The organism is Chitinophaga terrae (ex Kim and Jung 2007) (genome assembly GCF_900107795.1).
GTDB classification, from domain to species: domain Bacteria; phylum Bacteroidota; class Bacteroidia; order Chitinophagales; family Chitinophagaceae; genus Chitinophaga; species Chitinophaga terrae.
Genome location: NZ_FNRL01000009.1, coordinates 57672 through 115342, shown reverse-complemented (window position 1 = coordinate 115342; position 57671 = coordinate 57672). Strand labels below are relative to the sequence as shown.

The following is a 57671-nucleotide window of genomic DNA, read 5'->3' as shown; positions in this document are numbered from 1 at the left end:
CAAGCGCTGCAATCAAAATACCGTAAATTAGCCCATTGCGGCTCTTAGGTTTTTCTGGTCCGGGAGATCCCGGTGCAGGTGTGTTAAAAGTGTTCTCCGTCATAGTTGTGAGTTTTATGTTTAGTTGTTATATGGTTAAAAATCGTTATTCAAAAGTACTTATAATATTCCTATTTTATAATAGTATAAAATCGTTACTCAATCGTGCTTCCTAATATTGCGTTAGATCAATTATTGTTGCTTGACATAGAGACAACTCCGGCTGCACCAACAATAGAGCATTTATCAGAAGACATGCAGCAGCTCTGGCGTGACAAAAACGCAAAAACTGCGCCAGTTTCGGGAAGCGAAGAAATAGCGTGGTTTGACAGGGCCGGCATCTATGCGGAGTTCGGGAAAATCGTTTGTATATCAGTCGGTTTTTTCAGCATCGAAGATAACCGCTATCAACTCCGGTTAAAATCGTTCCATGGAGATGATGAAAAAGCATTGCTTGCCGACTTTTTGGATCTCATATCCAGGTTCCATAACAAGCATCCCCGTTTCCAGTTTGCCGGGCATAACATAAAAGAGTTTGATATTCCTTTTATTTGCAGGCGTTCTGTTATTCATCATTTATCTTTGCCCCAGCCACTGCAACTGCATGGCTTTAAACCCTGGGAGGTGCCTATGCTGGATACGCTGCATCTCTGGAGGTTTGGAGACAACAGGTATTATATCTCCCTGAAACTGCTGACAGCTATCATGGGCATAGCCACGCCAAAGGATGATATAGACGGCAGTATGGTAGGAAAGGTATATTGGGAAGAAAAAGACCTGCAACGCATCGTCACCTATTGTCAGAAAGATGTGATCGCAGTTGCGCAACTGCTGCTCAAATTCAAGCAGTTACCTGTTTTACAACCCGAAGATATCGTTATCGTTAAATAAGCTACATGGAGTATCAAGATATTATTAAAGACTGGAAGCAACAGAAATTCAAGTCGTTATACTGGCTGGAAGGAGAAGAGGATTTCTTCATAGACCAGGTGACCGCCTACGCGGAACACCAACTGTTGCCCGAAGCGGAAAGAGGATTTAACCTGACAGTCCTGTACGGGAAAGATACCGACTGGTCTACTGTTGTCAATGCCTGCAGGAGATATCCCATGTTTGCTGAAAGACAGGTAGTTATCCTGAAAGAAGCGCAGGCAATGAAAGACCTGCTTAAACTGGAAGCCTATATAGATAACCCCCTGTCTTCTACCATATTTGTAGTAGCCCATAAACAGGGCAAGATCGACGGGCGAAGCAAACTGGCTAAACTGATCAAAGAAAAAGGGGTACTGCTGTCTACCAAAAAACTTTACGACAACCAGTTGCCTGCCTGGGTAGAAGCCTACGTAAGCGGCCAGGGACTCGCTATTTCACAGAAAGCAGCCATCCTCCTGGTAGATCATATCGGCAACGACCTTTCCCGCATTGCCAATGAAATCGATAAGCTCCTGGTTAACCTCCCGGCCCAGAAGAAGATCGACGAAGGCGATATAGAGAAATATGTGGGTATCAGTAAAGAATACAACGTGTTCGAACTGCAAAATGCTTTAGGCCAGAAAGATACTTCCAAAGTCTATCGCATTATCGCCTACTTTGCCGCTAATCCCAAAGCAGCGCCTATCCAGATGACACTGCCTGCCCTTTATAACTTCTTCGCAAAAGTGAACCTGATCTTCAGCGTTAAAGGAAACGAAAAAGAAGTGGCCAGCACGTTGGGCGTACACCCGTTTTTTGTGAAGGATTATATGAATGCCGCCCGCCAGTACGGCCCCGAGGGTACCGAAAAAGCTGTGCTGCTCCTGCATCAATACAACCTGCGGAGTATAGGCGTAAACGATAGCGGGGTAGAAGATGGTGAGCTGCTGAAAGAACTGATGTATAAGATCATGAACTAAAACAAATATTTACCCCACCTCAAAAACTTGTCCTATGCAGTCTGCTGCCGTAAGGGTAACCTTTGCCGTTACCTGTTTTTTACTGACCGCAGTTTCATTTATTTTTTTACTGGCCAGCATCTTTGTTACCATCCAGGCTGCCTTACCTTTATTTCTTTTATCATCTTCACACCTGGTATATCAACTTATCGGCGGCCTATTTTTGCTGATCATCTTATCTGTAAGCTGCGTAGGCTTTTGTAAGATCGGGATCAGGTTGCTGCATACCAGGATCAGGAGCCTGCAGCCTCCAAATGCAAAGAACGGGTTCCTGAAATTGTTTTGTTCTATCCTGCTCGTAATAGTAGGGTTGCTATTCATCCTTATCGGTATTGGGTTGTCTTATGCAGTATGGTTGGAATTAGGCAACTCTATCGCCTCGTTTACTTTAGTAGTTCTGGCAGGGCTTTTCCTGGTGAGTGTGGGAGTAGTGATCGTCAGATGGGGGAATAATGTAAAGAAAAGCGCATTTAAGAAGGAGGAGATAGAATTATTGGGAAAGAAGATATGAATCATGTTTCGTTTTCGTGAAACGAAAAATCCCTATCCCAAAATCTCCCTCGCCTTCGCCGAATCCAGATCCATCTGCGCTACCAGCTCTTCTATCTTTTCAAACTTCCTGTTAGGCCGGATGTAGTCAACAAATGAAACGGTTACCTGCTGGTCGTAAATATCTTGGTTGAAATCGAAGATATGCACTTCAAGCCGGAGGTCTGTGCCATTAAAAGTAGGTCGGTTGCCTATGCTCATTACGGCTGGCAAAGGCGCCTGGCCATTTATGGAAGCCCGCACCGCATATATTCCTTCTGCCGGGATCAGTTTGCGGCTGTCTGCCAGTTGGAGGTTGGCAGTAGGGTAACCCAATTGCCTTCCCATTTTGTCGCCATGGCAAACAGTACCTGTCAGGAAATAGGTATACCCCAGCAGCTCATTGGCCAGTTGTACGGCTCCTTCGTTCAGGCTGTTGCGTATCTTGGTGGAGCTGACCGTCAGGTCGTGTACTACCTGTTTAGGTATTTCTATCAGCTGGAAGCCATATTGCTGCTGTTCTGCTTCCAGCAGTTCCAACCCGCCTTCCCGGTTATGGCCAAACCTGTGGTCGTAGCCAATAATGATGGTATGAGGACGGAAACGTTGGATCAGGAAGTCTTCCAGGTAGCTGATGGCCGACATTTCAGAAAATGCCTTGGTAAATGGAACTACTACCAGGTGGTCTATTCCTTCTTTCTCCAGCAAAGCTATCTTTTCGGGAAGCGTTGTCAGTAATCGCAGGGTATTGGACTGGGGTTGCAGCACCTCCCTCGGGTGAGGGTCGAAAGTGATGATCACGGTTTCCCCATGGCATTCTTTCGCCGCCTGTTGCAACTGCTCTATAATAAACCGATGGCCAGCATGTACTCCGTCGAAAGTACCAATAGTAATAATGGCATTACGAAATTCCGGTAATTGATCTAAATCCCTGTGAACCTGCATATAATTCAATAACTAACAAAAACGCCGTGCAAATCTAACCAATCTGCACGGAATCTGTTACTTTTGCAGCCTGAAGACAGAGGAATTCAGTTATTTTTTATTTACATATTTATATTTCATTCCCAGTGGATAATAATATTTACGCCAAACGCGGGGTTTCTGCAGGTAAAGAAGATGTGCATAACGCCATTAAGAACATTGATAAAGGGCTTTTCCCTAAAGCATTCTGTAAGATCGTACCGGATATTTTAGGGGGCGACGAACAATGGTGCAACATCATGCACGCCGATGGCGCCGGTACCAAGTCTTCTCTTGCCTATGTTTACTGGAAAGAAACCGGGGATCTGAGCGTTTGGAAAGGTATTGCACAGGATGCGATCATTATGAATATGGACGACCTGCTTTGTGTAGGCGCTACCGATAATATCCTGCTCTCTTCTACCATTGGCCGCAACAAGCAACTGGTGCCGGGAGAAGTAATTGCCGCCATCATCAATGGCACGGAAGAGATCCTGGCCGAACTGCGCAGCCATGGTATCAGTATTTACTCTACAGGCGGTGAAACCGCCGATGTAGGCGACCTGGTTAGGACCATCATCGTCGATTCTACCGTTACCTGCCGTATGAAAAGGGAAGACGTGATCTCCAACGACCGTATCCAGGCGGGGGATGTAGTGGTAGGATTGGCTTCCTATGGCCAGTCGACCTACGAAAATGCCTATAATGGCGGTATGGGCAGCAACGGGCTTACCAGCGCAAGGCACGATGTTTTCAGTAAATCAATTGCAGAAAAATACGCTGAAAGCTACGATCCCAACATCCCGTATGAACTGGTGTTCAGCGGCAAAAAAGCATTGACAGATAAAATAGACATTCCCGGCTTTGGCGCTGTAGATGCGGGTAAACTGGTTTTATCCCCAACCCGTACCTATGCCCCGGTGATCAAGAAGGTGTTGGAGCAATTCCGTCCGCAGATCCATGGGCTCGTGCACTGCAGCGGGGGCGCTCAAACCAAGGTATTGCACTTCATTGAGAAGCTGCACGTGATCAAAGATAACCTGTTCCCTATCCCGCCGTTGTTTGAACTGATCCAGGAACAGTCGGGCACTCCCTGGAAAGAAATGTACCAGGTATTTAACATGGGCCACAGGATGGAGATCTATGTGCCGGCAGCTATTGCGGATGATATTATCCGGATCTCCAAAAGCTTTAATATCGATGCCCAGGTCGTTGGCCGGGTAGAAGCAGCCGAAGAAAAACAGGTAACTGTAAAATCGCCGGCGGGAGTGTTTGAGTACAAATAAAAGTTACACGAGGCGTATAAAATAATAAAGGAGGGAGAACCCTCCTTTTTCTTTTCCATATTGCTTATAATTAAATTCTTTTCTGTTGTTACTCCTGGAGAGTAAAGCGGATCGGCAGGTTGAACACTACATCCACTGCCTGTTTGTTATGATACCCGGGAATCCATTTGGGCATCAGTTTTACAACCCTTATCGCTTCTTCTTCCAGGCCGTTGCCATGCGGTTTTCCAACTGTTTTTATGTCGTATACAACGCCGTCTTTTGAAACCGTAAACTGCAGGAATACGGTGCCGAAGGTGCCGGCTTCCTGCGCTGCTTTTGGATAACGGATGTTTTTATTGAGGAATACAGCCAGGCTTTCTTCGCCGCCGGGGAACTCAGGAGGCGTTTCAACAAATGTGAATATTTGGGAAGGTGCAAATATTATGGGAAGCTTCATTTTTGTGGCAACCGGCTGGCCTTTCAGCTTAGCGGGGGTCCAGGACGGCATGGCCCCAACGGCCCGTAATGCTTCCTGGCCCATACCATAACCGGGATCATTTCCTACGATTCTGGGGTTGCTGATCTTCCCGTCTTTTTCCACCACAAATTCGATGTTCACAACGCCTTTCATGTCTTTGTCTTTAGCCGCCTGGGGATAATTGATCTCTTTTTTCAGGTAATCGGCCAGGGCAGACTGGCCTCCTTTAAAGACAGGCAGTTCATCTACCTGTTCCTGGACGCTGGCAGGACTAATGGCATCGCGGGTCTTGTCTTTCGACTCGCATGCCAAGATGAAAAAGATAGTAGCGGTCAGCGGTAACACCAGTACCCTGCGCAGATAACTGAAACGGGAATGTTGCAATTTAGTGAGCATAAGAAGTCTGCGTTTAATTGGAGAATGAAAAAAACTGTTCACAATGTTGAATTGCTTCGAGTTAAAAGTCATCTGCAATATGGTTTGTGCGTAGCTGGCGACCTCTTTACCGGCAGCTTTTTTATCGGCCAGGAACTCATGTACCAGGGCCAGTTCTCTTTTGATGAGGTGGAAGAAGGGATTGAACCAAAGGAGGGAGGTGATAAATTCCATGAAAAGCTTATCTGTACTGTGCTTTTCTTCTATATGTACCAGTTCATGACGCAGGATCTGTTGTCCTTCCTGGCTTTCGGGCGAAGTTTGCTGATCCCAGAAGATATATTTAAAGAAGGAGAAAGGGGTATTGATCTGCTGGTTTTTTACCAGGTGATAAGGGGGGATATCTATAACAGTACTGCGTTTGATCAGTTGTTTCAATTGCAGTACGGTAAGCAGCAACCTGGCGATCAGCGCCAGGGATACGCCTATGCCCAGCAACATGAATATCTCAGGATACCCGGCGCCCGTGGCGGAAGGAGCGGGATTGGTGCTGGATACGCTGAAAGCGGCATTGGCGTTATAGGAAAAGAGCGCTGTGCTTTCACTCTCGTAAAAAGGTATTTTGATAAATGGAATGATCAGTGAAAAAAGCGTGATAAGCACCAGGTAATACCTGTTCCATTGGTGGAATTTATTATTTCTGAGCGCCAGGTGGTAGTAGCCGTAGAGCACTGCAGAACAGGCTATCATTTTTACGAGGTAAAGTGAAAGCGTATTCATAAACTACTTTTTTTCGTTGTCCTTGATTTTTTTGATCAGTTCTTCCAGTTCGGAGATGCTGACTTCCTTTTCTTTGACGAAAAAAGATACGAGGTTGCTGAAAGAGCCGTGGAAATACCCGTTTACAAGGGTGTTCACTGTTTTCCGGCTGTAATCGTCCTTCGAGATAAGGGGGAAGTACTGATGCGATTTGCCGTAGGCTTTGAAATCGACAAACCCTTTTTCAACAAGTATCTTTATAAGCGTAGATACGGTATTGTAATGAGGTTTGGGTTCGGGCAGCACTTCTATCAGGTCTTTAACAAAAGCCGGCCCTGTTTCCCAGAGGGCTTGCATGATCTGTTCTTCTGCTTTTGTAAGTTGTTTCATAAAATTATCGGTTGCTGAAATAAAAGTATAACTAAATTATTAGTTTAACAACTATTTTTTTAGTTGATTAAAAATCAGGGCCAGATGAGATTATCGCAATGAGTTATATCTTAAATAGTTATTTTTGTTCGCAACAGATTGTAAAAAAGAAAGGAAATGACGCCTGAACAACCTATTATCCAATTAACTAACGCCAGTATATACCAGGGGCATAGCCTGATCTTATCGGATGTGAATATCACGGTGAACAAGGGAGAGTTTGTGTACCTGATAGGCAAGACTGGTACGGGTAAATCCAGTTTGTTAAAGACTTTATATGGAGATTTGCCTTTAACGGAAGGTACAGGCCAGGTAGTGGGATTTGATCTGAAGAAGATGGATTGGAAGAAAGTGCCTTATTTACGCCGGAATTTAGGCGTGGTGTTCCAGGATTTCCAGTTGCTGACCGACCGTAATGTACATGATAACTTAAAGTTTGCTTTACGTGCTACAGGCTGGCAGGATCAGAAAGAGATAGAGAACAAGATAGCGGATGTGCTGGAGAAGGTAGGGTTGGGTACCAAAGGTTTCAAGATGCCTTATGAATTATCGGGAGGGGAGCAGCAGCGTGTGGATATTGCGCGGGCTATGTTGAATTCTCCGCGCCTGATCCTGGCTGATGAACCTACGGGAAATTTAGATCCTGAGACTTCTGACGGTATTATGCAGTTGTTGTTCAGGATATGCAGAGAGGGCACAGCCATTGTGATGGCAACTCACGATTATATAGTATTGCAAAAATTCCCTTCCAGGGTGCTGCGTACGGAAAACGGGCATGTTACGGATAATGCGGCGTTAAACTTCTCTTCGTAAGATTTGCCAAAATAGGAGTTTATGTATAAAAATTAATAGCTATCTATTATTCTTAGCTGTTAATTGGTAATTCCTGTTTTTTAAATTACCTTTGCACCTGGAAAAATAGCGACAAAAAAACATTATTATTACTTATTATTATTAAAGATGTCTTACTTAACTGTTGAAAAGAAAGCCAATATTTTTAAGGAATTTGGTGGAAGCGAAAAAAATACCGGCTCTGTAGAAGCACAAATCGCGCTGCTGACTGAGCGTATCAACAGCATTTCCGATCACCTGAAATCAAACAAAAAAGATTTTTCTACCCACCGTGGTCTAATGAAAATGGTTGGTCAGAGAAAGCGCTTGCTTGCTTACTTATCTAGAACTAACCTCACAGGCTATCGTGCTCTTATTGAGAAGTTAGGTATCAGGAAATAACCACGACTTAATTATAGCGCTATTCCCAACTTATATGGTTGGGAATAGTTTTTTTGTATGTATACCTTTTATTTATTCTTCTCCGTCTTAGAAGGATGTTATTTTTAATCCTCACTTTATTATGAATCTGACACCTATTTCAGTGAAATTCGATATAGGAGACGGTCGTATGGTGACTATCGAAACCGGAAAGTTAGCCCGCCAGGCTGACGGTGCGGTTACGGTACGTTTAGGGAATGCTGTTTTGTTAGCTACCGTTGTAGCCGCAAAGGAACCCAAACCCGGCCAGTCTTTCTTCCCTCTCACCGTAGATTATCAAGAAAAATTTGCTGCTGCCGGCCGTATCCCAGGTTCTTTCTTCAAACGCGAAGGCAGGTTATCCGATTACGAGGTACTGATTTCACGATTGATCGACCGCGCGTTACGCCCCCTGTTCCCCGATAATTATTTATGCGAAGTACAGGTACTGGTTACCCTCATTTCTTCCGACGCGGAAGTAATGCCGGATGCCCTGGCCTGCCTGGCTGCCTCTGCAGCCCTGGCCGTTTCTGACGTGCCTATCCAGGAGATCATCTCAGAAGTACGTGTTGCCCGCATCGGCGGTAAATATGTAATCAATCCTAACCGTTCCGACCTGGCAAATGCAGATATGGACTTCATCGTTGGTGCTACTGAAAAGAACATCATGATGGTGGAAGGTGAAAGTAAAGAATGCCAGGAAGAAGACCTGATCACCGCTATCGAAACAGCTCACGCTGCGATCCGCGTTCAGGTGAAAGCACAGGAAGAACTTCGCGCACTGAAAGGCGTAACAGGAAAACGCGATTATGCGCTTCCTTATCAAAACGAAGAACTGAAAGCTAAAGTAATAGCTTTCGCTAAAGATAAAATCTACCAGGTAGCAAAATCTGCTTTATCCAAACACGACAGAAGCGACGCTTTCGCTAAAATCGGTGAAGAGCTGAAAGAATCACTCGGTGAATTACCGGAAGAAGATCAGCCGCTGTTAAAGGAATACCTGCACGATCTTGAAAAAGAAGTGATCCGTAACATGATCCTCGACGAATCTGTCCGCCTGGATGGAAGAGACCTGGTAACTGTTCGTCCTTTAGCCATGGAAACAGACATTTTACCATCTCCGCATGGTTCTGCCCTGTTCACCCGTGGCGAAACCCAGTCTTTAACCACCGTTACACTGGGTACGCCCGAAGATGAACTGCTGATAGAAAGCGCTGCTACATCTAACTACAGCAAATTCATCCTCCACTACAATTTCCCTCCGTTCTCAACAGGTGAAGTGAAAATGATGAGAGGCCCCGGCCGTCGTGAAGTTGGTCACGGTAACCTCGCTATGCGCTCCCTCAAACAAATGATGCCTGGTTCAGATTATCCATACACCGTAAGGGTTGTATCCGATATCCTGGAATCTAACGGTTCTTCTTCCATGGCTACTGTTTGCGCCGGTTCACTGGCATTGATGGACGCAGGCGTACCTATTCCAAAACACGTTTCCGGTGTGGCTATGGGTCTGATCTCCCGCGCTTCTGATGGCAAATGGGCTGTATTGACCGATATCCTGGGCGATGAAGATCACCTCGGCGACATGGACTTTAAAGTAACCGGAACCCGCGACGGCGTTTGCGGTATCCAGATGGATATTAAGGTTGATGGCTTGAGCATGGATGTAATGCGCGCCGCTTTAGCACAAGCTAAAGAAGGTCGTTTACATATCATCAACGCCATGTACGAAGCAGTTCCTGCTGCCCGCCCTGAACCTAAACCACATGCTCCTCGCATGGAGAAACTGATCATCGACCGCGAATTCATCGGTGCAGTGATCGGACCTGGTGGTAAGATCATCCAGGAAATTCAACGCGAAACCGGTACAACCATCAACATCGAAGAAGTTGGTGAAACCGGTGAAGTAAGCATCTTCTCTGCTCAGAAAGAAGGCCTCGAAAAAGCCCTGGCCTGGGTAAAAGGCATCATTGCCGTACCTGAAGTAGGTGAAGTATATGAATCTGTTGTAAAATCAATTATGCCATACGGCGCCTTCGTAGAGTTCATGCCTGGTAAACAAGGCTTGCTCCATATCTCCGAAGTTTCCTGGAAACGCCTGGAAACAATGGAAGGAGTGCTTTCTGAAGGTGAAAAAGTGAAAGTAAAACTCACAGGCACTGATCCTAAAACCGGCAAGTTCAAACTCAGCCGCAAAGTATTAATGCCTAAACCGGATGGATACGTTGAAAGAGAAGACAGAGGAGAAAGACCTGACCGTGGCGATCGCGGAGACCGTGGACCAAGAGACGACAGACGCGGACCAAGAGATGACCGTCGTGGTGATCGTGGCCCGAGAGACGACCGTCGTAACGACCGCGGACCAAGAGAAGACAGGGGCGAAAGGAACGACAGAGGTGACAGAGGTGAAAGAAGGGATTTCAACAAGAATAACGACGACGATAAACCCATGGAACCCACTTTCGACGAATAGCGGATAACTGGAATTAAAATAAACTAGGGTTGGCCAATTCTTTGGTCAGCCCTTTTTGTTTCACGCAAAGACGCTGAGTTTTTTGAAGGGGCGTAAGGTTTTTTTAAGAGAAATAAGATAAAAAAGAGAAATAAGTTTTTTAAGGAGAGTGTAAGAAAATTAAGATAGAGAGAAGATGTTATACTGATATAATGTCTTCTTAAAACCTTACATTTTCTTCTTAATCTTAAAAACCTTATTTCTCTTTTTTATCTTATTTCTCTTAAAAAAACCTTATGCCCCTTCAAAAAACTTAGCGGCTTTGCGTGAACCCCGTCAACTGCTCGGCCCGAAAAGTGCTTTCCCGGAATACTTCTTTGCCGTTGTTAAGCCGGTAGGTCCGGTAGTTGACACCGTTTACAGGTTCGGCGATCATCCGGTAGGAGAGTTGCAGACCCTTGCTGCTCCGTTCTATGATCCTGGCCATACCTGCTGCCAGGAGATCCGGTATTAACAGTTCTACATAGGGTAACATGATCCCTCCGTCTTCTGCCCATAGCATATTCATTTTGCTGGTGCTATAGCTGAAATCCTTGTTCGCCGTATCTTCCAGGTAGCAGTAAGCCTTCAGGAAATGATTGGCCATATCAATTTTATTGAACCGCGATAATTGGACGCTGTTAAATACCTTGTTGTCATACCTGCTGTTGCGTAGCACCGTATCCATCCCGGTCATATAGGTAGCAAGTTCCTGCCTGTCGAAAATGATAATTACATTATCTGTCTGGTAAATGATAGAATCAGTGATCGGTTCCAGCGGTTGTTTTAATTTAATCACCTGTGCCGAAGCCACCAGGGAAGTTACTGCGATGGTTAAGGTTATAAGCAGTGTTTTCATAGGTCTTGTGTATTAATTATAATTCAAATATAATATTTTCATATTAATACATTTTTGTAAATCATTTTGCTGCCTCCTATCCAATTATATATATTTGCCACTTATGTCACACATTGCCATCACATTGGAGGTGAATGAGGAGCAGAAAGACCTCCTGATCGCCCAGTTATCGGAGATTGCTTTTGAAGGGTTTGAAGAACAGGAGAATAAGCTGATTGCCTATATACCTGCCCAGGACCTGGACGAAGCAGCGCTTGAGACAATCCTGCAGCCATACGGTATCGGTTATACGAAAGAAGTTATTTTACCAACTAACTGGAACGAGGTATGGGAGAGTAATTTCCAGCCGGTGCAGGTAGATGATTTCTGTGGTATCAGGGCTGCATTTCACCCGCCTTTTGATCCGAAACCTGCCTATGAAATTATCATCACGCCAAAAATGGCTTTCGGTACCGGGCATCACGCCACTACTTTTTCGATGATCCGCCTGATGAAAGACCTGCCCATAAATGGCAAACGGGTATTCGATTTCGGTACCGGTACGGGTATACTGGCCATCCTCGCAGAAATGATGGGGGCGACCGCAATCGACGCTATTGATTATGATGAATGGGCAGTGAATAACACCGTGGAGAACATCCAGGCCAACGGGATGCAGAAAACCAAAGTCTGGCAGGCAGATACCCTGGAAGGGATTCAGTCGACCTACAACATCATTTTAGCAAACATCAACTGCAATATCTTATTACAGTTTATGGGTGAAATGAGAAGGATTTTGGCAGATGACGGACAATTACTGTTAAGTGGTATTTTGACCACCGACGAGGAAAAGATCACGGAAGCCGCTAATGCAGTAGGCCTGGTTTTAACCCGTAAACAGGAGAAAGACAATTGGTTAGCATTGCAATTCGGGCTCAACAAATCGTAATACGGTTTAATTAAATATGAAAGGGGTTGATAATCCAACTTTTGTGTTACGATTATTTCTAATATTCTATATATTTTAACATAGAATTTGTTATCTTAGCGTTCTAACTTGTAGTATGATTGAAGTTTTATTGCTTATCGGTGCCTATTTAATAGGTTCAGTACCTACAGCTGTTTGGGTGAGTAAGGGAGTTTTCGGGTTGGATATCCGGGAATATGGCAGCGGCAATGCCGGCGCCACCAATACCTTCCGTGTACTTGGTCCTAAAGCCGGAACATTTGTAATGGCGGTTGACATGCTGAAAGGCGTGTTAGCTGTAAGATTGTCGTATTTATTACCTTATTATACAGATCCGGAACATCTTACTCAGTTAGTTAATTTGCAGATCGGCCTGGGCCTCGTGGCTGTAGTAGGTCATATTTTTCCTATCTGGGCTAACTTCAGGGGAGGTAAGGGAATTGCCACTTTATTCGGGCTGGTATTGGCTATTCAGCCTTTGGTAGCCTTGTGCTGCGTAGGCGTATTCCTGATGATCCTGTTCCTGACAAGGTATGTGTCTCTCAGTTCCATCATCGCCAGTATTGCATTCCCGGTGTTGATCCTGTTTATTTTCAATGAGCCTGAAACATTCTACCGCATTTTTGCGATCGCAGTAGCATTGATGGTGGTATTAACCCACCAGAAAAATATCACCCGTCTTTTAAAGGGTGTCGAGAGCAAAGTTCCCCTGTTCAAGAACAAAAAGGACAAAAATTAAGTTATAGCAATAAAGAAGCACGGAGCAGAAAGCCGGGGACACGAAAATGTGCACGCTTTTTGCTTCGTGCTTTTTTGCGTCGTCACGCTTTAAAAATTGATTTTCCCATGAAAAAGTATTTATTATTCTTCGCTGCAGGTATTGGCTTGGTAGCTGCGTGTTCCCGTGTTCCAATTACCGGCCGCAGTCAACTCAACCTTGTACCTGAAAGTACAATGCAGTCAATGGCTTTGCAGCAATACCAGAGTTTTCTTTCTGAGAACAAGGTGATCAGCCAGTCTACCAGTAAAGACGCTGAAATGGTAAAAAGAGTTGGCCAACGTATAGCTGCTGCCGTTACCAGGTATATGAATGATAATGGAATGGGAAGCGAAATAGCAAGCTACAAATGGGAGTTTAACCTGGTTGATAGTAAAGAAGTGAATGCCTGGTGTATGCCCGGCGGTAAAGTGGTAGTTTACACCGGTATCCTGCCGGTTACAAAGAACGAAACTGCTTTGGCGGTAGTAATGGGTCACGAAATCGCCCACGCTATAGCCAGGCATGGTAACGAACGTATGAGCCAGGGATTGGTTGCCCAGGGTATCCAGGTAGCCGGTGCAGTAGCCCTGAATAAGAACCCTACTGCAGTTAATATCTTTAACCAGGCATTTGGCGTTGGCAGCAACGTAGCATTACTGGCTTACTCCCGTAAAGATGAACTGGAAGCCGATCACCTGGGCGTTATTTTCATGGCAATGGCCGGCTATAACCCACAGGAAGCTATTCCGTTCTGGCAACGTATGGCCAGCATGAGCTCCGGCCAGAAACCGCCTGAATTCCTGAGCACTCACCCAAGCGACGCTACCCGCGTAGCCCAGCTGCAGAAACTGATGCCAGAAGCAATGAAATACTACAAACCCGCTTAGTTTCACGCAGAGGAGTTTCGCGCAAAGAAGCAAAGGAGCAAAGAAGCAAAGAATTTTTGATCGAAGCGAATTTTAAAAGGTAAAGGAGCGAAATTATGTTATGTGTTATTATAACATAATTTCGCTCCTTTACTTTCTTATTTCTCTTAAAACAAGTCCTTTGCTTCTTTGCTCCTTTGCTTCTTTGCGCGAAACTCCTCTGCGTGAAACCTACTGCTCTGTGAGGATTTCAACTACTTTCTTGTTTTTCTGGGCTTTCATTTTTTCAGGGACATGCTGTAGGATTTCTTTGCTGAATGCCTCTATCAGCGCCTGTTTGATGAAGTGGCGATGCGTAACGATGCTGATCTCCCGTACCGGTTCCGGTGTTTTGAAATAGCGTACCATATTCAGTTGCTTGGAGTTCAGATCCTGCAGCGATAATTCAGGCAGTACGGTATATCCTTCGTTCAGGTCTACCATTCTTTTCAGTGTTTCCACGCTGCCGGTATTGTATTCCAGGTTGCGGTTATCGCCCATGGTGAATTTATCTTTACAGATATTCAATACCTGGTTGCGCATACAATGTCCTTCATTCAATAACCAGACATCTTTAATATCCAGGTCTTCTGCTTTAACTATCTTTTTATCGTAAAGCGGGTTGCTTTTAGAAGTATATACCACGAACGATTCGTAGAACAGCGGATGCTCTTCCAGATGCGGATTATGAAGAGGAGTGGCCAGCAGGCCGCAATCAAGCAGTTCCTGTTTCAGTTGCTGCATGATCTGCTCTGTCGGGTATTCCCAAACTTCCAGCTTTACTTTCGGGTATTTTTTCATGAATCCGGTCAGTATCCTTGGCAGCAGGTAAGGCGCCAAAGTAGGGATGATGCCCACTTTCAGGTTTCCCTGCACTTCTTTTTTCTGATCGGCTATAATTTCCCTGATACGGGCGTTTTCTTTCAGAATGATACGGGCCTGCGCTACCACAGCTACGCCAATTTCTGTAGGAACAACAGGCAATTTACTACGGTCAAACAGTTTTATGCCTAATTCGTCTTCCAGTTTCTGTATCTGCATGCTAAGCGTAGGTTGGGTTACAAAGCATTTTTCTGCCGCTACTACGAAACTCCGGTAGGTGTCTACTGCCACTATATACTCTAATTGAACGGTTGTCATCTTCCTCTGAATTGATGGGCAAATGTATCAATAAAATCTATTGAAAAGCTACCGCCAATAAAAAAGTGATGGAATTAGGACTTTTATAACATCCTGATTCCATCACTTGTATAAATGATGAATGATATTAGAAGATACGGTAACGATACTTGATCTTTTCCGTATTGTTATAGAGTTCTTTGATGTTGATGGAAGCCTGGATCTCAGCCACTGCTTCTGTTTTCAGGTTACGGAATTCAGCCTGTTTCGCATCAATGATGCTTTTGTCAGCCAACCCGTTATCCTGTGCTATTTTCAGCGAATTATTCACCTTGGTATAGTAAGAGTCGAGCAAGGTGAAATACTCGTTGTAAAGGTTCTCAAAACGCTTGGTTTGCAGCACCAGGTCCTCTAACTGGTTATTCACTTCTTTCAGTGAAGAGTTTTCGCGTAATAAGGATTCATAATCTATCCTTTTACCGCCTTTCGAATATTTCGCTTCCAGCTGGTTGAAGTAGTCGACCACTTTCTCCTTGGTGAAGTTGAAAAAATAATCGTTCATCGTCTGGCTCAGTGTCTGGTTACCTCTCTGTGGAGTAGGGAACTTCAGGGCAGTGGCGGTGAACGATAAATGGTCAAACAGATTGTCTTGCAGGAGGCTTAACTGGTCTTTGTTGAAGTTCAGTCCATACTCGAATTTCTGGTTAGCATCGTTCAGGGCTGTGTAATACACTACGTATTTATTCAACTCTTTCTCAAATTCCTGTAAAGACTTCTGGTTGATCTGTTTATTGTTCACACTCACGCTATGCAGGAAGTTCATCACCGAGTTGGCGATGGCCAGCGGGGGAGTAAGTGAAGTAAAGCTCTGGAAGATAGGGCTGTTGATGATCGATTTGGTAGATTCAACGATCTTGCTGTTCTTCTCGCCTTTTTCACCTTTATTCTTCAAAATGATCTTTTCTACCAGTTCCACAATGCGGTCGCTTAGTGAAAACCCCAGCGCTTTACTCTCGGGGTTGTTCAACGAAGTGATGAACACATCGAGGTTATTGGTAGTGGTACGCGATTTCAGGTCGATGATCTTTTTGTTTAACAGGTAATAAGTTTCACTGGCGTTGATGATATTGTTCTTGATCAGTTCGTACTTAGTGATGTTATCGATCTCCTTGCCTTGCAGCAGGGCCTGTATCGCGTTCGAATTTTGTTTATCGTTATCAGTGATGCGCTGTACTTCTTCTATCAATCTTTTGATCGTAGTATCCTGTGTTTTGATAACAGGAGCGGTAGTGTTTTTCAATTCAGGATCTTGTGCTCTTGCGGCAAGGATAGTCAATAAAAGAGCAAATGAGGTAGATACAACTTTTTTCATCCAACTAGCTGACAACATTTTTTTGGCGATGTTTACTAACGGCAATGGCTGATTGGGCTTTGTAACTAAGCGATCCTCATGCTTCATCTCCGTTGGTAGGTTTTTAAACATGTCGTTTTTGTGTTTTGTTAACAAAATATTAAGAAAATATGATGCCAAAAACATCCTGAGGCAAAGATAAATAATTAATAACAGTTATAACTAAATCATGATAAGTGGTATCGAAAGCAAGCCCAGTGGAGATATTTTGAAATTTAAACTGGAAGCCTACCTTTGCTGCCAAATTAATCCACTTTCAATGCTTAATAATAAAAAGATTGTGGTTGTATTACCGGCCTACAACGCAGCGCTTACGCTGGAAAGAACATTCCGAGAAATCCCTTTCGACATTGTCGACGATGTCGTACTTGTTGATGACGCCAGCAAGGATGATACCCTGGCTGTAGGAAAACAACTGGGGATCAAACACCTCATCAGGCACGACAAGAACAAAGGTTACGGCGGTAACCAGAAGTCCTGTTATAACAAGGCTTTGGAGCTGGGAGCTGATATTGTTGTGATGTTACATCCTGATTATCAATACACTCCCAAGCTGATCACAGCTATGTGCAGCATCATCGCAAACGACGTATATCCGGTCGTGTTCGGATCCAGGATTCTCGGAAAAGGTGCACTGAAAGGCGGTATGCCGCTCTACAAGTACTTTTTTAACCGTTTCCTTACCTTTACCCAGAATGTACTGATCGGGCAAAAACTAAGCGAGTATCATACAGGCTATCGTTGTTTTTCTGCTGAAGTGCTCAGGAACATCAACTACATGGCAGATAATGATGATTTTGTATTTGATAATGAGATGGTTAGCCAGATTTTCATGAAAGGGTACGATATTGCAGAAGTAACCTGCCCTACCAAATACTTCGATGAAGCATCCAGCATCAACTTCAAAAGAAGCGCGATCTATGGATTGGGAGTATTAAGGGTATCTTTGCAACATCGCCTCCATATGTGGGGAATTGTAAAAAATAAGATCTATCAAAATTAATTATAGCCCGTGGGTTTATCACAACAGTATCAATTAGCTGGCAAATATCTGAAATACTATTTCACAGCAGGCAACAGGCACGATGTACACTCGCCTTTCGTTTTTTCCCTGATTGAAAATGTACTGCGCGACAGGAAAAAGCATCCTGCTTTTAAAGAGATAGAAGAGCTGCGCCGGCAATTGCTGAAAAGTGAGGAAACGCTGCGGGTAACCGACCTGGGAGCCGGGTCGCTGATCTCAACCGGTAACGAGCGTAAAGTGAAAGACATTACCCGGTTTGCCGCAAAACAGCCAAAATTCGGACAGCTTTTTTACCGGTTGATACAATACCTCCAACCAAAACGGATCCTGGAATTAGGCACTTCTATGGGCCTTTCTACCGCCTATATGGCTAAAGCCGCTCCCAACACCAATGTGATCACCATCGAAGGCTGCCCTAATATCGCCGCCAAAGCCGCACAGAACTTCCAGTCGCTGAACCTCCACAACATCAGGCAGGTAACAGGCAATTTTGATACGGTGCTGCCGGAGGTACTGAAAGAAATACAGCTGGCCGACTGGGTGTATATAGACGGCAATCACCGTAAAGATCCGACCATCGCTTACTTCAACGAATGCCTGAAATACACGGACGAATATTCCGTGCTGATCTTCGACGATATTCACTGGACACCCGATATGGAAGCCGCCTGGCATACCATACAAGACCATCCTAAAGTGACCTGTACCATTGATCTCTTCTTCATTGGCCTGGTATTTTTCAGGAAAGATTTTAAGGTTAAACAGCATTTTACATTGAAATACTAACATCCAGTTAGTATATTTAGTGAAAATGCCCCGTTATGAATTATCTTAAATCATTACTGTTAGCCTGTCTTTTATTGTCAGGTACTTTTGTTATGGGTCAGGATTTGTCGCAATATCAGTACAAAACGTTTATTCGTGAGGGTGATACCCTTCGCTACCGGTTACTGTTGCCCGCTAACTACAACCCACGTAAATCCTATCCGCTCATTGTATTTTTACATGGCGCCGGAGAAAGAGGATATGATAACAACGCACAGTTGCTGCATGGCGGTGAAATGTTCCTGCGGGATAGTATCCGTAAAAAATACCCGGCCATCGTCGTATTCCCTCAATGCCCTCCTGACCAGACCTGGGCGCCTATGAAAGTAGAGCGCGACAGCTCTGGTAAAGTGAAATTCGACATCAGCGCCGACCTGCCGCCTACCAAGCCAATGACATTGCTGTTTGGCCTGGTCGATAGCCTCTCGCATAGCAAGAATGTCAATACCCGGAAAATATATGTCGGAGGACTTTCTCTCGGCGGTATGGGTACGTTTTATATGATCACCCGGCAACCAAATATTTTCGCCGCCGCTTTCCCGATCTGCGGAGCAGGCAACGCCAAAGAAGCCGATCGCTTTGCGAAAACGGTGCCTGTATGGATCTTCCACGGAGGCGACGACAAAATAGTACCTGTCGAAGCTTCCAGGGCCTATGACAGAGAACTCAGGGCCTTAGGCGCTAAAGTGAAATACACCGAATACCCAGGCGTAGGCCACAACAGCTGGGACAACGTATTCGTAGAACCCGGTTTGATGTCCTGGCTCTTCAGCCAAACTAAAATCGATCCTAAAAAATAGTGGGGGGCACGCAAAGGCGCAAAGGAGGCAAAAGAGCGCAAAGGATTTTTTTAAGATATGTTAAGAAGCAAAGGGAGAGAAGATTGTGTTATATAACATAATCTTCTCTCCCTTTGCTTCTTAACAAAACTTCCTATTCTCTTTGCTTCCTTATTTATCTTAAAAAAATCCTTTGCGCTCTTTTGCCTCCTTTGCGCCTTTGCGTGAAACTTTAACTGCCGCCCAGCGCACGATACAACGAAACGAGGGCCTGGTAGGTACCGCGGCGGGTAGTGACCAGCGCCAGTTCGGCTTCCAATGCACTTTTCTGCGCCGTGATAATTTCCAGGTAGTTCGCGTAGCCGGTTGTATACAGGATGTCTGCCGTTGAAATAGCATCTCTCAGGATCTGTACTTCTTCCGACTTCAGCAAATATGTCTGCTGCTGGTTATCCAGCTTGTTGATAGCTGTTGCTACTTCTGCATATCCCTGGATGATCGACTGCTGGTAATTGTAAAATGCAGTATATGCGTTGGCGTTACTGATGTTGTACTGCGCTTTCAATTGCTTCTTGTTAAATACCGGCGCTACCAGGTTGCCGGCTACGCCCCAGGCGATAGAGGCCGGCGATTGGAACAACAGTCCTGCTTTAAAGGCATTGAAACCTGCGTATGGCGTGATAGCTACTGTTGGTAAAAAGGACGCTCTTGCAGCTTTTACATCTGCCTTGGCAGCGGCCAGTTCCAGCTCGGCCTGGTGAATATCCGGGCGGTTAAGCAGCAGCCGGGCAGGAATACCTTTGCTGGTCAGTGCAGGCAATACGTTGATATCCTTGTAGGAGCTTCTTTCAATAGGCTGTGGAAATCTTCCCAGGATGGTGTTCAGCTGGTTTTCCAGCAACGCTATTTCCTGCTTTACCGTATAAGCCAAAGCCCTGGTGCTCAGCAACTGTGCTTTGAACTGCTGTACAGCCAGTTCTGTAGCCTTGCCGGCTTGCTTCTGGATGTTCACTGTAGCCAATGCAGCTTCCTGTAATTCAATGTTCCGGTTAATGATCTCCGCTTCATTATCCAGCGCTACCAGTTCGTAGTACAAACCGGCAACTCCCGCAACTATTTGTGTGGTAAGCAACCTGCGGCCTTCCATGCTCGCCATGAACCTGGCGTATGCGGCCTGCCGCTGTCCTTTTAATTTACCCCAGAGATCCACTTCCCAGCTGCTTCTCAATCCTGCGAAGTATTCAGGGGTCGGATCCGGGATCTTCTGGTCTTTATTGATATTCGGAGATAGATTGGTATCGAAATTACCTACGCCGTTGAGCGTGTAGTCGGCATATTTATCTACGCCGGCAGATAAGGCAACGTTTAATGAAGGCAGCCAGGCGTTCTTTGCCTGCATCAGGTTGGCCTGCGCTGCGCTTACTCTTTGCGCCGCCGCCTGCAGGTCGTAATTATTCTTTAACGCCGTATCTATCAGCTGCTTTAAATGTATATCATGAAAGATGGCAGCAAAATGATCCAGCGAAAGCGTATCGGTACTCACGGGAACGTCTGCACGTTCGGGTAACGACAGCTGCTTTGGAACGCTGCATCCCCCTATCACAAGGGAGATACAGCCTATGATGAAATATTTATTCATTTGTGTAACTTTTGAGGGTGACAGGCTTTTTACGGATCATGCTCGCAAAGAGCACATACAGGCCGGGGATTACCAGTACGCCGAACAGCGTACCGATCAGCATGCCGCCTGCTGCGGCGGTACCGATAGAACGGTTACCCATCGCACCTGCACCCGATGCAATACATAAAGGAATAAGACCCGCGATGAACGCGAACGATGTCATGAGGATCGGGCGAAGCCTTGATACCGCCCCTTCTATGGCGGCTTCCAGCACGCTGGCGCCATGTTTGTTCCTGAGGATGGCGAATTCCACGATCAGGATGGCATTCTTACCCAATAACCCGATCAGCATCACCAGCGCTACCTGCGCATAGATATTGTTTTCCAGTCCTACCAGTTTCAATGAAAGGAAAGCGCCGAAAATACCTGCAGGCAATGAAAGCAATACAGGTAACGGCAACAGGAAGCTTTCATATTGCGCTGCCAGCAACAGGTATACGAATACCAATACGATGAGGAAGATATAAACAGCCTGGTTACCCGAAAGGATCTGCTCCCGCGTCATTCCGCTCCATTCATAACTGTATCCTCTTGGCAATTGTTTTTCCGCTACTTCCTGTACTGCCTGGATGGCCTGGCTGCTGCTGTACCCCGGGGCTGCATCGCCATTGATCATGGCGGCGGTATACATATTATAACGGGTGAGCTGTTCGGGGCCGTAAACCCTTTCCAGTTTCACAAAATCTGCATACGATACCATTTCATTCCTGTCGTTCTTTACATGCAAACGAAGCAGGTCTTCCGGTTTAGCCCTGTAATGCGGGTCTGCCTGTACCATCACCTTATACATTTGCCCGAACCGGATAAAGTTGGAGGCATAGAAGCTACCCATCAATGTTTGCAGGTTGCTCATCGCATTTTCTATACTAACCCCTTTCTTTGCCGCCATGGCCTGGTCTACGTGGATCAGGTACTGGGGGAAAGACGCGTCGAAGCTGGTGAAGGCAGAACCGATTTCCGGTCTTTTCTTTAACGCTTCTATGAACTGGTTGGTCACCTCCGCAGTTTGAGTAAGTTCGCCGCTTCCGCTTCTGTCTAACAACCTGAGCTCGAAACCGCTGGAGTTACCGAAACCTGGTACAGTTGGCGGAGGGAAGAATTCTATACTGGCATCCGCTATTTCGGCTGTCTGCTTTTGCAGGCGGCTGATCATCTCGGACACGGAAGCCTTGCGTTCGTCCCATGGTTTAAGGTTGATCATACCCATACCATAAGAGGCGCCGGCCACCTCGTTCACAAGGCTGTATCCTGCCAGGGTTGAAACGGATTCCACTTCTGAAAATTCGGAAGCGATCCTTTCCACTTCATCCAGTATGGCCTCTGTACGTTCAACGGTAGCGCCGGGAGGCGTAGTAACGTTCACATAGATCATTCCCTGGTCTTCTGTTGGAATGAAGCCCGATGGAAGGATGGAATTTACCCCCCATGTCGCTACGAAGAAGAAGACGAGGCTGGCCAGCGTAATAACGCGGCGGCCTGCGATAGCCCGGATGAAACGGGCGTATTTATTTTCAGTGGCATTGTATCCTTTGTTGAACCCGTTGAAGAAGCGCTGCATCAGGCCTTTTTTCTTGGCGCCATGCGTGTTCTTCAACATGATGGCGCAGAGTGCAGGCGTTAACGTTACCGCGTTGATACCCGAGATCACGATAGAGATGGCAAGGGTGAGGGAGAATTGCCTGTAGAATACCCCCACAGGGCCTGAGAGGAACGCAACCGGGATGAACACGGCCGACATTACCAGGGTAATGGCTACCAGCGCCCCGCTGATCTCTTTCATGGCCGCCAGCGTGGCATCCATAGGAGAGAGGTGTTCCTCGCTCATCTTTACGTGCACTGCTTCCACTACCACAATGGCATTATCCACTACGATACCGATAGCCAGTACCAGTGCGAATAACGTCAACAGGTTAATGGAAAATCCCATCATCTGCATAAAGGCCAGCGTACCGATCAGTGCAACAGGTACGGCCAGGGCGGGGATAAGGGTAGACCTGAAATCCTGCAAAAAGATAAATACTACAACGAATACCAGCAGGAACGCTTCGAATAAAGTGCGCACCACTTCATGGATAGAGGCATCCAGGAAGCGGGAAACGTCGTAGTTGAAGTTATAAGTCATACCAGGAGGAAAAGATGTTTTCTTCATCTCTTCCATCTTGGCTTTAACATTGGTGATCACCTCGCGGGCATTGGAACCCGGGCGTTGTTTCAGCATGATGGAGGCAGATGGTTTGCCATCGGTCTTAGACACCATGCTATAGGTTAAAGAACCAAATTCCACATCGGCAACGTCTTTCAGGTGCAGCACAGCTCCATCCTGGTCGGCGCGTAAAATGATATTCCGGTATTCTTCAGGGGTGAAAAATTTACCTGTATAACGTAACACGTATTGCAGCATGCGGGGATCTTTATCCGAACTTTCGCCTGTTTTACCCGGCGCTGCTTCAATGTTCTGCCTGCGTATGGCGGCGATCACTTCATCTGCCGATACGTTGTATGCCAGCATGCGGTCGGGCTTCAGCCATACACGCATGGCGTATTCCTTGGCGCCCATGATCTCGGCGCGTCCCACTCCATCGATCCTTTTCAGTTCCTGCAATACGTTAATGTCGGCAAAGTTGTAGATGAACTGTTCGTTGAGGGTAGTGTCTTCGCTCATTACGTTCAGGTACAGCAGCATGCTATTCACTTCTTTCTCTGTTGTAACCCCCGCTTTGATCACTTCTTCAGGCAATTCGTCGATAATGGTCGCCACGCGGTTCTGCACATTCACTGCAGCCTGGTCGGGGTCTGTACCTACCTGGAAAAACACCTGTATAACAGTGATACCGTCGTTACTGGAAACGGACGACATGTAAGTCATGCCGGGCACGCCGTTAATAGCTCTTTCCAGCGGTGTGGAAACGGCTTTGGCAGATACCTCGGCGTTGGCGCCTGTATATTTTGCAGTAACGGTTACAGATGGCGGCACGATGTCCGGAAACTGGGTAACAGGTAGCGACACCAGTGCCAGTAACCCTACTAATGTGATAATAAGGGATATGACCAGTGATAACACCGGTCGCTTAATAAATATGTCAAACATGGTTCCTCTGTTTATAATCTGAGTAAACTATCCATCGGTACTTTGCGGGGCGAGATCTGTATGCCGTCGCGGATATTACGTACCCCTTCGCACACGATACGTTCGCCAGGTTCGAGGCCTGATTCTACGATATAGAAATGTGCAAAGCGCGCCTGCGGGATAAAGTTTTTCATCTTCACTTTGTTGGAAGCATCTACCACGAAAACGTAGTTCTTGTCCTGCATTTCAAAAACTGCTTTCTGAGGAATGATCACGGCGCTGTCTACCGCCGTGGTGAGTTTTACTTTTCCGCTGGCCCCGTGTTTCAATAAACCGGATGGATTAGGGAACTTAGCCCTGAAGGCTATAGAGCCGGTATTTTCTTCAAATTCGGCTTCTACAGTTTCGATCTGGCCGGGATGCTGGTAATTTGTACCATCGGCCAGTACGAGGGAAACCTGTTGATTATGAGGTGATTTGGAAATTGATTTACTGTATTGTAAATACTCTGTTTCTGAAACGTTGAAATAGGCAAACACTTCACGCGTGTCTGAAACACTGGTGAGCAGCGTACCTTCAGTGATCAGGCTTCCTTTCTTCAGAGGAATGCGGTCTATCACTCCGTCAAACGGCGCCCTGATACTGGTAAAAGATAAATGCATTTCTGCGTTGGCAACGGCTGAGCGGGCCTCTTCTATTTTAGCCTGGGCAGCCGCCAGTTTAGAATTTACTACTTCCAGTTCGGAAGCGACAATTACTTTCTTATCAACTAATAGTTTAACTCTTTCTGCTTCCAGTGCAGCAGATCTGCTTTCGGCAATCAGGCTGGTAAGCACTGCTTTTGCCTTGGCCAGTTCGGCCCTGTACTCTGCATCGCTGATGCCAAACAGCAGTTGTCCTTTCTTCACTGCCTGTCCTTCATCTACATAGATCTTATCAAGAAATCCATTTACCCGGGCCCGGATTTCTACATTTTGTACAGCTTCAATATCTGTAACGTAACTACGGTATAATGAAGTATCGGTTGTTACCAATGTGGTAACCGGCAATACTTTTAAATCTTCTTCGTGATTCTTTTCTCCTTTGGCAGCACAACCAACCATAAATAGCGTGGCCAGCGATACGATGATCCCTGTATATTGATGCATATTTTAATACGATATTGATCCCGTGTGTACGGAATGATGAAAACACATAACCTTATGACCCTCCTTAACGTGAAAGAGGAACAGGCCTTGTTAGTTGCAAATAGGTTCGATAAACGGTATTAAATAATGTTCAGAATGGTGTGAACCGGAAGAGGAAAGAATAATAGGCAGGAAGGAAGGACTTTTGACGTCCGTATTCTCCTGTTTTATTAACGGGTTGGTAAAGGCTTTTTGCTGCGAGATCAGAGTCGAGATATACGATCCGGGTAGGAGCGGATACCTGCGGCGCTGTTGCAGAAAGATAGTAGCGGGTTTTGCGGCGGTGTTTGACAAGGTGCCATGCATCTATTCCATCATCATCTGTTTCCAGGTGTATGGGAATACTGTGCAGGACTTTTTGCAGCCTGTCCTGGGCCGCCTGTATTTTAAGCTGATCGGTTAACAGCAGGCGATGATGCGCTGCAAACGTTGGTATTACACCTGCAAAGAACTGCAGGAGTAACAACAATGCAACCATTATCCGACGCTTTATATGTACAGTGCTTTCACCCATCGATCAACAAAATTAATAATTTTTGCTTAGTACAAAACTGCTTTGTTGTGAGCGGTAAGATGAATAGATGAGGCAAGACAGCGTATCACAGGTCGTTTAACCGATAAAGGGCTGACCAAAATTGATATTTGGTTAGCCCTTTCCACTCTGCACAGGATTGAATTGTTAACTATTTAATAGCATTCATTGCGGCTTTTGCTGCGGCAATGGTAGCATCGAGGTCTTCTGTTGTAAGCGCATTGCTCATGAACCAGCTTTCGAACGCTGATGGCGGTAAATACACGCCGCGTTCCAGCATGGCATGGAAGAAACGCTTGAATAGCTCATTATTAGCGCCTGAGGCGGAAGAAAAATCCACGATCGGGTATTCTGCGAAATGAGCGCTGAGCATAGAACCCATCTGGTTAATGCTATACACTACACCGGCAGATCCGAAGGCTTCTTTCAAGCCTTTCACCAGGTAGTCCGACTTTTCCTGCAATTGTTGATAAATAATAGGATTGTCGTTCAGTGTCTGCAACAATGTATAACCTGCGATCATCGCAATAGGATTGCCGCTCAGGGTACCTGCCTGGTACACTTTCCCCGCAGGGGCCAGGTGTTCCATAATTTCTTTTGGTCCGGCTACGGCGCCTACCGGCATGCCTGCGCCAATGATCTTGCCGAAGGTGACCAGGTCGGCCCGGATGCCCAGGATCTCCTGTGCCCCGCCTCTCGCTAACCTGAACCCGGTCATTACTTCATCAAAGATGAGCAGTATGTTATTGGCATCGCAAAGCTGGCGTAATCCTTCCAGGAAGCCCGGCTGAGGCAGGATACAGCCCATGTTGCCGGCTACCGGTTCAACAATGATGGCCGCAATCTCATCCGGATTTTCAGCTACCAGTTGTTCTACCGCCGGCAGGTTGTTATAAGGAGCCGTTAAGGTATCTTGCGCTACAGTAGCGGTAACGCCGGGCACAGACTGTATGCCCAGGGTAGCCACGCCGCTGCCGGCGCTTACCAGGAACGCATCTGCATGCCCGTGATAACAGCCTTCAAACTTGATAAATTTATTGCGCCCGGTATATCCTCTCGCCAAACGGATAGCTGTCATGCAGGCTTCTGTGCCTGAATTTACCATGCGTATCATCTCGATGTTGGGCACCATGCCAACAATAAGCTCGGCAATTTTTATTTCAAGTTCTGTCGGAGCGCCAAAAGAAGTGGAATAAGTTGCATATTCCTGGATGGCTTTCACAACAGGTTCGTAAGCATGACCAAGGATCATAGGCCCCCAGGAATTGATATAGTCGATATACTGATTACCGTCTGCATCATACATATAGGCGCCTTTTGCCCGTTCCATGAAAACAGGTATGCCGCCTACGCTTTTAAAAGCGCGGACAGGAGAGTTTACGCCGCCGGGAATTACCTGTTTGGCCCGCCCGAATAACATTTCACTTTTACTGTACATCCTGGTGTATTTTGATAATTATTTATTCAGCAATTTTACTGCATCCTTCGCAAAGTAAGTAGCGATCAGGTCGGCGCCTGCCCGTTTCAGACCTGTTAAACTTTCCAGGATAGCCTTGTTTTCGTCCAGCCAGCCTCTTTCAGCCGCCGCTTTGATCATGGAATATTCGCCGCTTACATGGTAGGCACTAACAGGTACGGTTACACGTTGTTTCAGGATGCTGATGATGTCCATATACGCCATAGCTGGTTTAACCATCACTATATCCGCTCCTTCTTCAATATCCATCATGGTTTCCTTGATAGCCTCGCGGGAATTGGCGTAATCCATCTGGTAGGTTTTCTTGTCCCCGAATCCCGGCGCGGAATCCAGCGCATCGCGGAACGGGCCATAGAAGCAGGATGCGTATTTGGCGCTGTAAGCCATGATGCCTGTATTAACGAACCCGTTTTCTTCCAGTATATTCCTGATAGCCAGGATACGGCCATCCATCATATCGCTTGGCGCAACGAAATCGGCTCCCGCCTGCGCATGGCTGAGGCTCATGCGGGCCAGCACTTCTACGGTAGGATCGTTAACGATCTGCGTACCTTCCACGATACCGTCATGGCCGTACGAAGAATAAGGGTCCAGCGCTACATCCGTCATTACAACCATATCAGGGATCGCATCTTTGATGGCGCGGATAGAACGTTGCATTAAACCGTTGGGATTTACTGCTTCTGTTCCTTTATTATCTTTTACGCTATCGGGCGCTTTAACAAAGAGCAATACACTTTTAATGCCCAGGCCCCACAATTCTTTTGCTTCTTTAACGGTAAGATCCAGTGAATACCTGAAGTACCCCGGCATTGAGCTGATCTCTTCCTTCACATTCTCTCCTTCGGTTACAAATAACGGCGCTATAAAATCGCCAGGCGTTAAAATTGTTTCCGCAACCATTGCACGAATGGCCGGAGATACTCTTAAAATTCTGTTTCTTCTGATCATCGCCATAAAAATTTTTGCTTTTATATATTAGTCAGCGTGTTGTATCCAGTTACGCGGTACCAGGAACTCTACCATCTTTGCTTCCTCGCTGCCTGGCTCCGGGTGAAAATCATATTCCCAGCGGGCAAGAGGGGGAAGGCTCATCAGGATAGACTCTGTACGGCCATTGGTTTTCAGCCCGAACAGGGTACCCCTGTCATGTATCAGGTTGAACTCTACGTACCTGCCACGCCTGTACGCCTGCCAGCTTCTGTGCCGGTCGTTGTACGGCATATCTTTCGTTTTTTCTACGATAGGCAGATATGATTTAAGAAATGCGTTCCCATTGGCTTTCGAAAATGCCAGTAATGTTTCCGCAGTTCTGTCGGCATTCGGGCGCAGGTAATCGTAAAAGATGCCGCCAATTCCGCGTGCTTCGTTATTACGGTGCCTGTTCACGAAATATTCATCGCATTGCTGTTTGTATTTAGGATAAAGATCGGCGCCAAACTGGTCGCAGGCTTCTTTGAAGGTCTGGTGAAAATGACGTCCGTCTTCTTCTTCCATGTAATAGGGCGTCAGGTCTGCTCCGCCGCCAAACCAGCTGTCCTTCAGCCTTCCGTCCTCATTGTATAACTCGAAATACCGGAAATTGGCATGCACGGTAGGCACAAAAGGATTGAGCGGGTGCATCACCAGTGAAATGCCGCAGGCCATGAACTGGCTGTTGCCGACGCCAAACTGCTGTGCCATTGCTTCTGGCAGAAGTCCGTGTACCACTGAAGTGCTTACGCCGCCTTTTTCAAACACATTCCCGTTGGCGATGGTACGGGTTTTACCTCCGCCGCCTCCAGGCCGTTGCCATGGATCTTCGCGGAAAACTGCTTTGCCGTCTATCTTTTCGAAGGCAGCGCAGATCTCGTCCTGCAACCCATGAATAAATGATATGAATTCTTCTTTTATAGCCATTTGCTTATCCGTGTGCTTTAACTGTTTCTACAAATGCTTTGGCATGATCTACCGGTACATTAGGCAGGATGCCATGGCCCAGGTTGGCGATGTATCGCTGGCGGCCAAATCCTTTCAGCATTTCTTTCACTGATCTTTCAATTTCCGGGATAGGAGCCAGCAGTTTTGCCGGGTCAAAATTTCCCTGCAATGCCACGTTTTCGCCTGCAAACTGGCGGGCCAGCGCTGGTTTGATACACCAGTCGATACCCAATCCATGAGCGCCTGTAGCGGCCATGTCTTCCAGTGCGAACCAGGCGCCTTTGGCAAATATGATGGTCGGGCAAACTGTTTTCATTTCAGCAACAATCTGCCTGATATAATGTAAAGAGAAAGTTTCGAAATCCTGCGGGCTCAATAATCCGCCCCATGAATCGAATACCTGTACCGTATCGGCGCCAGCGGCAACTTGTGCTTTCAGGTAAGCGATGGTAGTATCAGTGATCATTTGCAGCAACTGGTGCGCTACCGCTGGTTGCTGGTAGCAGAATGCCTTTGCTTCATCAAATGTTTTGGAACCTTTACCCTGTACCATGTAGCAGAGGATCGTCCATGGCGCACCGGCAAAACCGATGAGCGGAACCCGGCCTGCCAGGGTTTGTTTGGTTAATTTCAGTGCATCAAAAACGTAGTGAAGACGTTCATGTACATCGGGCACACAGATACGTTGCAGATCTGCGGCTGTTTTGACAGGAGAAGGAAGAAGAGGACCTACTTTTTCTACCAGTTGCACTTCCAGTCCCATTGCCTGCGGTACAACCAGGATATCAGAAAAAATAATAGCAGCATCCACGCCTACCTGGTCTACAGGCATTACCGTGATCTCTGTGGCCAGTTCAGGGTTTTCGCAACGTTCAAAGAAAGAGTATTTATCCCGCAGTTTGATATAATCAGGCAGGTAACGGCCAGCCTGACGCATCATCCATACGGGCGTACGTTCTACAGTTTCACCTTTCAGGGCCCTGAGCAGTAAGTCGTTCTTCAATGCACTCATTCGTAACAGTTAATGTTGTTAAAATAAAATATAGCTGTTTGCACCATACTTTCTTCACTTGTATAGGTGCTGGAAATAATTTTGTTATCTGTATGTTCTTCCAGTGCCCGGGCCGTTGTGCTGCCAATGGCGAAGCATACGGTAGCAGGCGGTATGCGGTTGGCGGAAAAAAAGCTTTTTACCGCGCTGGGACTGAAGAACAGGATGCCGTCGTATTCGCTTCCGGCAACTGTCGGAACAGGTATGTTTTCGTAGATCACATACTCATTCACTTTTATGCCGCCGGCGGTAAGGATGCCTGGTAATTCGTCGCGGCGTTGCGATCCGCAGAAGAAATTCACTTCCCTGATCTGTGGCAGTGCCAGGATCTTTTCTGCCAGGTCTTTGCCATAAGAGGCTGTAGCCAGGACCCTGCAATTTTGAAAATGCTTTTCTACCTGTTTTAATGTATTGCCGTCAATGCAGCAGACCTGCATATTAGCTATCGCATAGTAGGTATCGGGCCGGTTGAAGTAGGTGAATTCCAGCGTTTTTACTGCGTTGGCGCTTGTAAATACCTGTGCCCTGGAATCGTCATGTGCAAAAACGGAGAGCAGGTTTTCTGTACCCAGCAGGCGTTCGTCTATCAGCGGTCGTATCTGGATAAACTCCTTTACTTCTACCTGTATGCCATTGCTGGTAGCAGCTTCAATAAGAGATGCTGATAATGGCCTTGTACATAATATGCGATACGTTTTATTTTGCATTTCTGATCTCTGCTACTACTTCAGCTCCTCCCTGAGCTAATATTTCCTGGGCAGCATCGTATCCTATGTTGTTCGCATCGTCTATTCCGGCCTTCCGGGAGGTTTGGAAGAATTTAGATCCATCGAGGCTGCAAAGTTCGCCTTCAAAATGAACGGTGTTGTTTTCTATATATGCAAAAGCGCTGATGGGGGTGGTGCAACCGCCCATCAGGGTGCGTAAGAATGCTCTTTCTATTTGTGTGGCCAGTGCTGTAGGAGCGTGGTTAAAAGCTGCGCAGGCTTCCAGGCAGAAGGTGTCGTTCTCCCTGCAAACTGCTACTACTGCGCCTTGTGCGGGAGCAGGCAGCATCCAGTCGAGTTCTATGGAAGTTTCAGGGCGTACGTTGATCCTTTCCAGTCCGGCAGCGGCGAAGATAGCGCCATCCCATGGTTCGTCCGCCAGTTTCTTCAGGCGGGTGTTCACATTGCCTCGCAGGTTGAATATCTGGTGTTGCGGGTATTTGCGGAGCCATTGTGCTTTCCTGCGTACGCTGCTGGTAGCGATAGCGGCAACATAACCAGGTTGCTGAAGGAAATCGGGATTGGTTTTATATACCAGCAGGTCTTTAACAGGGCCTCTTTCCAGAACGGCAGCCTGTTGAATTCCTTGCGGCAGTTGAGTGGGAACATCTTTCAGGGAGTGTACCGCTATATCGATCCGGTTATTGAGTAATGCGAGGTCGAGGCTTTTAGTGAAGATACCCTGAACGCCGATCTCATACAGCGGGGTAACAAGATCTATATCGCCTTCACTTTTGATAGGTACAAGGGCTGTACGATAGCCTTGTGCAATAAGATGATTGTTTACCTGGTGCGCCTGCCATAAGGCCAGCTGACTCTCTCTGGTGCCAATCCTGATAACTTTATCCATGTTTAGTCCTGGTTAACTCCTGTCTCAAAAATATCATTGATCATGGCAATGTATTGGTCGCTTTTCTCTGCTTCCTTTCTTACTTTGCCGGCCATGAGATTAATCATTTTCTGGATGATGCGGGAAGATACCAGTTCAATATCTTCCAGGTTGTAATGATCCCCGTTCTTTTGCTGGAGGATCTCGCGGGTATGTATCTCCTGCAGTTTGTCTTTCACTGCTTTCAGTACTACCGCGTGTTTACGCATCTTGTGCCAGTACAGGAATTCTTCCATGTGCTCTTCGATGATAGATAAAGCTTTCGGCACTTCTCCCAACCTGTTCTGCAAAGTTTCGTCCTGTACTTTCGAGAGTTCGTCTACGTTCACCATAGTAACGTGCGGCAGCTCTTTTACAGCAGGATCAACATTGAAGGGGATAGAGAGGTCTATTACTACTTTAGGCGCTGAAGTGGTGAAATGAGCTGGTAAAACAGTAGGATGCGGGGCATTGGATGCCACCAGGATCACATCTGCTTTTGCCAGTTCTTCGCTCAGTTGTTCGTATGGCGCGTAGCGCAACCCGTTTTCTTCGGCAAAGTCGGCAGCTACCTGGAGGGTGCGGTTGATCAGGGTGATCTCTTTCACGCCCAGGTATTCTATCATATTTTTACAGGTGTTGCGGCCTATTTTTCCTACGCCTACCAACACGATTTTTTTATGTTTGATGTCCGGGCAGATTTTTTCTATCATCCTTACGGTTGCAAAAGCAACGGACACGGTACCTTTACTCAACCCGGTTTCTGTTTTGATCAATTTGGAAACCTGTGAAACACTGTTCACCAGCCTTTCGAGGAATCCTCCCAGGCTGTTGTGCGATTTGGCAAATTTGGCGGCACTACGGATCTGCCCAATGATTTCATAATCACCGAGGATCTGGGAATCAAGTCCGGTACCTACCTGGTAAAGATGCCTGATAGCTTCTTCTCCGGATTTGATATATGCGATTTCATCTAAATGGCTTCTTTCGCCGATTGTTTCCTTTGATAGCAATTCGATCAGCTGATCAGGATGTGATGCAAATCCGTATACTTCAGTCCTGTTACAGGTGGAGAGAACAAATAAATCGTTTAATTCATCTGATTTTGCCCGTGCCAGCAATTGTTGATACTGAGTTGGATTAATGGCGAACAATCCTCTGATAGCAGCGTCGGTTTTCTTATAGTTGATGCCAACAATATGAAAATTTGCTATTTCTTTTGAATGACTGACCTGCATGTTCTAATATAAGCTTCCGGTTGCAAAAGTACTTTCCTACGCCCCAAACAAGCGTATTAGGCTGTCATTAGTGTGTCATTTCTGGCACTGGTAATTAATAGCAGGAAAAAATGATTTTTATCAGTTTTTGCCTTTACAATAAGATGACATTTAAAGCTCGCAGCCGGGTGTTCACTGCTAAATTTTTATTCTTTACTTTTGCTGCAATTTATACAAAATGGCAGCTAAATCTGACGTAGGAATAGTTTTGATGAACCTGGGATCGCCTGATTCAACAGCGGTACCTGATGTAAAGCGTTACCTGATAGAGTTTCTGATGGATAAAAGAGTGATCGATTATCCCTGGCTTTTTCGGAAGATCCTGATAGAAGGCATCATTGTTCCGCGCAGAGCTCCAAAATCTGCTGAAGCCTACGCTTCGATCTGGTGGGAAGAAGGATCTCCGCTGATCGTGCTGACAAAACAATTACAGAAAGCAGTGCAGAACGATATGGAAATTCCTGTGCAGATAGCCATGCGATACGGGAATCCAAGCCCTGAAGTTGCTTACAATAACCTGTTGAAAGAGAATCCCAATCTCAAGGAAGTGATAGTGCTGCCGCTATATCCGCATTATGCCATGTCGTCATACGAAACAGCGGCTGTATACGCGGAAGAAGTGCACAAAAAGAAGAAATATAAATTCAAACTTTCCATTATACCTCCTTTCTACGATGAGCCTGACTACATCAATGCAATGGCTGAAAGTATGCGTCCATACCTGCAACAGGACTATGACTACGTATTGTTCAGCTACCACGGCGTTCCTGAAAGGCATATCTACAAAGGCGATATAACCGGCGCGCACTGCCTGAAAGTGAACGATTGCTGCCATGTTGCCTCCCCGGCGCATAAATACTGTTACCGGCACCAGGTGACCGTTACAGCCGAACTGGTAGCCCGGCAACTGGGACTGCCCAGGGAAAAATGGGGTATTTCATTCCAGTCGAGGCTCGGAAGGGAAGAATGGATCAAACCATATACAGCCAACGTATTAGAAACTTTGCCATCTGAAGGAAAGAAAAGACTGCTGGTTGTTTGCCCGGCCTTTGTATCCGATTGCCTGGAAACACTGGAAGAAATTGCAGTGGAAGGAAAACATACTTTCCTCAACAGCGGAGGCGAATCTTTCACTATGATCCCCTGCCTGAACATCCATCCGTTGTGGGTGAAGGCAGTGGTTAAATATTGCGAGCAGATCATTGCACAATAGCCAAACTCTTTTATATGTCTGAACAACCCGTTTTGATAATAGGCGCCGGTATTTCCGGGCTGGCTATCGCGTACCAGTTACAAAAACAACAGGTGCCGTACCTGTTGCTGGAAGCGTCTTCAAGAGCAGGAGGAGTAATGACCTCTTTCCATGAAGCAGGTTTTGAAATGGATGCAGGCGCAAATACCATCGCCGCATCGCCTGAGATTTTACAGCTATTTGAAGAACTGGGACTTTCAGACAGTATCATGCAAGCCTCGGCGGCCAGCAAAAACCGGTTCCTTGTGCGCAATGGCCAATTGCATGCTGTTTCTCCACATCCCGTTAAAATTTTATCATCTTCCTATCTCAGTGGCGCCGGCAAATGGCGCTTGTTTACAGAACGTTTCAGGAAACCTGCTTTTACAAACGCAGAAGAAACAGTAACAGCGTTTATCAGCAGGCGGTTTAACAAAGAGATTGCGGATTATGTGTTTGATCCTGTGTTATCGGGTATTTACGCAGGAAATCCCGATAAACTGAGCGTAGGAGAAGTATTGCCCATGTTGCCGAAATGGGAGAAGACCTATGGTAGCGTAACAAAGGGACTGATGAAAGAAAAAGGCGTAATGAGCGGCAGGAAGATCATCAGTTTCCGCGGAGGCAACCAGGCGCTTACAGACAGGCTGGCGGCTTTGCTGCAAACGCCGGCAAAAATTAATTGTGAAGTAACTGCAATCCGGCAAACTGCCGGAGGCTATAAAGTAGAAGCAATGCACGAAGGAACAAAAGTCTCTTTCGATGCAGGCGCAGTTGTTATTACCACACCGGCTTACCAGGCAGCGGCTATGATCCGGTCGTTGGATGACCGCCTGGCCGCCGGATTAAACAGTATTCATTACCCAAGGATGGGAGTATTGCATATGGGGATCGATACCCGCGCAATGCCGAACCCCATTGAAGGATTCGGGTTCCTGGCGCCCCATGCAGAGAACCTGCATTTCCTTGGCGTTATCTGCAACAGCGCTATTTTCCCTGAGAAAGCGCCTGCTGGCAAAAGTTTGCTGACGATCTTTACCGGGGGAGCAAGGCAGGAACATTTTTTCGACCAGTTGAGCGACCAGGAATTGCAGGATAAGATAGAACTGGAGATCACCTCTCTTTTAAACTTAACGGCGCCGCCAACGTTGATGCGTTTCCGTAAATGGAACAAAGCCATTCCGCAGTTCAATGCCGGATATGGAGAAATAAGGGCAGCCGCAGCACAATTCGAAAAAAAATATCCCGGAATTCATATCAAAGGAAATTATCTCCAGGGCGTTGCTATTCCTGCATTGTTGCAGGATGCGGTTACCCTTGCGGCAACGCTGAAGAAAAAATAGCTGTTGAAATTTGGTGGGTTGTTGGCATTTTTTGTTTAAATTCCAGTATAAATCTCCACCAGATGATCGCAGGAATTTTGAAAGAAAGAAACGGCGAAACCAGGGTATCATTAACGCCCGAAGTGGTAAAACAACTGCAACAGATGTCGGTAACCGTGTGGGTGGAGCAGGATGCCGGCGCTGCCGCCTGGTATAACGATCAAGCCTATACAGAGGCCGGCGCAGTGATCACTTCCGCTGCGGAGATCATCGCCAAAGCAGATATTATCCTGACCCTTCAGCCTCCCGAACCCAACCTGTTTCCCGCGCTTTCAGGAAAAATCCTGGTCGGCATATTACAACCTCTCTATCGCCTCGCCGAGGTGGAACAATGGGCCGCCAACGGTATCACCACTTTCAGCCTGGATGCCATTCCCCGCACCACGAGGGCGCAAAGCATGGATGTACTCAGTTCCCAGGCCAGCATAGCCGGTTATAAAGCTGTATTATTGGCGGCATATACCTATTCCCGTTATTTTCCCATGTTAATGACCGCTGCAGGCAGTATTGCCCCTGCAAAGGCGCTCATATTAGGCGCCGGCGTGGCAGGCTTGCAGGCCATTGCCACGGCAAGAAGGTTGGGGGCAGTAGTAGAAGTCTTTGACACCCGCCCGGCGGTGAAAGAAGAAGTAATGAGCCTGGGCGCCAAATTCGTGGAAGTTGAAGGCGCCGCCGATGCTTCCAGGGCAGGCGGGTACGCAGTAGAACAAAGTGAATCTTATAAGCAACAACAACAGCAACGTATAGCCGAAAGCATAACCAAAGCAGATATTGTGATCACTACAGCGCAGATACCCGGCAAACCGGCGCCTGTATTGATTTCCACAGAGATGATAAATACTATGAAACCCGGCTCTGTGATCATCGACCTGGCAGCTGCCACCGGCGGCAATACTACGCTTACTGTCAATAACGAATCCAAAGTGCATAACGGCGTTACCATTATCGGTAACTCCAACCTGCCGGCTGCCATGCCAGCAGATGCCAGCAAGCTATATGCTAAAAACGTCCTGAATTTCCTGAAACTGATACTGGATAAAGACGGTCAGGCAATTCTCAGGTTTGAAGACGAAATCGTAAAAGGTGCCTGCATCACACACGGCGGACAAATAGTGAACGACCGGGTGAAAAGCATGCTGCAACCTGCTTAGTTCAGTTTATAAACAATTGATCCATGGATACGCTACTGGCTTTTTTTCATCAGCATACCGAATTGATCTACATCGTTATCCTCTCCATCTTCCTGGGTGTTGAAGTGATCTCACGGGTTCCGTCTGTGCTGCATACCCCTCTTATGAGCGGGGCTAACGCTATTCACGGGGTAGTGATCATCGGCGCCATTATCGTAATGGGGAAAGCGGAACCGGATAATATCCCGGCGCTCATCATCGGGTTTCTGGCGGTAATACTGGGTACCATCAACGTAGTTGGCGGTTTCGTGGTTACTGATCGCATGCTGGAAATGTTCAAAGGCAAAAAGAAATAGTATAAAGTTTAGCTTATGATAGGTTCCAGCATTTTATCGATCATCTACCTGGTTGGATCAGTTACATTCATATTGGGTTTGAAAATGTTAAGCCGCCCTGATACCGCCCGCAAAGGGAACCTGGTAGCAGCCGCGGGTATGTTACTGGCTATTCTCGGAACCATTTTCCTGTATAGGGTGAACGGCGAACCGCTTCACAACCTCGGCTGGATATTCGCCGCCCTGGCCATTGGCTCCATTGCAGGCGTTTCGGCAGCCCGCAAAGTAAAAATGACCGCCATGCCTGAAATGGTAAGCCTTTTCAACGGCATGGGAGGAGCCTGCGCCGCCCTGATCTCCATTATCGAATTTGCTCACTACCCCCTTATGGATGGCATGGTCGTGATCATGCTGCTAAGCCTGGTGATTGGCGCAGTTTCCTGTGCGGGCAGTATCATCGCCTATGGGAAACTGGCGGGAAAAATAAAGGACTTTTCTTTCAATGGGCAGCATATCGTAAACCTCCTTATTCTCGGCGCCATAGTGATCTTGTCTGTCCTCCTGTTCACTGGACTCAGCAGCGCTGCGGTTACCGCTCTCTTTTACACCATTTGCGCACTTTCGCTGGTCTACGGCGTTTTGTTCGTACTTCCAATAGGCGGCGCCGATATGCCTGTCGTAATTTCATTACTGAACTCTTTTACCGGTGTAGCCGCCGCCTGCGGCGGTTTCCTGTACGATAATCCTGTAATGCTGACAGGCGGTATACTTGTGGGTTCTGCGGGTACTATCCTTACCATTCTTATGTGCAATGCCATGAACCGTTCCCTGAAAAATGTGCTGATAGGTTCTTTTGGCGGCGCTACTGCGGCTGCCGGCGGAGGCGGGGAACAAGGGCATTACAGGGAGATCAGTTTGTCGGATACGGCTGTAGTACTGGCTTACGCCAATAAAGTGATCGTCGTTCCGGGATATGGATTGGCGGTAGCACAGGCGCAACATGCGGTGCATGAACTGGAAAAGCTGTTGGAAGACAGGGGCGTAACCGTTAAATATGCTATACATCCTGTTGCCGGCCGTATGCCGGGGCACATGAATGTTCTGCTGGCAGAAGCAGATGTCCCTTACGAAAAACTCCTGGAGATGGAAGACGCCAACAATGAGCTGGCAACTGCCGACGCGGTACTGATATTAGGGGCCAACGATGTGGTGAACCCCGCAGCCAAAACAAATCCGGCCAGCCCTATATACGGTATGCCTATACTGGAAGTGGAAAATGCAAAAGCTGTTATCGTAAACAAACGCAGTATGAAACCCGGTTATGCCGGTATTGAAAACGAACTTTTCTTCCAGCCTAAAACATCTATGCTGTTCGGAGATGCCAGGAAAGTGCTCCAGGATCTGGCAGCTGCCGTAAAGGAGGTATAGTTTTCTTATTTTTGCAGAAAAACACCTTTGTCCAGTCATTTACCAGCAGCATTATTAGAGTCATTGGAAGGAATTCCGGGGTACAATCGCGCAACTTTTGAGCAGGTGCATGAAGCCGCAGAAAAGGTTACTTCTCTCCGCCTTAACCCCAATAAGCTCAGGTCAGCAAACGGGATCGATAAAGTTCTTCAGTCGTTATCCGCAACCGGCGTCAGTAAAGTACCGTGGACATCCCAGGGATATTACCTTCCCCAACGCCCGTCTTTCACACTCGATCCATATTTTCATGCAGGTGCATACTATGTACAGGAAGCATCTTCCATGTTCCTGGAATATGCAGTGAAACAGACCACAGACCCCGGTGCAGGTCTGAAGGTCCTGGATCTGTGCGCGGCGCCGGGAGGAAAATCCACTTTGTTGCAGTCACTGCTTCCTGACAACAGTTTGCTGGTCTCCAATGAAGTCATCAAATCCCGGGCTGCTTTGCTGGCCGATAACCTCACGAAATGGGGAGCGGCCAATGTTGTGGTAAGCAACAACGACCCAAAGGATTTTGCCGCGTTGCAAGGGTATTTCGACCTGGTGGTGGTAGATGCGCCCTGCTCTGGCAGCGGACTTTTCCGGCGTGACCCTGAACTGATCTCTGAATGGTCGCTGGATCATGTGGCCTTATGCAGTCAGCGCCAGCAGCGCATCCTGGCCGACATACTACCAGCCCTGAAAGCGAGCGGGGTGTTGATCTATTCTACCTGTTCTTTTTCGGCAGCAGAAGATGAAGCCATCTTAGACTGGCTGGCCGATCATTTTGAACTGGAAAATATTCCTTTGCCGATACCAGAAGAATGGAATATAATTATAACGGAAACGAGTAAACGAAATTTATCGGGATACCGGTTCTACCCCGACAGGTTGAAAGGCGAAGGCCTTTTCCTGGCTTGCCTCCGGAAGAAGGGCGGGGAAAAAGAATTCAGGGAACCCAAACAGAAAAATAAAACAGGTACGCTGACGGCAAAGCAGCTGGATCTTCTTTCGCCCTGGGTAAATAAGCCGGCGGGATATGAATTCTTCCTGCACCAGGATGAGGTGCTTGGTTTGGCGCCGGCTGTAGCAGCGGCTTTACCGGCATTGCAACAGCAACTTTACATACGCAAAGCCGGAGTGAAACTGGGACAGTTGGGGGCAAAAGAATTGATACCTGATCATCAACTGGCCATGAGCACATTGGCGGCAGAGCAGGTGCCGGTGGTAGAACTCAGTAAACAGGCAGCATTGCAATACCTGAAAAAGGAAGACCCTGGGATCTCATTGCCTGTAAAGGGCTGGGGATTAGTTGCCTATGAAGGAATGCAACTGGGTTGGGCGAAATTTTTACCTAACAGGATAAATAATTATTATCCAAAAGAATTGCGAATCCTGAAAGATATCCAGGGGCTGTGAACCGCAGAAGGTTTGCTGTTCTGGGTTTTGAAGAGACTGGCGGACGAAATTCCTGATGACCGGTTACAACAAAATGAAGGATTCTCCGTTTGGTTTAATAAGTAAATTTGTCAATTTTTACGCATATATTCGTTGCCCGAAAGCATAATTGTTTGCCTAAGTATTTCGACAAGTAACAGCACATCAATTATAAATAAAGTTTGTATGATAAAATCGATTCTGTCAATCGTCTTGTTTGGTTTCAGTGCAGTAGCTGTGCAGGCCCAGGATGTACTGGAAGTGAAGGGTACAACGCCTTCGCTATACATCACCCACACCGTTAAAAAAGGAGAAAATTTCTATAGTCTAAGCCGTGCCTATGGCATACCTCCAAAAGAAATTGCCTCTGCCAATAAAATTTCCATGGATCATGGTTTACAGTTGGGTAAACAGATAAATATCCCGCTTACCGCCACCAACTTTTCCCAGAAAGCCGGTGCAACTGGTCAACCTGTCTATCACAAAGTAACTGATAAAGAAACGCTCTATCGCGTTAGTGTTAACTACAATAAGGTAGCACTGGATAACATCCGTACCTGGAATAAATTATCAGGTGATGGATTAAAGAAAGATTCCTACATTATCATTGGTTACCTGAAAGGAGGCAATGCAGCCAGCGCTGCTCCGGCAGCCAGCGAAGGCGGAGAAGTAGCGGCTGCTCCACCGGCGAAACCGGCCAAGAAACCGGCGGAAAAGGAAATTATTACCCAGGACCCGGCCGGTGATCATACAGGCGACCAGGTAGATAACAACACTACTGCGGCAACTCCGCCTCCTGCTTCGAAACCCGAGCCAGTTGCGGAAGCTGCCACTCCGGTAAAAACCAACGTTCCTGCTTCTACCAGTACCGACTTCGAACAACTGTACATGGAACAGACCAACAACGGTAAAAAGGTGGCCACCGAAAAAGGCCCCGGCACCTGGTTTAAAAGCAACGCGGTAAATAAATACTACGCATTACATAACTCTGCCCCCAGAGGTACTATCATCAAAGTGACCAATCCACTGAACGGCAAATTCGTTTATGCGAAGGTCCTGGACGTGATCCCTCAGCTGAAACCCAACGCGGGCCTCATCATCAAACTGAGCGATGCCGCTATGGAAGCGCTGGGCAGCAACGAAACCAAGTTCTATTGCGAACTTAGCTACGAGAAGTAGGTTTCACGGAGTTTCACGCAAAGAAGCAAAGAAGCAAAGAGGCATAAGAAATTTGTTTTAAGGAAAATAAGAAAGCAAAGAAGTAGAGATACTTGTGACAAAAAACAATCTCCACTTCTTTGCTTTCTTATTTTTGCTTCGGTCAAAAAATCCTTATGCCTCTTTGCTTCTTTGCTTCTTTGCGTGAAACTCCGTGAAACTAGAACCGGTAGCCCCTCAGGAAGCTCGTGATATCCATTTTCTTCTTGCCTTCCAGCTGGATTTCGTCGAGGGAGAGGTAGCCATCGGGCGCGGCTATTTTGATGAAGGTTTTCTGATCAGTCACAAATTCGCCTGGCGCAACGGTTGGAGTGGTATGCTCTTTATGTGCCTTGAATATTTTCAGGGTTTTGCCCTGGAAGGTTGTCCAGGCGGTAGGGTAAGGACTGAGGCCTCTCACCAGGTTGTATATTGCGTCCAGGGGCCGGTCCCATTTGATCTGGCAGGTTTCTTTGAAGATCTTTGGAGCGTGTTTGATCTCGTCCAACGGGATATTGGCCTGGGGGATAGGAGTGACCTGGTTTTCGGCGATCGCTGTAACGGTTTTCAGCAGGAGCGTTGCGCCGGTTTGCATTAATACGTCGTGCAGTTCGCCGGCTGTTTCATCTTCACGGATAGGCACCCGTTCACTGAACAGTACATCGCCTGTATCTATTTCGTGTTGCAGTTTGAACGTGGTGACGCCTGATTCTTTCTCCCCGTTGATTACAGCCCAGTTGATAGGCGCTGCGCCCCGGTAGTTGGGTAACAACGATGCATGTACGTTGATAGTGCCCTGCGGAGGCATATTCCATACCAGCTCAGGCAACATACGGAACGCTACCACTACCTGCAGGTCGGCATTCAGCGCTTTCAGTTCTTCCAGGAATGCAGGGTTCTTCAGTTTCTCAGGTTGTAAAACTTTCAATCCTTTGCTGACAGCATACCGTTTCACGGCGCTTTCCTGCAGCTGAAGTCCGCGCCCCGCGGGTTTGTCAGGAGCCGTAACCACTCCCACGATATTAAACCCGTTTTGAACCAATATATCCAGGGAAGCCACTGCAAAGTCGGGCGTTCCCATAAAAACAATCTTGAAATCTTTATTCATGGGTGCAATTTAATTATTTCCCATGAAGGATGTTTTTATGGAAAACAAGGTATTTTTAATCTGGATGGTTATAAAAAATTTGTCGCTATGCTTCGTTATTTCCTGGTTTTATTAGCCTGTTATTTATTCAAAACATCTGACTGTACCGCCCAATACCTTGCTGCAACCGGCAATTACAAGGCCGATACCTTATCGGCAGACCAACTGAAGCTGGCCGTTAATGCCGTTAAAGAGAAGAAAGTGGTAGGGCTTGGAGAGGCCGAACATCTTAAATCTTCCTATTACAAGATAAAATCCCAGTTGCTCAAATCGCTGGTCGAGCAACATAATTTCAGCCTGGTACTGCTGGAAGCCAGCCTGAACGCCTGCCAGTTATTGGATCGTTACATTAAGGGAGATGACCATGTAGACCTGCGCACTGCGCTCAAAGAAATGAATGCGACGAACGATTACGTGTTGAAAAATATTTACAATACTCCCAGGATCGGGGAACTGTTTGCCTGGCTACGTGATTATAACAAGGCGAATAATAATCGTGTAAGCATTGGCGGTATAGATTTTCAAAATCCCGTGTTATTGGGAAATGCGATCAGGGAGGAGATAAAGAAGAGCGCAGCAGATTCGGTCGATTATTATGTTGCAAAGCTGGATGATGCTGTGGCGTTGTATTCCAGGTTCTACAATGGGTATATGGATTATAAGAATATTTTTAAAATATTTAAGGTCGATAGCCTGAAAGCCAGTGCTATAACGGCTCATAAAGCTGTGTATGCCTTGCAGCGGTTTGCCGGCGGCTCGCAATGGCTGGATCTTAACCTGCAAAACTTGCGTGCCATGTCTGATTTTTATGTAGATCCTAACGCCATGTTGCTGAGAGATAGCGCTATGTTCAATAATCTCCGTTATTATGCGGACCAGCGCCCGGATGCAAAGATCATTGTTTGGGCTGCCACCCAGCATTTGCAGGAGCAGAAACAGTCTTTTGGCGGAAGGGATTACAGGTGGATGGGAAATTTTATCAGGAGCAGGTGGGGGAACCAGTTTGCCAACATTGGAGTTTATGGGCCGGAAAACTGTTTGCCAGCGCCTACGCCAGCCGGTAAGGTAACGGTGGAGGTAATATTGAAATCAGGTCAGTACGGGGAATGTTTCAATACGCGTAATGAAGAAGTGATAATAAGCGTAAAGGCGCCACAGGTAACGAATGCGGTGGTGCTTTAAAAGATGTGGTTGCAGACCCCTGCAACCACATCTTTTTATAACTAATATAACAGGTATTTGGCCCTGATCACTTTGAATTTCGCCAGCCCGGGTTCCCAGCTTTTCCGTATTTCCGCTTCTGATAATCCTTTTTCTATTTGCTGTTGCAGTGTTTTAGTGCCGGCAAGTTTGGCGAAGAAAGGATTAAAGAATTTGTCTTTATTCGGGAACAGGTGGTATGCGCTGATCAGCCATTTCAGTTCCAGTTTCCTGCCTTTGTACGGAACGGTTTCAGGTGCGTGGCTCAGGTCGAACCCGTAGCAAACCTGGTCTTTCAGTACCGGTGTTGGATTCGTGGCGCTGGCCTTTGGCGTGAAAGAAAAATCCTGTTTCGGGAATAAAGGAGAGCCATATACCTGGAATGGCTTATCTGTACCCCGGCCCAGGCTAAGGGCAGTGCCCTCAAAGAAACAAAGGGAAGGGTAGAGGTTTACAGCCGCCATATTAGGCAGGTTGGGAGATGGTTTAACAGGTAGTTTATAGTAGGTCTGGTGAGTATAGTTCTCGCAAGGCACTACTTTAATATCGCATTTCAGGCCTTTGCTTAACCAGCGTTCTCCATTCAGCATACGTGCATATTCGGCAACAGTCATCCCGTGAACCACGGGGATGGGCTGCATCCCTACGAACGAGCGATAGGCGGTGTCCAAAACGGGGCCATCAATATAATCGCCGTTGGGATTGGGCCTATCAAGGATCACCAGTGTTTTCTTGTTTTCGGCGGCTGATTCCATCAACTCCTGCAAAGAGGAAATATAGGTGAAGAAACGGGTACCCACATCCTGTACATCGAATACCAGGATATCCACATCTTTAAGATCTGCTGCGGTGGCTTTGCGGTGCTGGCCGTAGAGGGAAATGATAGGAAGGCCTGTAGCGGAATCTATACTGTTGGCAACAGATTCGCCATGGCCGGCTGTACCGCGGAAACCATGTTCCGGGCTAAAAATTTTTACAATATTGATCTTCAGTTTCAACAACGAGTCGACCAGGTGTGTTTTATCAATGGTGGAGGTTTGATTCACCATCAGGGCTACTCGTTTATTTTTCAGTAATGGTAAATATCGGGCAGTTTGTGTGGCGCCGGGTAAAACATGGTCCGCATATTGTGCGGTAGATCTAAAGTAGCATCCCAGGAGGATGAGGCAAAACAGGAATATACGGTTCATAGCGTTAAGATACAGTAATATATACCAAAAAAAACCGATTATACCAGCTTTTTGTATCTTGCGCTTATTATTAACATTAAACAAGTTATTTTATGCAAACTGTTAAAAACGGGGATACTGTAAAGGTACATTACCATGGCCGTTTGACTAACGGTACTACCTTCGATTCATCTGAAGGTAGAGATCCACTGGAATTCAAGGTAGGTGCCGGTATGGTTATCAAAGGTTTCGAGAATGGGGTGCTGGAAATGAAAGTCGGTGATAAAAAGACCATTCATATCCCTGTTGATCAGGCATATGGTCCGAAAAGTGAAGAGATGATCATCGAATTTCCAAAGGAAAACATGCCTCCTGATATGAATCCTCAGATCGGCGATGAGCTGCAGATGAGCAATCCCCAGGGCCAGGTATTCCTGGTAAAAGTAGTTGGTATTTCTGATGCTGCTATCACTCTCGATGCTAACCATGCGCTGGCAGGCGAGGACCTGATCTTTGATCTGGAACTGGTTGAAATCAAGTAATTCCGGTTATATAAACGAATTGGCCGTCTCTACCTGGTAGAGACGGCCTTTCTATTATTATAATCATTCAAAAAATACTATGCTACCTGTATCTTCGTCGGCTTCTTATGCTCGTCGATCGCCACAAAGGTGAAAGTGCCGCTGATGGCCTTTTCCCGGTGTTTTTCATACATCTGTTCCACGTATACATTTACTTCTACTTTAAGACTCGTATTTCCGACCTCTTTCACTTCTCCAACCAATTCAACGATAGTGCCGTGAGGAATAGGTTTTTTAAAATCTATACGGTCGGAAGATACAGTTACTGTTCGCATCCTTGTAAAACGGGTAGCGGTAATGAATGCTACTTCGTCCATCAATTGCATTGCCGTTCCGCCGAATAAAGTATCGTAATGGTTAACGGTATTGGGAAATACTGCTTTAAAGATCCTGGTCACCGAATCTGCAATCTGTTGCTCGTAGGCCATAACTGAATATTAAGAAGATGAGATGTTAGCTTGCGTGTAAGCAACCTTCATGTCGCGTAAACAATCTGCGCATAAACAACCATTGTATTGCTGCCGGATATAAGCTGTTTCCGCTTCCGACAACACCACTTCCTGGCACTGGCACTGCAGGATAGTACCTACACGGCATTCAAAAGGCCGTCCGCAACGCGGGCAAGTTATGGTTTCATGACATGGCATGCAGTAAATGTAGGAATTTTGGAGTGGATGCTCGATGATTATTTCGTCATCCACTCTCAAAACCGCTAATTATAGCTGCTGCGCAGGTTCTTCGCGGCGGTAACCATGTTCCGCAATGCTGATTCCGTTTCAGGCCAGTTCCTTGTTTTTAGCCCGCAATCCGGGTTTACCCAGATGTTCTGAACCGGTAACAGTTGCACGGCTTTCTTAAGCAACGTTTCCATTTCTGCTACGGAAGGCACTCTTGGCGAGTGGATATCGTACACCCCCGGACCTGTTTCATTAGGATATTTGAATGCAGCGAAAGCCTCCAGTATCTCCATCTGTGAACGGGAGGTTTCTATCGTGATCACATCTGCATCCATCGCCGCAATATGTTCGATAATATCATTGAACTCTGCATAACACATATGCGTATGTATCTGCGTATTATCATCAACAGTACATACTGCCAGGCGGAACGCCTGCACAGCTTTTTCCAGGTATTCCGCCCTGGCCGACTGGCGTAATGGCAAGCCTTCTCTCAGCGCCGGCTCATCAACCTGTATCACCGTGATACCCGCTTCTTCCAGCTCTTTCACTTCATCCCTGATAGCCAGTGCGATCTGGAAAGCGGTATCCATTCTTGGCTGATCGTTGCGGACAAAAGACCATTGGAGGATGGTAATAGGCCCTGTGAGCATGCCTTTTACGGGTTTGTCGGTCAGCGACTGGGCGTATTTGCTCCAGTTTACCGTCATCGCCTGCGGGCGCTGCACATCTCCGAAAATAACAGGAGGTTTCACGCACCTGCTGCCATAACTCTGCACCCAGCCATATTGAGTAAATAAAAATCCATCCAGTTGTTCGCCGAAGTATTCCACCATGTCGTTGCGTTCAAACTCGCCATGCACCAGCACATCCAGGCCCAGGCTCTCCTGCCGGTAGATAGTGTCGGTGATCGCTTCACGGATTTCCGCCCTGTATGTTTCTTCGCTGATAATGCCTTTCTTCAGGTCTGCGCGCAATTGCCGTATCTCCTTTGTTTGAGGGAAGGAACCGATGGTTGTGGTTGGGAACAGCGGAAGGCGAAGGCTTTCGTGCTGTATGGCCTGCCTTACAGCAAAAGGACTGTTCCTTTGCATATCCTTTTCCGTTACCTCCTTTAACCTGGCTTTTACAGCAGGTTTGTGGATGATAGGAGAGGTTTTGCGGCTCTCCATCGCTTTCCTGTTCTCTTCCAGCAGCCAGGTTTCTCCTTCAATAACATCGCTCAGGGCTATTACTTCTCCAACTTTCTGTTTGGCAAATGCCATCCATTGTTTTACATCGGGGTTCAATTCTGTTTCGAGGTCCAGGTCGTAGGGCGAGTGAAGCAGGGAACAGGAAGTGCCAATGATCACACGTTCTTTGCCCAGGTGCCGGATGGCTTTATTGATAAGCGCCAGCGACGCTTCATAATCGTTTTTCCAGATATTGCGGCCATCTACCACGCCCAGCGAAAGCTGTTTGTCGTTGGGCAACAGGGCCAGTACTTCGTCGAGTTGCTGCGGCGCCCTTACCAGGTCTATATGTACAGCGGCAACAGGCAGCTGAACAGTGAGCGCTGTATTATCTTCTAACCCCCCAAAATAAGTGGTCAGCAATATTTTCAGTTCAGGAACTGCCTGCCTGATCACTGTAAATGCAGTGTGGTACAGTTCTTTCACAGCCTGGCCCAGGTCTGTGACCAGGGCAGGTTCGTCTATCTGCACCCAGGTAGCCCCGGCGCGTTTCAACTCCTGCAGCAATTGAATATAAACAGGCAATAATTTCTGCAGTACCTCAGCCTGGGTGAGCTGGTCGTCTTTGATCTTGCCGCTTAGTATGAATGTTACCGGTCCTACCAGCACAGGTTTCGTGTGAATGCCCAGTTGCCGGGCTTCTTTGAATTCTTCTACACATTTAGGCTGGTAGAGATGATAGCTTTGGGTTTTCTCGAATTCCGGCACCAGGTAGTGATAGTTGGTATCAAACCATTTGGTCATCTCCAGGGCGGTCAGGTCAAAATTATTCTTCTGGTATCCTCTTGCCATAGCAAAATATAGCTCCAGGCAGCGCGGATGGGCCAGCGATGCCTGCAAGGCCTGGAAGCGGGAAGGAATAACGCCCAGGGTCATGCTCATATCCAGTACCTGGTCGTAAAAGGAAAAATCGTTGGACGGAATAAGATCAATTCCTTTTTCTTTCAACAATTCCCAGTTTTCTCTTCGTAGCTCCCTTGCCGTTAATTCTAAACGTTCCAGGGAAATTTTACCTGCCCAATAGTTCTCACAGGCTTTCTTTAATGCGCGTTGGCTTCCTACTCTCGGATAGCCCGGAATGTTGGTTAGCATCGTATTAGGATATCGTTTTGTTCTACGCAAACCTATAAACATTCGATGTTTGTTTTTATTTTTGAAAAAATTTGGTGTTTTGTTCTATTTTTGTATGTTTAAAAAGATGTTTTTTCTAAAACTGGAATATGGGACGCTGAAAAACAGAAAAATTCACGGAAAGCCAGTAACCTGTTTTTTCTTACGTTTGCACCATGTTTACTAATTACGATTATACAGTTGTCGAACGCTTTATGCGTTACGTTCAGATAGATACGCAATCTGACCCGCTTAGCAATACTTTTCCGAGCACCGAAAAGCAGAAAGATCTCTCCCGTCTACTGGTGAAAGAATTGAAAGAAATGGGCATCACGGATGCAGAACTGGATGAATATGGCTATGTATATGCCACGATCCCTGCCAATACGGATAAAAAAGTACCCGTGATCTGCTTCTGTTCACATGTAGATACCTCGTCAGACAGCAGCGGCACGGGCGTAAAACCCATTATACACAAAGGGTATGAGGGGGGAGACATCAGCCTCCCGGACGATGAGAACATCGTTATCAGTCCCAAAGAACATCCTTACCTCCTGGAAAAGAAGGGAGACGATATAATTACCGCCAGCGGCACAACCTTGCTGGGCGCCGACGACAAAGCCGGCGTGGCGGAGATCATGGACGCTGCCCATTACCTGATGACGCATCCTGAAGTGAAGCATGGAGCTATCCGCATTTTGTTTACCCCGGATGAAGAAATAGGAAGAGGGGTTGACAAAGTGGATATGAAGAAGCTGGCAGCTGATTTTGGTTATACGATGGATGGTGGAGAAGCCGGTTCGCTGGAAGATGAGAACTTTTCGGCCGACGGGGCTAAGATCACCGTATACGGTGTCAGCGCACATCCGGGATCAGCCAAAAACAAACTGGTAAGCGCTATCAAAGTGGCGGCAGCTATTGTAGACGCTTTGCCTAAAGACAGCTTGTCGCCCGAAACAACCGAAGACCGGGAAGGTTTCGTACATCCTGTAAGGATACAGGGAGTTGCAGAAAAAGCGGAGATAGATTTCATCATCAGGGATTTTGATACCAATGCCCTGGAAGCGCATGAAAACTTCCTGCGCACGACTATGGACAGGGTAGTGGCCAGGTTCCCGGGGGCCAGGGCTACTTTAAAAGTGAATTCCCAGTATCGCAATATGAAAGAAGTATTGGTGAATCACCCTGAAGTTACCGCCTATGCAGCCGAAGCCATAAAAAGGGCGGGATTGCAGCCATTGAGGATGAGCATCAGGGGAGGTACCGACGGTTCCCGTTTATCGTTTATGGGATTGCCCTGCCCGAATATTTTTACAGGAGAGATGGCCCTGCATGGCAAACATGAGTATGTAAGCATACAGGATATGCAGAAAGCCGTGCAAACGATCGTATACTTGGCACAAGTTTGGGAGGAGAAGAGCCGTCAATAGCAAAATATAGATTCCGGAAAGCTAAGATCGATGGGGATCCGCCGCTGTTAATTCTTACAGAACGTTAAACAGCGCACATCTCCATCGATCCATATTTTCTGAAATCAACAAATATTTTACTACTTTAAGCGTTTTATTTGTATTCTACTTATGCACCCGTTAAAATATAGTTCATGTTGTTAGGTTTTATTACTCAAGTACAAGACTCTCTGCTCCTGCCCAAAGCCGATACGGTAGCACAGGGCGTTACTACTGCCGCCCCGGCCCAGGAGATCCATCTTTTAGATATGCTGATGAAAGGGGGCGTGCTGATGATTCCTCTCGGCGTATTATCACTGATAGCCATATACGTTTTCGTGGAAAGGGCTATTACCATATCCAAAGCCGGTAAAATACCTGATAATTTTATGGCCATGATCCGCGACCAGATCACTTCCGGCAACATGCAATCTGCCAGGTCACTGGCCAAGAACACGCCGGGCCCCATTGCCAGGATGATCGAAAAGGGTATCCAGCGGATAGGCAAACCAATAGAAAGCATAGAAAAATCAATGGAGAACGTGGGTAAGCTGGAAGTTTACAGGATGGAAAAGAACCTGGTGATCCTCTCCATCATCGCAGGTATAGCCCCGATGTTCGGGTTCCTGGGAACTATCGCCGGTATGATCCAGACCTTCTTTAACATCTCCATTACTTCAGATATTACACTGGGAACAATAGCAGGTGGTATCTACGTTAAAATGATCACCTCTGCAACAGGTCTGATCATCGGTATCGTAGCCTTCATCGGGTACAGCTATCTGAATGCACAGATAGATAAAGTGGTAAATAAAATGGAAGCTTCTTCCTCTGAATTTATTGACATCCTGCAGGAACCTACCCGCTAAAAAATCCTGATTATGAATTTACGCAGTCGAAATAAGAAACATGTGGAAATGCACAACTCAGCGTTGAACGATATCCTGTTCATCCTGCTGTTGTTCTTCCTCATTGTTTCCACGCTGGCTAATCCCAATGTGATCAAGTTAATGCTGCCCAAGGCCAAAAGCAACACCAAGGCTAAACAAACGGTAGTAGTGAGCATCAACGACAAACGGGAGTTCTTTGTAGGCACTACCAAAGTGTCGTTCGACCAGCTGAAACAGGCGTTGGCGCCTTCTGTGGCCAATGAAAAAACTGATCCTACCATTGTGATCAATGCGGAGAAGAGCGTGCCTGTAGAAGATGTAGTGAATGTGATGGAAGTGGCCAGGGAAATTGGCGCTAAAGTGGTGCTGGCAACGGCCCGGAAATAAAATATTTATAAAGTAAAAAGCCCCGGAACGAGCAGTTCCGGGGCTTTTTTTATATCGATGCTTTTATCATCCTGTCTTTCCCGAACATATCCTGTTTCAGGATCACCTCTTTGAATTGCAGGGCTTTCAGCAGTTCTACCACTTCTTTCCCTAATGCTTCATTGATCTCAAAATACAGGGCTCCGCCGGCCTTCAGCTTCTGCTGCGCCATTTGGGCAATATGCCTGTAAAACAGCAACGGGTCGTTATCCGGTACAAATAGCGCCAGGCTTGGCTCATAGGCCAATACCTGTTCCTGCATTCCCGTTTTCTCGCTCTGCGTAATATAAGGAGGATTGCTCACTACCAGGTCGAAGTTGGGCAAGGTAGCGAGTTGCAGTGGGTCCAGCGCATCCATTTGCTGGAAATGAACGTCGAGCTTCCATTTGGCGGCATTCCCGGAAGCCACTTCCAGGGCGCCGGGGCTGATATCGATAGCCATCACAGCTGCATCCGGCAGCGATCTTTTAAGCGCCAGCGGAATGGCGCCGCTGCCGGTGCCTACATCCAGGATCTTTAACCCGCTGCGGCCCGTGGCGTCGTTCACCATCCATTCTACCAGTTCTTCCGTTTCAGGCCTGGGTATCAATACCTGGTTGTTCACATTAAGTTCCATCCCGTAAAACCAGGTACTGCCGGTGATGTATTGCACGGGTTCTTTACGCAATAAGGCTTCTATAGCCGCTTTAAGCCGCTGGTTCTGTTCGGGGGTTAATAAGTTTGTTTTGTTTACGATGCGGTCTAATTTGCTCATACCGGTCAAAGATTCCATGACGATATGCGCGATGTTGGCAGCTTCCCTTTCTTCATATAGATCGCCGATGGCGCCGGTAATATAGGTAAAGGCTGTTTGTATAGTCAATATGAAAAATTTTGCGATGTGGTGAATCTGGAAACTGCAAACCGGGGAAGTCGCACTCTCCATTGTGTTAAAAACGATACTTTTGCAAAGTTATTACTTAAGGCTTGATTATGACCAATACTATCGACGAAATTTTTATGCGGCGTTGCCTGGAACTGGCCGCCATGGGCGCCGGTAACGTGGCTCCGAACCCGATGGTAGGAGCGGTGCTGGTTCACCAGGGCCGTATCATTGGTGAAGGCTATCACCGGCAATACGGGCAGGCGCACGCGGAAGTGAATTGTGTTAATAGTGTTCAGGAGGCCGACAGGGTGCTGATTCCCCTGTCTACCATGTATGTAAGCCTGGAGCCTTGTGCCCATCATGGTAAAACACCGCCCTGCGCCGATCTGATCGTAAGCCAGCGGATCCCTGAAGTGGTCATAGGCTGCGTGGATACCTTTTCTGCAGTTGCCGGCAAAGGGATTGAGAAACTGGAAAAAGCAGGCATCAGGGTGCATACCAGGATGCTGGAAGAAGCATGCAGGGCTATTAACCGCCGCTTCTTCACCTTTCATGAAAAGAAAAGACCCTATATCATATTAAAATGGGCCCAGTGCGCCAACGGCCTGATAGCCGGGGCAGAGGGCGCGCCGGTAAAGATTTCCAACAAGTATACAGACAGGCTGGTACACAAGTGGAGAAGCGAAGAAATGAGCATTCTTGTAGGCACCCGCACTGCTTTAATGGATAATCCCAAGCTCACCAACCGGCTATGGACAGGCAAAGATCCTGTCAGGCTGGTGATCGACCGGGCATTGAAAATACCCAGGCATTATCATCTCTGGGACGGAACTGTGCCTACCATCTTTATAACTGCTGAAAGTGAAGATTCCAACGGGCTTACAGAACAGATGCAGCTCGATTTCAAACAGCCGATACTGCCGCAGCTGCTGGAAAAGCTTCACAACCGGCATATACAGAGCATTCTGGTGGAAGGAGGCAGTTACCTGCTGGAACAATTTATCGCTGCCGGGTTATGGGATGAAGCCAGGGTAATAACGGGAACGGTTACACTGCCCGGCGGACTCGCGGCGCCGGCGCTTTCAGATGCTACCCTCATACACACGGAGCAGGTGGATACAGACAGAATTGATTTTTACCAACGCAGGGGATAGTCCTGTACTCTAAATAACATTGATGGAGGTTTACTTTACAATAGATAAAACAGCAGTAGCTGAGTTCAAAGACAGGGGAAGCAAATTCCTGGGATATGTATTTCCTGTGAAAAGCACAGACGACGTAAAAGCATGCCTGGGTGAAGTGAAGAAAGAACATCCCAAAGCCACGCACCATTGCTATGCTTACAGGATAGGAACAGACGGGCTGCAATTCAGGGCAAACGACGACGGCGAACCTTCCGGTTCGGCAGGTAAACCCATCCTTGGGCAGATAGACAGCAAGCAGCTAACAGACGTACTTATTGTAGTTGTCCGTTATTTTGGCGGCACCTTGCTGGGCGTTCCCGGCCTGATCAACGCCTATAAAATAAGCGCATCGATGGTACTGCAACTGGTGCCTGTTATCCAGAAAAACATCGAAGCAAAATATCGCCTCAGCTTCGATTATACGATCATGAACGAAGTAATGACGGTGATCAAACAACAGAACTGTACGGTACTTTCACAGGAACTCCAGCTCTTCTGCGAAATGGTAATAGGCATCCCTAAAGCCAACGAAGAACTATGCCTGCTCCGCCTGAAAGACATCTACGGATTGGAGGTGGCACGCAACCACGTGTAAGGGGGCACGCGGAGAGGCAAAGAAAGCAAAGGGACATAAGATATTGTTTTAAGGAAAATAAGAAAGCAAAGGGACATAAGATATTGTTTTAAGAAAAATAAGAAAGCAAAGGGACATAAGATATTGTTTAAGGAAAATAAGAAAGCAAAGGGAGTGAAGATAAACTATAACATAATCTTCGCTCCCTTTGCTTTCTTAATTTCCTTAATAAAATCCTTTGCGGGCTTTGCTTTCTTTGCCTCTCTGCGTGCCCCCTTACACGTGGTTGCGTGCAAACCGATTGCTCACGATGAGGTCTTTGCTGCCGGGCGTGTATTTATAGAAGCCTTCCCCGCTTTTAACGCCAAGGTATCCGGCGGTTACCATGTTCACCAGCAGCGGGCATGGCGCATATTTAGGATTACCGAAACCTTCGTGCAACACCTGGAGGATAGACAGGCATACATCCAGTCCTATGAAATCCGCCAGTTGTAAGGGTCCCATTGGATGGGCCATTCCCAGCTTCATTACGGTATCAATTTCTTCTACGCCTGCAACGCCTTCGAAGAGGGAGATGATCGCTTCGTTGATCATAGGCATCAGTATGCGGTTGGCAATGAAACCGGGGTAGTCGTTCACTACGCAGGGAACTTTTTCCAGCTTCCTGGAAAGATCCGCGATAGTGGCAGTCACCTGTTTATCTGTTGCATAACCGTTGATGATCTCTACCAGTTTCATGACAGGTACAGGATTCATGAAGTGCATGCCAATCACTTTGGACGGGCGTTTGGTGGCAGCGGCAATTTTTGTAATGGAAATAGAAGAAGTGTTGGTAGCCAGGATAGCGTCGGCTGGCGCGTGAAGATCCAGTTCCTGGAATATTTTAAGTTTCAGGTTGATGTTCTCTGTGGCAGCTTCCACTACCAGGTCTGCTGTCTTTACGCCTGAGGGCAGGTCGGTGTGCGTGCTGATATTTTTCAGCGTATCGGTTTTGACAGCTTCTGTGATGGTGCCTTTACTTACCTGCCTGTCGAGGTTTTTGCCGATCGTTTGTAAAGCTTTTTCCAGTGCAGCAGCAGAGATATCTATGAGGTTTACAGCATATCCGTGCTGTGCAAATACGTGTGCAATACCATTTCCCATGGTACCAGCACCAATTACCGCAATTTTTTGCATGGTGTAATGATTTTTATAGCCGGTTTCAAATCTAACGATTAAACGGCATCAAAACTAGAAGTTATCAGTATCCTTTCGTTTGAAATCACCCCGTTTCCAGGCCTGGATGAACTGTGCCCAGGCAAATGGGTTCATGATATTTTGCGGAGGCGGTTGACCGGCGTAATAGAGATTGCGGGCCTGCTGGTTGAGATAATTATTCACGCCTTCCCGTCCATCTGCCGGCAGGTAACGGGCAAGCGCACGAAGATGCGCGTTGTTGGTGTTTTTGCGGGCCACTTCGTAAGCGTCGTCAGGTGCGAGGTTGACGAACGACCGTTCAAATTCTTCCCTGGAAGGATAAGGTTTGATAACCGTTACCGGCAGGTAGGTAGTATCTTCTACCATGAGTTGGATCATGGAAAAGGTATTTCCCTTGATATCTGGAGGGATCTTGAAATTTTTGTGCTTAAAACCGATTGCGGTGAATGAAAGGGTATCGCCTTTGAATACAACGATAGAAAAAACGCCGGACCTGTTGGAGATGGTTCCCCTGCCCTGGCCTTTCACCATAATACTGACACCCGGAACGGCCCTCAGGCTGTCGGCAGTCATGGTGATACCTTGAATCTGGATGACACTGTCCCGGAACTCCGCGATCTGCGCTTTCAACAGGAAAGGTGAAAATAGGAATCCGATTATGATTAAAAGTGTCAGTATGTAGGATCTTTTGTGCTGCATGCCGGTCCTAAGATATAAAAAAAATTAAAGGTGTGTAGTATTGTGCGCCGCTCCCTTGCAGAGAAATTTAAAATTAACTGCCAATTGGGTTAACTTTGCTCCCTGGATTCAAAATTAACAACAATTTATGATCACGAAAGAGCAGGTTTTAAAGGCCCTGAGCAACGTAGAAGAGCCCGATCTGGGAAAGGATCTGGTTACGCTGAACATGGTTAAAGATATAGAGATCGACGGCAATAAAGTAAAGTTTACAGTTATTCTTACCACGCCGGCTTGTCCGATGAAAGACATGATCCGCAACGCCTGTGTTAATGCCATCCATATGCTGGTGAGCAAAGATGCAGAGGTTGAAGTTGTCATGACAGCGAATGTTAATACAAAACGCACTGGTGGTGAAGGAGTATTGTCGAAGGTTAAAAATATTATCGTTGTAGCATCCGGTAAAGGCGGTGTAGGTAAATCTACCGTGGCAGCCAACCTGGCCCTGGCTTTGGGAAGGGATGGCGCAAAAGTGGGATTGATGGATGCGGATATCTACGGTCCTTCCGTTCCTATCATGTTCGGATTGCGCGGTGAACGCCCGATGATGGTGGATGTGAACGGTAAAGGCATGATACAGCCAATGGAAAAATACGGCATTAAAGTAATGTCGATAGGTTTGCTGATCGATGAGCGCCAGGCGGTTATCTGGCGCGGACCAATGGCCAGCAGCGCGTTGCGCCAGTTCCTGACAGATGTATACTGGGGAGAATTGGATTACCTGGTAATAGATATGCCTCCGGGTACCGGCGATATTCACCTGACCCTGGTACAAACAGTTCCGGTAACGGGTGCGGTGATCGTTACCACCCCGCAGGATGTAGCCCTGGCCGATGCCAAGAAAGGTATCGCCATGTTCATGGGACAGCAGATCAACGTACCTATCCTGGGTTTGGTAGAAAATATGGCATATTTCACCCCGGCAGAACTGCCTGAAAACAAATACTACATCTTCGGGAAAGACGGCGGAAGACAACTGGCGGAAGAAATGGAAATCCCGTTCCTCGGCCAGATACCTCTGGTGCAGAGCATCAGGGAAGGAGGCGATGCCGGCAAACCTGCGATGATAGGAGACGAGAAGATCACCCGCAAAGCATTCCTTGATGTGGCCGGAGCCGCGGCAAGAAGTATCGCCATGAGAAATGCCAACATTGCACCAACTAAAATTGTGGATATCATCGTTTAATATATTTCAACCCGGGAATGGCAGCCCATTCCCGGGTTTTAAAATTTCACCTAATGTACACGCCGAAATATTACCAGGAATCCGATTGGGAGGTAATAGCCGGGTTTATCCGGGAAAACGGATTTGGATTGCTTGTTAACACCGATGAATCAAATACTCCCCATGCCACTCATATCCCCCTGCTTTTAAAAGAAAAAGCGCCAGGCGCCTTCGTACTGGAAGGGCATATTGCCAGGATCAACCCTCAATGGCAGTATTTTAGCCGTGGAAAGTCGTTAGCAGTTTTTTCAGGAGCACATAGCTACATCTCTTCTTCCTGGTACGAGAAATCTAAAATTCCTACCTGGAACTATATGGCAGTACATATACATGGTCATACCAGGATACAATCGGAAGAAGAAGTGATTGCAGCATTGGGAGCGCTGATGAAAAAATATGAAGCTGCATCTGCCTGCCCTGTTCATATTAACGAGATTGATGAGAAAACATTGATGAACAATGTGAAAGCGATCGTAGGTTTTGAAATGGCGGTAGAAGAAGTGACTGCAACCTATAAACTAAACCAGAATAAAAAAGCAAATGATTATAACAGCGTTATAAAACATTTGCAGGAACTGGGAACTGAAAATACGCTGAAAGTGGCCGCAGAAATGGAAGCCAGGAGAAGTGATTTTCAAGCTTAGAAATATTTTCCGGAAATGATGTTTCCGATTGTAAAAAGAAATATCTTTAATTATCTCCTCAGAATATTTTAGAGTCAATATGCTGGCGAAATGATGACTGCCACAAAGAATATAAATAAGTTTTGCTAATTATAAGTAATCATAATATGTTTAAAGCTGGCGTCATTGCTTAAGTTTTATTTAACTTTGCGCCCCAAATTAACCGACTATGAATCGACAGGAACTGGTGAATCTGATAA

The 57671-nt window shown here is 46.7% G+C and carries 56 protein-coding genes (2 of these 56 cut by a window edge); 30 read left to right on the top strand and 26 right to left on the bottom strand.

Annotation, left to right across the window (positions count from 1 at the left end; genetic code table 11):
- Window positions 1–103, bottom strand: partial view of a TrbJ/VirB5 family protein gene (locus tag BLV62_RS11850; RefSeq protein WP_089761868.1) — the start only. The gene continues 860 nt to the left of window position 1, outside the view; only the first 103 of its 963 coding nucleotides appear in the window; it begins with the start codon at window positions 101–103; its stop codon lies off the left edge, out of view.
- A 101-nt stretch (window positions 104–204) separates the two neighbouring features.
- Between BLV62_RS11850 and BLV62_RS11845 the strand changes: the two genes are divergently transcribed.
- From BLV62_RS11845 to BLV62_RS11835, 3 genes are read left to right on the top strand one after another with little or no spacing between them, the layout of a single operon-like run.
- Window positions 205–930 (top strand): ribonuclease H-like domain-containing protein, encoded by a 726-nt coding sequence (locus tag BLV62_RS11845; RefSeq protein ID WP_089761866.1) that lies wholly within the window; start codon window positions 205–207, stop codon window positions 928–930.
- Between the two features lie 5 nt (window positions 931–935).
- On the top strand, window positions 936–1931 hold the full coding sequence (gene holA, locus BLV62_RS11840; RefSeq protein WP_089761865.1) for a DNA polymerase III subunit delta: 996 nt from the start codon (window positions 936–938) through the stop codon (window positions 1929–1931).
- Window positions 1932–1965: 34 nt separating this feature from the next.
- Window positions 1966–2481, top strand: coding sequence for a hypothetical protein (locus BLV62_RS11835; protein WP_089761863.1), 516 nt, complete (start codon window positions 1966–1968; stop codon window positions 2479–2481).
- Between the two features lie 32 nt (window positions 2482–2513).
- Here BLV62_RS11835 and BLV62_RS11830 read toward each other — a convergent pair whose 3' ends face one another.
- On the bottom strand, window positions 2514–3443 hold the full coding sequence (locus tag BLV62_RS11830; RefSeq protein WP_089761861.1) for a bifunctional riboflavin kinase/FAD synthetase: 930 nt from the start codon (window positions 3441–3443) through the stop codon (window positions 2514–2516).
- Window positions 3444–3568: 125 nt separating this feature from the next.
- Between BLV62_RS11830 and BLV62_RS11825 the strand changes: the two genes are divergently transcribed.
- A complete protein-coding gene (locus BLV62_RS11825) occupies window positions 3569–4747 on the top strand; it encodes an AIR synthase related protein (RefSeq protein WP_089761859.1) in 1179 nt (392 codons plus the stop codon).
- 88 nt (window positions 4748–4835) lie between these two features.
- Here the strand turns inward: BLV62_RS11825 and BLV62_RS11820 are convergent, their stop codons facing one another.
- A complete protein-coding gene (locus BLV62_RS11820) occupies window positions 4836–6362 on the bottom strand; it encodes a M56 family metallopeptidase (RefSeq protein WP_089761857.1) in 1527 nt (508 codons plus the stop codon).
- Between the two features lie 3 nt (window positions 6363–6365).
- Entirely contained in the window at window positions 6366–6731 is a 366-nt protein-coding gene (locus BLV62_RS11815) for a BlaI/MecI/CopY family transcriptional regulator (protein WP_089761856.1), read from the bottom strand.
- Window positions 6732–6887: 156 nt separating this feature from the next.
- Between BLV62_RS11815 and BLV62_RS11810 the strand changes: the two genes are divergently transcribed.
- The 3 genes from BLV62_RS11810 (at window position 6888) to BLV62_RS11800 (ending at window position 10494) form a co-directional block, all read left to right on the top strand.
- Window positions 6888–7583, top strand: a complete 696-nt coding sequence (locus BLV62_RS11810) for a cell division ATP-binding protein FtsE (RefSeq protein WP_089761854.1) — start codon at window positions 6888–6890, stop codon at window positions 7581–7583.
- Window positions 7584–7730: 147 nt separating this feature from the next.
- The gene (gene rpsO, locus BLV62_RS11805; RefSeq protein WP_089761852.1) at window positions 7731–8003 is read left to right on the top strand and encodes a 30S ribosomal protein S15; all 273 of its coding nucleotides are present in this window, start codon (window positions 7731–7733) and stop codon (window positions 8001–8003) included.
- A gap of 121 nt (window positions 8004–8124) precedes the next feature.
- Window positions 8125–10494: a polyribonucleotide nucleotidyltransferase gene (locus BLV62_RS11800; RefSeq protein ID WP_089761850.1), complete on the top strand. Its 2370-nt coding sequence runs from the start codon at window positions 8125–8127 to the stop codon at window positions 10492–10494.
- 292 nt (window positions 10495–10786) lie between these two features.
- Here BLV62_RS11800 and BLV62_RS11795 read toward each other — a convergent pair whose 3' ends face one another.
- Window positions 10787–11371 carry a hypothetical protein gene (locus BLV62_RS11795; protein ID WP_089761849.1) on the bottom strand — a complete coding sequence of 195 codons (585 nt, stop codon included), beginning with the start codon at window positions 11369–11371 and terminating at the stop codon, window positions 10787–10789.
- A gap of 103 nt (window positions 11372–11474) precedes the next feature.
- On the opposite strand from BLV62_RS11795, the gene prmA reads away from it, so the two are divergent.
- The 3 genes from prmA (at window position 11475) to BLV62_RS11780 (ending at window position 13964) form a co-directional block, all read left to right on the top strand.
- A complete protein-coding gene (prmA, locus tag BLV62_RS11790; protein ID WP_089761847.1) occupies window positions 11475–12299 on the top strand; it encodes a 50S ribosomal protein L11 methyltransferase in 825 nt (274 codons plus the stop codon).
- Between the two features lie 115 nt (window positions 12300–12414).
- Entirely contained in the window at window positions 12415–13056 is a 642-nt protein-coding gene (plsY, locus tag BLV62_RS11785; RefSeq protein ID WP_089761846.1) for a glycerol-3-phosphate 1-O-acyltransferase PlsY, read from the top strand.
- A gap of 107 nt (window positions 13057–13163) precedes the next feature.
- The gene (locus BLV62_RS11780) at window positions 13164–13964 is read left to right on the top strand and encodes a M48 family metallopeptidase (RefSeq protein WP_089761844.1); all 801 of its coding nucleotides are present in this window, start codon (window positions 13164–13166) and stop codon (window positions 13962–13964) included.
- 210 nt (window positions 13965–14174) lie between these two features.
- On the opposite strand, the gene BLV62_RS11775 is transcribed toward BLV62_RS11780, so the two are convergent.
- Both BLV62_RS11775 and BLV62_RS11770 read right to left on the bottom strand, forming a co-directional pair.
- Window positions 14175–15122, bottom strand: coding sequence for a hydrogen peroxide-inducible genes activator (locus BLV62_RS11775; RefSeq protein WP_089761842.1), 948 nt, complete (start codon window positions 15120–15122; stop codon window positions 14175–14177).
- Window positions 15123–15249: 127 nt separating this feature from the next.
- A complete protein-coding gene (locus tag BLV62_RS11770) occupies window positions 15250–16491 on the bottom strand; it encodes a hypothetical protein (RefSeq protein WP_139170126.1) in 1242 nt (413 codons plus the stop codon).
- Between the two features lie 280 nt (window positions 16492–16771).
- On the opposite strand from BLV62_RS11770, the gene BLV62_RS11765 reads away from it, so the two are divergent.
- From BLV62_RS11765 to BLV62_RS11755, 3 genes are read left to right on the top strand one after another with little or no spacing between them, the layout of a single operon-like run.
- A complete protein-coding gene (locus BLV62_RS11765) occupies window positions 16772–17515 on the top strand; it encodes a glycosyltransferase family 2 protein (protein WP_089761839.1) in 744 nt (247 codons plus the stop codon).
- A 9-nt stretch (window positions 17516–17524) separates the two neighbouring features.
- A complete protein-coding gene (locus BLV62_RS11760; RefSeq protein WP_089761837.1) occupies window positions 17525–18322 on the top strand; it encodes an O-methyltransferase in 798 nt (265 codons plus the stop codon).
- 35 nt (window positions 18323–18357) lie between these two features.
- A complete protein-coding gene (locus tag BLV62_RS11755; RefSeq protein ID WP_089761835.1) occupies window positions 18358–19161 on the top strand; it encodes a carboxylesterase family protein in 804 nt (267 codons plus the stop codon).
- A 211-nt stretch (window positions 19162–19372) separates the two neighbouring features.
- On the opposite strand, the gene BLV62_RS11750 is transcribed toward BLV62_RS11755, so the two are convergent.
- The 11 genes from BLV62_RS11750 to hemA form a co-directional block, all read right to left on the bottom strand.
- The gene (locus BLV62_RS11750; protein WP_089761833.1) at window positions 19373–20779 is read right to left on the bottom strand and encodes a TolC family protein; all 1407 of its coding nucleotides are present in this window, start codon (window positions 20777–20779) and stop codon (window positions 19373–19375) included.
- The gene (locus BLV62_RS11745) at window positions 20772–23909 is read right to left on the bottom strand and encodes an efflux RND transporter permease subunit (protein WP_089761831.1); all 3138 of its coding nucleotides are present in this window, start codon (window positions 23907–23909) and stop codon (window positions 20772–20774) included. Before BLV62_RS11745 ends, BLV62_RS11750 begins: the two co-directional genes overlap by 8 nt.
- Before the next feature lie 11 nt (window positions 23910–23920).
- Complete coding sequence (locus BLV62_RS11740; RefSeq protein ID WP_089761829.1) at window positions 23921–25036, bottom strand: efflux RND transporter periplasmic adaptor subunit; 1116 nt, start codon at window positions 25034–25036, stop codon at window positions 23921–23923.
- Window positions 25037–25166: 130 nt separating this feature from the next.
- Window positions 25167–25553, bottom strand: a complete 387-nt coding sequence (locus tag BLV62_RS11735) for a hypothetical protein (RefSeq protein WP_139170124.1) — start codon at window positions 25551–25553, stop codon at window positions 25167–25169.
- 205 nt (window positions 25554–25758) lie between these two features.
- Window positions 25759–27045 carry a glutamate-1-semialdehyde 2,1-aminomutase gene (gene hemL, locus BLV62_RS11730; RefSeq protein WP_089761825.1) on the bottom strand — a complete coding sequence of 429 codons (1287 nt, stop codon included), beginning with the start codon at window positions 27043–27045 and terminating at the stop codon, window positions 25759–25761.
- Window positions 27046–27063: 18 nt separating this feature from the next.
- Window positions 27064–28035, bottom strand: coding sequence for a porphobilinogen synthase (hemB, locus tag BLV62_RS11725; protein WP_225889641.1), 972 nt, complete (start codon window positions 28033–28035; stop codon window positions 27064–27066).
- A gap of 27 nt (window positions 28036–28062) precedes the next feature.
- Window positions 28063–28983, bottom strand: coding sequence for an oxygen-dependent coproporphyrinogen oxidase (hemF, locus tag BLV62_RS11720; RefSeq protein WP_089761822.1), 921 nt, complete (start codon window positions 28981–28983; stop codon window positions 28063–28065).
- Window positions 28984–28987: 4 nt separating this feature from the next.
- Window positions 28988–30016, bottom strand: coding sequence for a uroporphyrinogen decarboxylase (gene hemE, locus BLV62_RS11715; RefSeq protein ID WP_089761820.1), 1029 nt, complete (start codon window positions 30014–30016; stop codon window positions 28988–28990).
- Window positions 30013–30762 (bottom strand): uroporphyrinogen-III synthase, encoded by a 750-nt coding sequence (locus BLV62_RS11710; protein WP_089761818.1) that lies wholly within the window; start codon window positions 30760–30762, stop codon window positions 30013–30015. The genes hemE and BLV62_RS11710 overlap by 4 nt, the downstream gene beginning before the upstream one ends.
- Window positions 30752–31672 (bottom strand): hydroxymethylbilane synthase, encoded by a 921-nt coding sequence (gene hemC, locus BLV62_RS11705; protein WP_089761816.1) that lies wholly within the window; start codon window positions 31670–31672, stop codon window positions 30752–30754. Before hemC ends, BLV62_RS11710 begins: the two co-directional genes overlap by 11 nt.
- 2 nt (window positions 31673–31674) lie before the next feature.
- Window positions 31675–32928 (bottom strand): glutamyl-tRNA reductase, encoded by a 1254-nt coding sequence (gene hemA, locus BLV62_RS11700; RefSeq protein WP_089761814.1) that lies wholly within the window; start codon window positions 32926–32928, stop codon window positions 31675–31677.
- A 217-nt stretch (window positions 32929–33145) separates the two neighbouring features.
- On the opposite strand from hemA, the gene hemH reads away from it, so the two are divergent.
- The 7 genes from hemH to BLV62_RS11665 all read left to right on the top strand — a co-directional run bounded on the left by hemH (window position 33146) and on the right by BLV62_RS11665 (window position 41107).
- Window positions 33146–34180 (top strand): ferrochelatase, encoded by a 1035-nt coding sequence (gene hemH / locus BLV62_RS11695; RefSeq protein ID WP_089761812.1) that lies wholly within the window; start codon window positions 33146–33148, stop codon window positions 34178–34180.
- A gap of 14 nt (window positions 34181–34194) precedes the next feature.
- The gene (gene hemG, locus BLV62_RS11690; RefSeq protein WP_089761810.1) at window positions 34195–35541 is read left to right on the top strand and encodes a protoporphyrinogen oxidase; all 1347 of its coding nucleotides are present in this window, start codon (window positions 34195–34197) and stop codon (window positions 35539–35541) included.
- Between the two features lie 62 nt (window positions 35542–35603).
- Window positions 35604–36731 (top strand): Re/Si-specific NAD(P)(+) transhydrogenase subunit alpha, encoded by a 1128-nt coding sequence (locus tag BLV62_RS11685; protein WP_089761808.1) that lies wholly within the window; start codon window positions 35604–35606, stop codon window positions 36729–36731.
- Between the two features lie 23 nt (window positions 36732–36754).
- On the top strand, window positions 36755–37066 hold the full coding sequence (locus tag BLV62_RS11680; protein WP_089761806.1) for an NAD(P) transhydrogenase subunit alpha part 2: 312 nt from the start codon (window positions 36755–36757) through the stop codon (window positions 37064–37066).
- A 15-nt stretch (window positions 37067–37081) separates the two neighbouring features.
- Entirely contained in the window at window positions 37082–38473 is a 1392-nt protein-coding gene (locus BLV62_RS11675) for an NAD(P)(+) transhydrogenase (Re/Si-specific) subunit beta (RefSeq protein WP_211117873.1), read from the top strand.
- A 27-nt stretch (window positions 38474–38500) separates the two neighbouring features.
- Window positions 38501–39910: a methyltransferase RsmF C-terminal domain-like protein gene (locus tag BLV62_RS11670; RefSeq protein WP_089761804.1), complete on the top strand. Its 1410-nt coding sequence runs from the start codon at window positions 38501–38503 to the stop codon at window positions 39908–39910.
- Between the two features lie 204 nt (window positions 39911–40114).
- Window positions 40115–41107 (top strand): LysM peptidoglycan-binding domain-containing protein, encoded by a 993-nt coding sequence (locus tag BLV62_RS11665; protein ID WP_089761802.1) that lies wholly within the window; start codon window positions 40115–40117, stop codon window positions 41105–41107.
- A gap of 199 nt (window positions 41108–41306) precedes the next feature.
- Here BLV62_RS11665 and fmt read toward each other — a convergent pair whose 3' ends face one another.
- On the bottom strand, window positions 41307–42233 hold the full coding sequence (gene fmt / locus BLV62_RS11660; RefSeq protein ID WP_225889640.1) for a methionyl-tRNA formyltransferase: 927 nt from the start codon (window positions 42231–42233) through the stop codon (window positions 41307–41309).
- A gap of 87 nt (window positions 42234–42320) precedes the next feature.
- Here fmt and BLV62_RS11655 point away from each other — a divergent pair, with 87 nt between their 5' ends.
- Window positions 42321–43454, top strand: coding sequence for an erythromycin esterase family protein (locus BLV62_RS11655; protein ID WP_089761801.1), 1134 nt, complete (start codon window positions 42321–42323; stop codon window positions 43452–43454).
- Window positions 43455–43495: 41 nt separating this feature from the next.
- Here BLV62_RS11655 and BLV62_RS11650 read toward each other — a convergent pair whose 3' ends face one another.
- On the bottom strand, window positions 43496–44662 hold the full coding sequence (locus BLV62_RS11650) for an exo-beta-N-acetylmuramidase NamZ family protein (RefSeq protein WP_089761799.1): 1167 nt from the start codon (window positions 44660–44662) through the stop codon (window positions 43496–43498).
- Window positions 44663–44754: 92 nt separating this feature from the next.
- Between BLV62_RS11650 and BLV62_RS11645 the strand changes: the two genes are divergently transcribed.
- Window positions 44755–45183 carry an FKBP-type peptidyl-prolyl cis-trans isomerase gene (locus BLV62_RS11645; RefSeq protein ID WP_089761797.1) on the top strand — a complete coding sequence of 143 codons (429 nt, stop codon included), beginning with the start codon at window positions 44755–44757 and terminating at the stop codon, window positions 45181–45183.
- A gap of 77 nt (window positions 45184–45260) precedes the next feature.
- On the opposite strand, the gene BLV62_RS11640 is transcribed toward BLV62_RS11645, so the two are convergent.
- The 3 genes from BLV62_RS11640 to metE form a co-directional block, all read right to left on the bottom strand.
- A complete protein-coding gene (locus BLV62_RS11640; RefSeq protein WP_089761795.1) occupies window positions 45261–45650 on the bottom strand; it encodes an acyl-CoA thioesterase in 390 nt (129 codons plus the stop codon).
- Window positions 45651–45659: 9 nt separating this feature from the next.
- Window positions 45660–45869, bottom strand: coding sequence for a cysteine-rich CWC family protein (locus tag BLV62_RS11635; protein WP_089761793.1), 210 nt, complete (start codon window positions 45867–45869; stop codon window positions 45660–45662).
- Window positions 45870–45934: 65 nt separating this feature from the next.
- Complete coding sequence (gene metE, locus BLV62_RS11630) at window positions 45935–48223, bottom strand: 5-methyltetrahydropteroyltriglutamate--homocysteine S-methyltransferase (protein WP_089761792.1); 2289 nt, start codon at window positions 48221–48223, stop codon at window positions 45935–45937.
- 194 nt (window positions 48224–48417) lie between these two features.
- Between metE and pepT the strand changes: the two genes are divergently transcribed.
- The 3 genes from pepT (at window position 48418) to BLV62_RS11615 (ending at window position 50966) form a co-directional block, all read left to right on the top strand.
- Entirely contained in the window at window positions 48418–49671 is a 1254-nt protein-coding gene (gene pepT, locus BLV62_RS11625) for a peptidase T (protein ID WP_089761790.1), read from the top strand.
- Window positions 49672–49844: 173 nt separating this feature from the next.
- Entirely contained in the window at window positions 49845–50558 is a 714-nt protein-coding gene (locus BLV62_RS11620) for a MotA/TolQ/ExbB proton channel family protein (RefSeq protein WP_089761788.1), read from the top strand.
- 12 nt (window positions 50559–50570) lie between these two features.
- Window positions 50571–50966, top strand: coding sequence for an ExbD/TolR family protein (locus tag BLV62_RS11615; RefSeq protein ID WP_089761786.1), 396 nt, complete (start codon window positions 50571–50573; stop codon window positions 50964–50966).
- Window positions 50967–51015: 49 nt separating this feature from the next.
- Here BLV62_RS11615 and prmC read toward each other — a convergent pair whose 3' ends face one another.
- Window positions 51016–51867, bottom strand: coding sequence for a peptide chain release factor N(5)-glutamine methyltransferase (gene prmC / locus BLV62_RS11610; protein ID WP_168927922.1), 852 nt, complete (start codon window positions 51865–51867; stop codon window positions 51016–51018).
- Between the two features lie 110 nt (window positions 51868–51977).
- On the opposite strand from prmC, the gene ribD reads away from it, so the two are divergent.
- Together ribD and BLV62_RS11600 are read left to right on the top strand one after the other, a co-directional pair.
- Window positions 51978–53024, top strand: a complete 1047-nt coding sequence (gene ribD, locus BLV62_RS11605; RefSeq protein WP_089761782.1) for a bifunctional diaminohydroxyphosphoribosylaminopyrimidine deaminase/5-amino-6-(5-phosphoribosylamino)uracil reductase RibD — start codon at window positions 51978–51980, stop codon at window positions 53022–53024.
- Between the two features lie 22 nt (window positions 53025–53046).
- Complete coding sequence (locus BLV62_RS11600; protein ID WP_089762036.1) at window positions 53047–53649, top strand: IMPACT family protein; 603 nt, start codon at window positions 53047–53049, stop codon at window positions 53647–53649.
- Window positions 53650–53904: 255 nt separating this feature from the next.
- On the opposite strand, the gene BLV62_RS11595 is transcribed toward BLV62_RS11600, so the two are convergent.
- A complete protein-coding gene (locus BLV62_RS11595; protein WP_089761780.1) occupies window positions 53905–54804 on the bottom strand; it encodes a 3-hydroxyacyl-CoA dehydrogenase family protein in 900 nt (299 codons plus the stop codon).
- 54 nt (window positions 54805–54858) lie between these two features.
- A complete protein-coding gene (locus BLV62_RS11590) occupies window positions 54859–55524 on the bottom strand; it encodes a carboxypeptidase-like regulatory domain-containing protein (RefSeq protein WP_089761778.1) in 666 nt (221 codons plus the stop codon).
- A gap of 127 nt (window positions 55525–55651) precedes the next feature.
- Here BLV62_RS11590 and BLV62_RS11585 point away from each other — a divergent pair, with 127 nt between their 5' ends.
- The 3 genes from BLV62_RS11585 to pyrF all read left to right on the top strand — a co-directional run.
- Complete coding sequence (locus BLV62_RS11585) at window positions 55652–56749, top strand: Mrp/NBP35 family ATP-binding protein (protein WP_089761776.1); 1098 nt, start codon at window positions 55652–55654, stop codon at window positions 56747–56749.
- 53 nt (window positions 56750–56802) lie between these two features.
- A complete protein-coding gene (locus BLV62_RS11580; RefSeq protein WP_168927921.1) occupies window positions 56803–57432 on the top strand; it encodes an FMN-binding negative transcriptional regulator in 630 nt (209 codons plus the stop codon).
- A gap of 208 nt (window positions 57433–57640) precedes the next feature.
- A protein-coding gene (pyrF, locus tag BLV62_RS11575; RefSeq protein WP_089761773.1) for an orotidine-5'-phosphate decarboxylase crosses the window boundary here: on the top strand, window positions 57641–57671 show its beginning. Its footprint extends 794 nt past the window's final position; 31 of the gene's 825 nt are visible here — the first part of the coding sequence; the start codon lies at window positions 57641–57643; the stop codon falls past the right edge of the window.

Bases quoted from the DNA above. Each gene is read 5' to 3' on its own strand.
- hemA (WP_089761814.1), bottom strand. From the start codon at position 32,928: ATGCAGGTCAGTCATTCAAAAGAAATAGCAAATTTTCATATTGTTGGC.
- hemG (WP_089761810.1), top strand. From the start codon at position 34,195: ATGTCTGAACAACCCGTTTTGATAATAGGCGCCGGTATTTCCGGGCTG.
- BLV62_RS11680 (WP_089761806.1), top strand. From the start codon at position 36,755: ATGGATACGCTACTGGCTTTTTTTCATCAGCATACCGAATTGATCTAC.
- BLV62_RS11645 (WP_089761797.1), top strand. From the start codon at position 44,755: ATGCAAACTGTTAAAAACGGGGATACTGTAAAGGTACATTACCATGGC.
- hemE (WP_089761820.1), bottom strand. From the start codon at position 30,016: ATGAGTGCATTGAAGAACGACTTACTGCTCAGGGCCCTGAAAGGTGAA.
- hemL (WP_089761825.1), bottom strand. From the start codon at position 27,045: ATGTACAGTAAAAGTGAAATGTTATTCGGGCGGGCCAAACAGGTAATT.
- hemF (WP_089761822.1), bottom strand. From the start codon at position 28,983: ATGGCTATAAAAGAAGAATTCATATCATTTATTCATGGGTTGCAGGAC.
- BLV62_RS11800 (WP_089761850.1), top strand. From the start codon at position 8,125: ATGAATCTGACACCTATTTCAGTGAAATTCGATATAGGAGACGGTCGT.
- hemC (WP_089761816.1), bottom strand. From the start codon at position 31,672: ATGGATAAAGTTATCAGGATTGGCACCAGAGAGAGTCAGCTGGCCTTA.
- BLV62_RS11755 (WP_089761835.1), top strand. From the start codon at position 18,358: ATGAATTATCTTAAATCATTACTGTTAGCCTGTCTTTTATTGTCAGGT.
- metE (WP_089761792.1), bottom strand. From the start codon at position 48,223: ATGCTAACCAACATTCCGGGCTATCCGAGAGTAGGAAGCCAACGCGCA.
- BLV62_RS11770 (WP_139170126.1), bottom strand. From the start codon at position 16,491: ATGTTGTCAGCTAGTTGGATGAAAAAAGTTGTATCTACCTCATTTGCT.
- BLV62_RS11580 (WP_168927921.1), top strand. From the start codon at position 56,803: ATGTACACGCCGAAATATTACCAGGAATCCGATTGGGAGGTAATAGCC.
- BLV62_RS11830 (WP_089761861.1), bottom strand. From the start codon at position 3,443: ATGCAGGTTCACAGGGATTTAGATCAATTACCGGAATTTCGTAATGCC.
- BLV62_RS11745 (WP_089761831.1), bottom strand. From the start codon at position 23,909: ATGTTTGACATATTTATTAAGCGACCGGTGTTATCACTGGTCATATCC.
- BLV62_RS11740 (WP_089761829.1), bottom strand. From the start codon at position 25,036: ATGCATCAATATACAGGGATCATCGTATCGCTGGCCACGCTATTTATG.
- BLV62_RS11835 (WP_089761863.1), top strand. From the start codon at position 1,966: ATGCAGTCTGCTGCCGTAAGGGTAACCTTTGCCGTTACCTGTTTTTTA.
- hemH (WP_089761812.1), top strand. From the start codon at position 33,146: ATGGCAGCTAAATCTGACGTAGGAATAGTTTTGATGAACCTGGGATCG.
- BLV62_RS11735 (WP_139170124.1), bottom strand. From the start codon at position 25,553: ATGGTTGCATTGTTGTTACTCCTGCAGTTCTTTGCAGGTGTAATACCA.
- BLV62_RS11595 (WP_089761780.1), bottom strand. From the start codon at position 54,804: ATGCAAAAAATTGCGGTAATTGGTGCTGGTACCATGGGAAATGGTATT.
- BLV62_RS11710 (WP_089761818.1), bottom strand. From the start codon at position 30,762: ATGCAAAATAAAACGTATCGCATATTATGTACAAGGCCATTATCAGCA.
- BLV62_RS11780 (WP_089761844.1), top strand. From the start codon at position 13,164: ATGAAAAAGTATTTATTATTCTTCGCTGCAGGTATTGGCTTGGTAGCT.
- BLV62_RS11590 (WP_089761778.1), bottom strand. From the start codon at position 55,524: ATGCAGCACAAAAGATCCTACATACTGACACTTTTAATCATAATCGGA.
- BLV62_RS11795 (WP_089761849.1), bottom strand. From the start codon at position 11,371: ATGAAAACACTGCTTATAACCTTAACCATCGCAGTAACTTCCCTGGTG.
- BLV62_RS11600 (WP_089762036.1), top strand. From the start codon at position 53,047: ATGGAGGTTTACTTTACAATAGATAAAACAGCAGTAGCTGAGTTCAAA.
- BLV62_RS11685 (WP_089761808.1), top strand. From the start codon at position 35,604: ATGATCGCAGGAATTTTGAAAGAAAGAAACGGCGAAACCAGGGTATCA.
- BLV62_RS11675 (WP_211117873.1), top strand. From the start codon at position 37,082: ATGATAGGTTCCAGCATTTTATCGATCATCTACCTGGTTGGATCAGTT.
- fmt (WP_225889640.1), bottom strand. From the start codon at position 42,233: ATGAATAAAGATTTCAAGATTGTTTTTATGGGAACGCCCGACTTTGCA.
- rpsO (WP_089761852.1), top strand. From the start codon at position 7,731: ATGTCTTACTTAACTGTTGAAAAGAAAGCCAATATTTTTAAGGAATTT.
- holA (WP_089761865.1), top strand. From the start codon at position 936: ATGGAGTATCAAGATATTATTAAAGACTGGAAGCAACAGAAATTCAAG.
- BLV62_RS11775 (WP_089761842.1), bottom strand. From the start codon at position 15,122: ATGACAACCGTTCAATTAGAGTATATAGTGGCAGTAGACACCTACCGG.
- prmA (WP_089761847.1), top strand. From the start codon at position 11,475: ATGTCACACATTGCCATCACATTGGAGGTGAATGAGGAGCAGAAAGAC.
- ribD (WP_089761782.1), top strand. From the start codon at position 51,978: ATGACCAATACTATCGACGAAATTTTTATGCGGCGTTGCCTGGAACTG.
- BLV62_RS11585 (WP_089761776.1), top strand. From the start codon at position 55,652: ATGATCACGAAAGAGCAGGTTTTAAAGGCCCTGAGCAACGTAGAAGAG.
- BLV62_RS11820 (WP_089761857.1), bottom strand. From the start codon at position 6,362: ATGAATACGCTTTCACTTTACCTCGTAAAAATGATAGCCTGTTCTGCA.
- hemB (WP_225889641.1), bottom strand. From the start codon at position 28,035: ATGATCAGAAGAAACAGAATTTTAAGAGTATCTCCGGCCATTCGTGCA.
- BLV62_RS11810 (WP_089761854.1), top strand. From the start codon at position 6,888: ATGACGCCTGAACAACCTATTATCCAATTAACTAACGCCAGTATATAC.
- BLV62_RS11665 (WP_089761802.1), top strand. From the start codon at position 40,115: ATGATAAAATCGATTCTGTCAATCGTCTTGTTTGGTTTCAGTGCAGTA.
- plsY (WP_089761846.1), top strand. From the start codon at position 12,415: ATGATTGAAGTTTTATTGCTTATCGGTGCCTATTTAATAGGTTCAGTA.
- BLV62_RS11815 (WP_089761856.1), bottom strand. From the start codon at position 6,731: ATGAAACAACTTACAAAAGCAGAAGAACAGATCATGCAAGCCCTCTGG.
- BLV62_RS11750 (WP_089761833.1), bottom strand. From the start codon at position 20,779: ATGAATAAATATTTCATCATAGGCTGTATCTCCCTTGTGATAGGGGGA.
- BLV62_RS11615 (WP_089761786.1), top strand. From the start codon at position 50,571: ATGAATTTACGCAGTCGAAATAAGAAACATGTGGAAATGCACAACTCA.
- BLV62_RS11635 (WP_089761793.1), bottom strand. From the start codon at position 45,869: ATGCCATGTCATGAAACCATAACTTGCCCGCGTTGCGGACGGCCTTTT.
- BLV62_RS11765 (WP_089761839.1), top strand. From the start codon at position 16,772: ATGCTTAATAATAAAAAGATTGTGGTTGTATTACCGGCCTACAACGCA.
- BLV62_RS11620 (WP_089761788.1), top strand. From the start codon at position 49,845: ATGTTGTTAGGTTTTATTACTCAAGTACAAGACTCTCTGCTCCTGCCC.
- BLV62_RS11650 (WP_089761799.1), bottom strand. From the start codon at position 44,662: ATGAACCGTATATTCCTGTTTTGCCTCATCCTCCTGGGATGCTACTTT.
- BLV62_RS11655 (WP_089761801.1), top strand. From the start codon at position 42,321: ATGCTTCGTTATTTCCTGGTTTTATTAGCCTGTTATTTATTCAAAACA.
- BLV62_RS11640 (WP_089761795.1), bottom strand. From the start codon at position 45,650: ATGGCCTACGAGCAACAGATTGCAGATTCGGTGACCAGGATCTTTAAA.
- pepT (WP_089761790.1), top strand. From the start codon at position 48,418: ATGTTTACTAATTACGATTATACAGTTGTCGAACGCTTTATGCGTTAC.